Source organism: Phenylobacterium sp. GW823-FHT02A09 (assembly GCF_058797775.1).
Map to the genome: position 1 here is coordinate 161,836 of NZ_JBXAJZ010000002.1, position 53,959 is coordinate 215,794.

58 protein-coding genes and 1 pseudogene (2 of these 59 running past the window's edge) are annotated in these 53,959 nt (G+C 68.4%); 27 read left to right on the forward strand and 32 right to left on the reverse strand.

Annotated elements, in window-relative coordinates; genetic code table 11:
- On the reverse strand, nt 1–823 hold the 5' portion of the coding sequence (locus tag AC1Q87_RS07900; protein ID WP_492608430.1) for an acyl-CoA dehydrogenase family protein. It extends 365 nt beyond the left edge of the window; the window shows 823 of its 1,188 coding nt (coding positions 1–823); its start codon is at nt 821–823; its stop codon lies off the left edge, out of view.
- 565 nt (nt 824–1,388) lie between these two features.
- On the opposite strand from AC1Q87_RS07900, the gene AC1Q87_RS07905 reads away from it, so the two are divergent.
- Genes AC1Q87_RS07905 through AC1Q87_RS07960 form a run of 12 tightly spaced genes read left to right on the forward strand, consistent with a single transcriptional unit; the run spans nt 1,389 to nt 11,118 of the window.
- Entirely contained in the window at nt 1,389–3,299 is a 1,911-nt protein-coding gene (locus tag AC1Q87_RS07905; RefSeq protein ID WP_492608431.1) for a methyl-accepting chemotaxis protein, read from the forward strand.
- A 36-nt stretch (nt 3,300–3,335) separates the two neighbouring features.
- A complete protein-coding gene (locus AC1Q87_RS07910) occupies nt 3,336–3,617 on the forward strand; it encodes an STAS domain-containing protein (RefSeq protein WP_183771692.1) in 282 nt (93 codons plus the stop codon).
- A 10-nt stretch (nt 3,618–3,627) separates the two neighbouring features.
- Entirely contained in the window at nt 3,628–3,993 is a 366-nt protein-coding gene (locus AC1Q87_RS07915; protein ID WP_056017186.1) for a response regulator, read from the forward strand.
- A 27-nt stretch (nt 3,994–4,020) separates the two neighbouring features.
- Nucleotides 4,021–6,369, forward strand: coding sequence for a chemotaxis protein CheA (locus AC1Q87_RS07920; RefSeq protein ID WP_492608432.1), 2,349 nt, complete (start codon nt 4,021–4,023; stop codon nt 6,367–6,369).
- Nucleotides 6,370–6,371: 2 nt separating this feature from the next.
- The gene (locus AC1Q87_RS07925; protein ID WP_267232103.1) at nt 6,372–6,842 is read left to right on the forward strand and encodes a chemotaxis protein CheW; all 471 of its coding nucleotides are present in this window, start codon (nt 6,372–6,374) and stop codon (nt 6,840–6,842) included.
- Entirely contained in the window at nt 6,839–7,720 is an 882-nt protein-coding gene (locus tag AC1Q87_RS07930) for a CheR family methyltransferase (RefSeq protein WP_492608433.1), read from the forward strand. Before AC1Q87_RS07925 ends, AC1Q87_RS07930 begins: the two co-directional genes overlap by 4 nt.
- Nucleotides 7,717–8,754, forward strand: a complete 1,038-nt coding sequence (locus AC1Q87_RS07935; RefSeq protein WP_492608434.1) for a protein-glutamate methylesterase/protein-glutamine glutaminase — start codon at nt 7,717–7,719, stop codon at nt 8,752–8,754. Before AC1Q87_RS07930 ends, AC1Q87_RS07935 begins: the two co-directional genes overlap by 4 nt.
- A complete protein-coding gene (locus tag AC1Q87_RS07940) occupies nt 8,754–9,143 on the forward strand; it encodes a response regulator (protein ID WP_492608435.1) in 390 nt (129 codons plus the stop codon). The genes AC1Q87_RS07935 and AC1Q87_RS07940 overlap by 1 nt, the downstream gene beginning before the upstream one ends.
- Nucleotides 9,140–9,700 carry a chemotaxis protein CheD gene (locus tag AC1Q87_RS07945; RefSeq protein ID WP_492608436.1) on the forward strand — a complete coding sequence of 187 codons (561 nt, stop codon included), beginning with the start codon at nt 9,140–9,142 and terminating at the stop codon, nt 9,698–9,700. The genes AC1Q87_RS07940 and AC1Q87_RS07945 overlap by 4 nt, the downstream gene beginning before the upstream one ends.
- Entirely contained in the window at nt 9,700–10,065 is a 366-nt protein-coding gene (locus AC1Q87_RS07950; RefSeq protein WP_056017207.1) for a DUF8776 family protein, read from the forward strand. The genes AC1Q87_RS07945 and AC1Q87_RS07950 overlap by 1 nt, the downstream gene beginning before the upstream one ends.
- 10 nt (nt 10,066–10,075) lie before the next feature.
- On the forward strand, nt 10,076–10,672 hold the full coding sequence (locus AC1Q87_RS07955; protein ID WP_492608437.1) for a response regulator: 597 nt from the start codon (nt 10,076–10,078) through the stop codon (nt 10,670–10,672).
- Nucleotides 10,669–11,118 (forward strand): hypothetical protein, encoded by a 450-nt coding sequence (locus AC1Q87_RS07960; protein ID WP_492608438.1) that lies wholly within the window; start codon nt 10,669–10,671, stop codon nt 11,116–11,118. Before AC1Q87_RS07955 ends, AC1Q87_RS07960 begins: the two co-directional genes overlap by 4 nt.
- A gap of 18 nt (nt 11,119–11,136) precedes the next feature.
- Here AC1Q87_RS07960 and AC1Q87_RS07965 read toward each other — a convergent pair whose 3' ends face one another.
- The 3 genes from AC1Q87_RS07965 to AC1Q87_RS07975 form a co-directional block, all read right to left on the reverse strand.
- Complete coding sequence (locus tag AC1Q87_RS07965) at nt 11,137–11,610, reverse strand: hypothetical protein (protein WP_492608439.1); 474 nt, start codon at nt 11,608–11,610, stop codon at nt 11,137–11,139.
- The gene (locus AC1Q87_RS07970) at nt 11,607–12,209 is read right to left on the reverse strand and encodes a response regulator (protein ID WP_492608440.1); all 603 of its coding nucleotides are present in this window, start codon (nt 12,207–12,209) and stop codon (nt 11,607–11,609) included. The genes AC1Q87_RS07965 and AC1Q87_RS07970 overlap by 4 nt, the downstream gene beginning before the upstream one ends.
- A gap of 93 nt (nt 12,210–12,302) precedes the next feature.
- Nucleotides 12,303–13,775 carry a CehA/McbA family metallohydrolase gene (locus AC1Q87_RS07975; RefSeq protein ID WP_492608441.1) on the reverse strand — a complete coding sequence of 491 codons (1,473 nt, stop codon included), beginning with the start codon at nt 13,773–13,775 and terminating at the stop codon, nt 12,303–12,305.
- Nucleotides 13,776–13,884: 109 nt separating this feature from the next.
- Here AC1Q87_RS07975 and AC1Q87_RS07980 point away from each other — a divergent pair, with 109 nt between their 5' ends.
- Nucleotides 13,885–15,012, forward strand: coding sequence for a zinc-binding dehydrogenase (locus AC1Q87_RS07980; protein WP_492608442.1), 1,128 nt, complete (start codon nt 13,885–13,887; stop codon nt 15,010–15,012).
- 141 nt (nt 15,013–15,153) lie between these two features.
- Here AC1Q87_RS07980 and AC1Q87_RS07985 read toward each other — a convergent pair whose 3' ends face one another.
- Both AC1Q87_RS07985 and AC1Q87_RS07990 read right to left on the reverse strand, forming a co-directional pair.
- Nucleotides 15,154–16,293 (reverse strand): thiolase C-terminal domain-containing protein, encoded by a 1,140-nt coding sequence (locus AC1Q87_RS07985; protein WP_492608443.1) that lies wholly within the window; start codon nt 16,291–16,293, stop codon nt 15,154–15,156.
- A 13-nt stretch (nt 16,294–16,306) separates the two neighbouring features.
- Entirely contained in the window at nt 16,307–16,711 is a 405-nt protein-coding gene (locus tag AC1Q87_RS07990; RefSeq protein WP_492608444.1) for a Zn-ribbon domain-containing OB-fold protein, read from the reverse strand.
- A gap of 117 nt (nt 16,712–16,828) precedes the next feature.
- Between AC1Q87_RS07990 and AC1Q87_RS07995 the strand changes: the two genes are divergently transcribed.
- Complete coding sequence (locus AC1Q87_RS07995) at nt 16,829–17,263, forward strand: DUF1810 domain-containing protein (protein WP_492608445.1); 435 nt, start codon at nt 16,829–16,831, stop codon at nt 17,261–17,263.
- On the opposite strand, the gene AC1Q87_RS08000 is transcribed toward AC1Q87_RS07995, so the two are convergent.
- From AC1Q87_RS08000 to AC1Q87_RS08010, 3 genes are read right to left on the reverse strand one after another with little or no spacing between them, the layout of a single operon-like run.
- Nucleotides 17,252–17,671, reverse strand: coding sequence for a hypothetical protein (locus AC1Q87_RS08000; RefSeq protein WP_492608446.1), 420 nt, complete (start codon nt 17,669–17,671; stop codon nt 17,252–17,254). The two genes, AC1Q87_RS07995 and AC1Q87_RS08000, sit on opposite strands and share 12 nt — an antisense overlap.
- Nucleotides 17,668–18,687 carry a phosphotransferase family protein gene (locus AC1Q87_RS08005; RefSeq protein ID WP_492608447.1) on the reverse strand — a complete coding sequence of 340 codons (1,020 nt, stop codon included), beginning with the start codon at nt 18,685–18,687 and terminating at the stop codon, nt 17,668–17,670. Before AC1Q87_RS08005 ends, AC1Q87_RS08000 begins: the two co-directional genes overlap by 4 nt.
- An 8-nt stretch (nt 18,688–18,695) precedes the next feature.
- The gene (locus AC1Q87_RS08010; protein WP_492608448.1) at nt 18,696–19,976 is read right to left on the reverse strand and encodes a cytochrome P450; all 1,281 of its coding nucleotides are present in this window, start codon (nt 19,974–19,976) and stop codon (nt 18,696–18,698) included.
- 183 nt (nt 19,977–20,159) lie between these two features.
- Between AC1Q87_RS08010 and AC1Q87_RS08015 the strand changes: the two genes are divergently transcribed.
- The 3 genes from AC1Q87_RS08015 to AC1Q87_RS08025 all read left to right on the forward strand — a co-directional run bounded on the left by AC1Q87_RS08015 (nt 20,160) and on the right by AC1Q87_RS08025 (nt 23,710).
- Nucleotides 20,160–21,242, forward strand: coding sequence for an Rv3169 family protein (locus AC1Q87_RS08015; RefSeq protein ID WP_492608449.1), 1,083 nt, complete (start codon nt 20,160–20,162; stop codon nt 21,240–21,242).
- 148 nt (nt 21,243–21,390) lie between these two features.
- Nucleotides 21,391–22,353 carry an AAA family ATPase gene (locus AC1Q87_RS08020; RefSeq protein WP_492608450.1) on the forward strand — a complete coding sequence of 321 codons (963 nt, stop codon included), beginning with the start codon at nt 21,391–21,393 and terminating at the stop codon, nt 22,351–22,353.
- 4 nt (nt 22,354–22,357) lie between these two features.
- The gene (locus tag AC1Q87_RS08025; RefSeq protein ID WP_492608451.1) at nt 22,358–23,710 is read left to right on the forward strand and encodes a VWA domain-containing protein; all 1,353 of its coding nucleotides are present in this window, start codon (nt 22,358–22,360) and stop codon (nt 23,708–23,710) included.
- Nucleotides 23,711–23,714: 4 nt separating this feature from the next.
- Here the strand turns inward: AC1Q87_RS08025 and AC1Q87_RS08030 are convergent, their stop codons facing one another.
- From AC1Q87_RS08030 to AC1Q87_RS08065, 8 genes and pseudogenes are all read right to left on the reverse strand, one after another.
- Nucleotides 23,715–24,158: a hypothetical protein gene (locus tag AC1Q87_RS08030; RefSeq protein ID WP_492608452.1), complete on the reverse strand. Its 444-nt coding sequence runs from the start codon at nt 24,156–24,158 to the stop codon at nt 23,715–23,717.
- A gap of 31 nt (nt 24,159–24,189) precedes the next feature.
- A complete protein-coding gene (locus tag AC1Q87_RS08035; RefSeq protein WP_492608453.1) occupies nt 24,190–24,546 on the reverse strand; it encodes a hypothetical protein in 357 nt (118 codons plus the stop codon).
- 189 nt (nt 24,547–24,735) lie between these two features.
- Complete coding sequence (locus tag AC1Q87_RS08040) at nt 24,736–25,005, reverse strand: hypothetical protein (protein ID WP_293405266.1); 270 nt, start codon at nt 25,003–25,005, stop codon at nt 24,736–24,738.
- Between the two features lie 109 nt (nt 25,006–25,114).
- Nucleotides 25,115–25,282: pseudogene (locus AC1Q87_RS08045) on the reverse strand (LuxR C-terminal-related transcriptional regulator); the annotation flags it as partial.
- Between the two features lie 135 nt (nt 25,283–25,417).
- Nucleotides 25,418–28,750 carry a carboxyl transferase domain-containing protein gene (locus tag AC1Q87_RS08050; protein ID WP_492608454.1) on the reverse strand — a complete coding sequence of 1,111 codons (3,333 nt, stop codon included), beginning with the start codon at nt 28,748–28,750 and terminating at the stop codon, nt 25,418–25,420.
- 86 nt (nt 28,751–28,836) lie between these two features.
- Nucleotides 28,837–30,051, reverse strand: coding sequence for a TetR/AcrR family transcriptional regulator (locus AC1Q87_RS08055; protein WP_492608455.1), 1,215 nt, complete (start codon nt 30,049–30,051; stop codon nt 28,837–28,839).
- A gap of 81 nt (nt 30,052–30,132) precedes the next feature.
- Nucleotides 30,133–32,316 (reverse strand): xanthine dehydrogenase family protein molybdopterin-binding subunit, encoded by a 2,184-nt coding sequence (locus AC1Q87_RS08060; protein WP_492608456.1) that lies wholly within the window; start codon nt 32,314–32,316, stop codon nt 30,133–30,135.
- A 2-nt stretch (nt 32,317–32,318) separates the two neighbouring features.
- Complete coding sequence (locus AC1Q87_RS08065) at nt 32,319–32,786, reverse strand: (2Fe-2S)-binding protein (protein WP_492608457.1); 468 nt, start codon at nt 32,784–32,786, stop codon at nt 32,319–32,321.
- Between the two features lie 262 nt (nt 32,787–33,048).
- On the opposite strand from AC1Q87_RS08065, the gene AC1Q87_RS08070 reads away from it, so the two are divergent.
- Nucleotides 33,049–33,372: a UrcA family protein gene (locus AC1Q87_RS08070; RefSeq protein WP_492608458.1), complete on the forward strand. Its 324-nt coding sequence runs from the start codon at nt 33,049–33,051 to the stop codon at nt 33,370–33,372.
- A gap of 53 nt (nt 33,373–33,425) precedes the next feature.
- Here AC1Q87_RS08070 and AC1Q87_RS08075 read toward each other — a convergent pair whose 3' ends face one another.
- The 3 genes from AC1Q87_RS08075 to AC1Q87_RS08085 form a co-directional block, all read right to left on the reverse strand.
- Complete coding sequence (locus AC1Q87_RS08075; RefSeq protein WP_492608459.1) at nt 33,426–34,151, reverse strand: DUF4908 domain-containing protein; 726 nt, start codon at nt 34,149–34,151, stop codon at nt 33,426–33,428.
- 97 nt (nt 34,152–34,248) lie between these two features.
- Entirely contained in the window at nt 34,249–34,974 is a 726-nt protein-coding gene (locus AC1Q87_RS08080; RefSeq protein WP_492608460.1) for a beta-ketoacyl-ACP reductase, read from the reverse strand.
- 59 nt (nt 34,975–35,033) lie between these two features.
- A complete protein-coding gene (locus AC1Q87_RS08085) occupies nt 35,034–36,209 on the reverse strand; it encodes an acetyl-CoA C-acetyltransferase (RefSeq protein ID WP_492608461.1) in 1,176 nt (391 codons plus the stop codon).
- 179 nt (nt 36,210–36,388) lie between these two features.
- On the opposite strand from AC1Q87_RS08085, the gene phaR reads away from it, so the two are divergent.
- On the forward strand, nt 36,389–36,994 hold the full coding sequence (gene phaR / locus AC1Q87_RS08090; RefSeq protein ID WP_492608462.1) for a polyhydroxyalkanoate synthesis repressor PhaR: 606 nt from the start codon (nt 36,389–36,391) through the stop codon (nt 36,992–36,994).
- A gap of 124 nt (nt 36,995–37,118) precedes the next feature.
- Nucleotides 37,119–37,346, forward strand: coding sequence for a hypothetical protein (locus tag AC1Q87_RS08095; RefSeq protein WP_492608463.1), 228 nt, complete (start codon nt 37,119–37,121; stop codon nt 37,344–37,346).
- On the opposite strand, the gene AC1Q87_RS08100 is transcribed toward AC1Q87_RS08095, so the two are convergent.
- The 3 genes from AC1Q87_RS08100 to AC1Q87_RS08110 form a co-directional block, all read right to left on the reverse strand.
- Entirely contained in the window at nt 37,343–37,657 is a 315-nt protein-coding gene (locus tag AC1Q87_RS08100) for a DNA-binding protein (RefSeq protein WP_492608464.1), read from the reverse strand. The genes AC1Q87_RS08095 and AC1Q87_RS08100 overlap by 4 nt on opposite strands.
- 138 nt (nt 37,658–37,795) lie before the next feature.
- A complete protein-coding gene (locus AC1Q87_RS08105; RefSeq protein ID WP_492608465.1) occupies nt 37,796–38,224 on the reverse strand; it encodes a hypothetical protein in 429 nt (142 codons plus the stop codon).
- 71 nt (nt 38,225–38,295) lie between these two features.
- Nucleotides 38,296–39,024: a glycosyltransferase family 2 protein gene (locus tag AC1Q87_RS08110; RefSeq protein WP_492608466.1), complete on the reverse strand. Its 729-nt coding sequence runs from the start codon at nt 39,022–39,024 to the stop codon at nt 38,296–38,298.
- Nucleotides 39,025–39,072: 48 nt separating this feature from the next.
- Here AC1Q87_RS08110 and AC1Q87_RS08115 point away from each other — a divergent pair, with 48 nt between their 5' ends.
- Both AC1Q87_RS08115 and AC1Q87_RS08120 read left to right on the forward strand, forming a co-directional pair.
- Complete coding sequence (locus AC1Q87_RS08115) at nt 39,073–40,746, forward strand: ArnT family glycosyltransferase (RefSeq protein ID WP_492608467.1); 1,674 nt, start codon at nt 39,073–39,075, stop codon at nt 40,744–40,746.
- On the forward strand, nt 40,743–41,642 hold the full coding sequence (locus AC1Q87_RS08120) for a hydroxymethylglutaryl-CoA lyase (protein WP_492608468.1): 900 nt from the start codon (nt 40,743–40,745) through the stop codon (nt 41,640–41,642). Before AC1Q87_RS08115 ends, AC1Q87_RS08120 begins: the two co-directional genes overlap by 4 nt.
- Here the strand turns inward: AC1Q87_RS08120 and AC1Q87_RS08125 are convergent.
- From AC1Q87_RS08125 to cysS, 6 genes are read right to left on the reverse strand one after another with little or no spacing between them, the layout of a single operon-like run.
- Nucleotides 41,639–42,577, reverse strand: a complete 939-nt coding sequence (locus AC1Q87_RS08125) for a glycosyltransferase family 2 protein (protein WP_492608469.1) — start codon at nt 42,575–42,577, stop codon at nt 41,639–41,641. The two genes, AC1Q87_RS08120 and AC1Q87_RS08125, sit on opposite strands and share 4 nt — an antisense overlap.
- The gene (thrS, locus tag AC1Q87_RS08130; protein WP_492608470.1) at nt 42,574–44,559 is read right to left on the reverse strand and encodes a threonine--tRNA ligase; all 1,986 of its coding nucleotides are present in this window, start codon (nt 44,557–44,559) and stop codon (nt 42,574–42,576) included. Before thrS ends, AC1Q87_RS08125 begins: the two co-directional genes overlap by 4 nt.
- Nucleotides 44,556–44,837 carry a membrane protein insertion efficiency factor YidD gene (yidD, locus tag AC1Q87_RS08135; protein ID WP_492608471.1) on the reverse strand — a complete coding sequence of 94 codons (282 nt, stop codon included), beginning with the start codon at nt 44,835–44,837 and terminating at the stop codon, nt 44,556–44,558. Before yidD ends, thrS begins: the two co-directional genes overlap by 4 nt.
- Nucleotides 44,838–44,893: 56 nt before the next feature.
- Nucleotides 44,894–45,343 carry an iron-sulfur cluster assembly scaffold protein gene (locus AC1Q87_RS08140; protein ID WP_183771619.1) on the reverse strand — a complete coding sequence of 150 codons (450 nt, stop codon included), beginning with the start codon at nt 45,341–45,343 and terminating at the stop codon, nt 44,894–44,896.
- Nucleotides 45,340–45,894 (reverse strand): SRPBCC family protein, encoded by a 555-nt coding sequence (locus AC1Q87_RS08145; protein WP_492608472.1) that lies wholly within the window; start codon nt 45,892–45,894, stop codon nt 45,340–45,342. The genes AC1Q87_RS08140 and AC1Q87_RS08145 overlap by 4 nt, the downstream gene beginning before the upstream one ends.
- On the reverse strand, nt 45,894–47,282 hold the full coding sequence (cysS, locus tag AC1Q87_RS08150) for a cysteine--tRNA ligase (protein WP_492608473.1): 1,389 nt from the start codon (nt 47,280–47,282) through the stop codon (nt 45,894–45,896). Before cysS ends, AC1Q87_RS08145 begins: the two co-directional genes overlap by 1 nt.
- Before the next feature lie 214 nt (nt 47,283–47,496).
- Between cysS and folE the strand changes: the two genes are divergently transcribed.
- On the forward strand, nt 47,497–48,129 hold the full coding sequence (gene folE, locus AC1Q87_RS08155; protein ID WP_436062997.1) for a GTP cyclohydrolase I FolE: 633 nt from the start codon (nt 47,497–47,499) through the stop codon (nt 48,127–48,129).
- 12 nt (nt 48,130–48,141) lie between these two features.
- Here folE and AC1Q87_RS08160 read toward each other — a convergent pair whose 3' ends face one another.
- A complete protein-coding gene (locus AC1Q87_RS08160) occupies nt 48,142–49,308 on the reverse strand; it encodes a serine hydrolase domain-containing protein (RefSeq protein ID WP_492608474.1) in 1,167 nt (388 codons plus the stop codon).
- Nucleotides 49,309–49,421: 113 nt separating this feature from the next.
- Here AC1Q87_RS08160 and hisI point away from each other — a divergent pair, with 113 nt between their 5' ends.
- Together hisI and AC1Q87_RS08170 are read left to right on the forward strand one after the other, a co-directional pair.
- The gene (gene hisI / locus AC1Q87_RS08165) at nt 49,422–49,820 is read left to right on the forward strand and encodes a phosphoribosyl-AMP cyclohydrolase (protein ID WP_492608475.1); all 399 of its coding nucleotides are present in this window, start codon (nt 49,422–49,424) and stop codon (nt 49,818–49,820) included.
- Nucleotides 49,817–50,446: a LysE family translocator gene (locus tag AC1Q87_RS08170; protein WP_492608476.1), complete on the forward strand. Its 630-nt coding sequence runs from the start codon at nt 49,817–49,819 to the stop codon at nt 50,444–50,446. Before hisI ends, AC1Q87_RS08170 begins: the two co-directional genes overlap by 4 nt.
- On the opposite strand, the gene AC1Q87_RS08175 is transcribed toward AC1Q87_RS08170, so the two are convergent.
- Both AC1Q87_RS08175 and AC1Q87_RS08180 read right to left on the reverse strand, forming a co-directional pair.
- Entirely contained in the window at nt 50,443–52,116 is a 1,674-nt protein-coding gene (locus AC1Q87_RS08175) for an alkaline phosphatase D family protein (RefSeq protein WP_492608477.1), read from the reverse strand. The genes AC1Q87_RS08170 and AC1Q87_RS08175 overlap by 4 nt on opposite strands.
- 258 nt (nt 52,117–52,374) lie before the next feature.
- On the reverse strand, nt 52,375–52,542 hold the full coding sequence (locus AC1Q87_RS08180; RefSeq protein ID WP_492608478.1) for a hypothetical protein: 168 nt from the start codon (nt 52,540–52,542) through the stop codon (nt 52,375–52,377).
- Between the two features lie 201 nt (nt 52,543–52,743).
- On the opposite strand from AC1Q87_RS08180, the gene AC1Q87_RS08185 reads away from it, so the two are divergent.
- Together AC1Q87_RS08185 and AC1Q87_RS08190 are read left to right on the forward strand one after the other, a co-directional pair.
- Nucleotides 52,744–53,658, forward strand: a complete 915-nt coding sequence (locus tag AC1Q87_RS08185; RefSeq protein WP_492608479.1) for a helix-turn-helix domain-containing protein — start codon at nt 52,744–52,746, stop codon at nt 53,656–53,658.
- Between the two features lie 56 nt (nt 53,659–53,714).
- A protein-coding gene (locus tag AC1Q87_RS08190; RefSeq protein ID WP_492609264.1) for an RluA family pseudouridine synthase crosses the window boundary here: on the forward strand, nt 53,715–53,959 show its beginning. 718 nt of this gene lie beyond the right edge of the window; 245 of the gene's 963 nt are visible here — the first part of the coding sequence; it begins with the start codon at nt 53,715–53,717; the stop codon falls past the right edge of the window.

The window sequence follows — 53,959 nt, forward strand, 5'->3', positions numbered from 1 at the left end:
CGATCAACCGCCGGCCATCGACGGTCTCGGACTTCATCAGTTCGATCAGATTGTGCAGCCGCGCCTCGGTGGCGTTGGGATCGCCGAGCATGCCGCGCTCGTGCTTGAGCGTGGCGTTGGCGACGAACCAGCCGCGGCCGCGGCCGCCGACCACCGCGCTCTTGGGCACGCGCACGTCGGTGAAGAACACCTCGTTGAACTCGGCGGAGCCGGTCATGGTCTTCAGCGGCCGCACCTCGATCCCCGGCGTGGTCATCGGGAACAGCAGGTACGAGATGCCGTCGTGCTTGGGCGCGTCCGGCTCGGTCCGCACCAGGCAGAAGATCATGTCCGCCTGGGCCGCGGTGCTGGTCCAGATCTTCGAGCCCGAGATCACGAAGTCGTCGCCAACCTCGACCGCCTTGGTCTGGAGAGACGCCAGATCCGATCCCGCGCCCGGCTCCGAATAGCCCTGACACCAGACGACCTCACCGCGCAGGGTCGGTCCGATCCAGCGTTGCTTCTGCTCCTCCGACCCCACCTCCAGCAGGGTCGGGACCAACATCGAGATACCCTGGTTGGCGAAGCCGCGCGGGGCGCCGGCGCGGGTGAACTCCTCGGCGATGATCCGCGACTTCAGCACGTCGGGCGCGGCGCCGTAGCCGCCATAGGCCTGGGGAACGGTTCGCGCCGCATAGCCGTGGTCGATCAGCAGCCGCTGCCATTCCAGCGCGGCCTCGCGCGGTCGCGGGACGTCCCCGACGTAACGGTCGCGGTGTTTCGTCAGGAAACTGCGAACCTCGTCGCGGAAACCTTCCATTTCGGGCGTGAATCTGAGGTCCATCGGCGTCCTCCCAGGGCGTCGTCGCCTCTAGGCGAGCACCCCCGACCGCGCCCTGCAAGTATGACCCAACGGAAGCCGAACGCCTTGCGGCGCATGGGGTCAAATCTCAAATTGAACTTCCGTACAATATGAGACAAGCGTCACTATATTACCTAAGACTGTAGTGTTGGCACCGACGCACCCCCAGGTTTCAGCACTCGCTCGGGTCGCAATCACCCTGTGGCGGCTTGTCGCACCCATTCGCGCAAACCACGGCAAACGCTGGAAAAAGGCGCCTTCATAACGGTTGCAGTAACCATTTCTTCAGCCGGGACGACCTAGCGGTAGGACAGGCGATGGAGGGTGATGGAGTCCGCTCCCCCCAACGTCGCCAAAGTATTCGTAGGAGAATAGTGCACGTTCGCAGGCGACCGACTTTCGTATAGTTGAGAACATTGTTCTCCAAGTGCAGAAGCAATAAGGTCGCTTCGGCATTTTCTTGTATCTGGTACGGAAGAAAAGCCTGGGGCGCGCTCGCCTCGCATCGCGCTCGCCGCGCTGCGGTCTGAACCCTGGGGACGGCCTCGTGTTTTTCGACAATCTGAAGATCTCCCGCAAGCTGGCCCTGGGCTTTGCTGCGGTGGTGCTGACCATGGCCGGCATGGGCGGCGCGATGATGGTCAACCTGCGCACGCTCGACCACGCCCGCGCGGAGATCAAGGAAAGCCGCGAGGTCCTCTCGGCTCTCGATGAAGCCAAGTTCTTCATGACCCGGCAGGAAAACAGCTATCGCGGCTATCTGTTGTCGAAGAACGACTACTATGTCGAGCGCGTGAACAAGCATCGGGCGAACTTCAAGAAGCGCCTGGACGCCGCGCGCGCCGGCCTCACCGACACGCCCGAACTGGCCGCCAAGATCGACACCGCCGCGGCCTCGGCCGATCGCTGGTACGCCGAAATCTTCGAAGCCGGCGTCAAGCTCGCCGCCGACCCCGCCACCCTGCCCCAGGCCATCGCCATGGTCGGCCCGGACGGCGCCGCCGATTCAGTGATCGCCCCGGCCGAAGACGCCATGGACACCGTGCAGGCGGCGATGAACGAAGAAATGGCCCGGCTGCAGGAGCAGCAGGTCAAGGCCTCGGCAACCGCGACCCTCAGCCTCGCCATCGGCCTGAGCCTGGCGGTGCTGATCGCCGTCGGCCTCGGCTGGCTTCTGAGCAAGATGATCGCCTCGCCGGTCACCGCCATGACCGCCGCCATGCGCCGCCTGGCGCAGGGCGACTTCACCGCCATCGTCCCGGCCATGGACCGCAAGGACGAGGTCGGCCAAATGGCCCAGGCCGTGGCGGTGTTTAAGGAAGCCGGCATCGAGAAGCTGCGCCTGGAAGGCCAGACCGCCGAGCAGCGCGCCGCAGCCGAAGCCGAGCGCCGCGCCCGCGAAGAGGAAAAGGCCCGCAAGGCCGAGGAAGACGCCGTCGCCATCGGCTCGCTGGCCGAGGCGCTGGGCAAGCTGGCCCACGGCGACCTGACCCATCGCATCACCGCCCGCTTCGCCCCCGACGCCGAGCAACTGAAGACCGACTTCAACGCCGCCATGGGCCAGTTGCAGGACGCCATGAAGGTGGTCATCGCCAACGTCCAGGGCATCAAGAGCGGCGCCGGCGAGATCAGCATCGCCGCCGACGACCTGTCGCGCCGCACCGAGCAGCAGGCCGCCAGCCTGGAAGAGACCGCCGCCGCGCTCGACGAGATCACCGCCACGGTCAACAAGACCGCCAGCGGCGCCAAGACCTGCAGCGACGTGGTGCTGGGCGCGCGCGGCGACGCCCAGAAGAGCGGCGAAGTGGTGCGGCAAGCCGTCGCGGCGATGAGTGAAATCGAACAATCGGCGCAACAGATCAGCCAGATCATCGGCGTGATCGACGAGATCGCTTTCCAGACCAACCTGCTGGCGCTGAACGCCGGGGTCGAAGCCGCCCGCGCCGGGGAAGCCGGCCGCGGCTTCGCGGTCGTCGCCTCGGAAGTGCGGGCCCTGGCCCAGCGCTCGGCCGAAGCAGCCAAGGAAATCAAGGCCTTGATCGGCGCCTCGAGCCAGCAGGTCGGTCAGGGCGTGCATCTGGTCGGCGAAACCGGCGAGGCTCTGCAGCGCATCGTCAGCCGCGTCGCCGAAATCGACGAGCTGGTCTCCGAGATCGCCGCCAGCGCCCAGGAGCAGGCCGTCGGTCTGCAACAGGTCAACACCGCCGTTAACCAAATGGATCAGGTCACGCAGCAGAATGCGGCCATGGTCGAGGAATCGACGGCGGCGAGCCATGCCCTGGCGGGCGAGGCCGAAACCCTCTCCGGGTCCGTCGCGCGGTTCAACATCGGCCAGGTGCAGGCCGCTCCGGCCGGACGTCGTCCGGCCGCCGCCAGCCCGCAGATGCGACGGTCGAGCCGTGACGGTTCGGCGCTCCGTAGGCCGGAGCCCGAGACCGACGGTTGGGAAGAATTCTAGGGCGCCGCACAACGCGGGCCCTTGGGGGGAGTGAAGATGACGACGTCGACGGCGCCCGCCGTGGTCAGCCTGCAGCCGATCCTGGACCTGCAGGCGGCCGAGCCGCTGCGGGCCGAACTGATGGCCCTGCGCGGCCGTCCCCTGAGCCTTGACGCCTCGCAGGTCACCCGCCTGGGCGGGCTCTGCCTGCAAGTTTTGATGTCGGCGCGCAAAATCTGGGCCGAGGACGGTCTTAGCTTAACTGTGGATCAACCGTCTTCGGGCTTCTCAGAGCAATTGGCTGCATTCGGCGCGCCCGAGCTGCAATTCGAGTCCTAGGGGGATCCTCGTGAGCAAAACCGTCCTGACGATCGACGATAGCCGCACCATGCGGGAAATGCTGAACCACGCCCTGGTTCAGGCTGGATACACCGTGATCCAGGCCGTGGACGGCGTGGAGGGCCTGGAGGTCCTGCAGGCCAACGGCGCCGACGTCGTCATCACCGACATCAACATGCCTCGCCTCGACGGCTTTGGCGTGATCGAGGGCGTGCGCGCCAATCCCGATCACCGCGCCACGCCGATCCTGGTCCTGACCACGGAAAGCGACGCGGCCAAGAAGGAGCGGGCCCGCGCGGCCGGCGCCACGGGCTGGATCGTGAAGCCCTTCAATCCCGTCAAGCTGGTCGAAGCCGTCCGCCGGGTCGCCGCTTAAATCTTCCCACCCAACCGGAGCGTTCCGTTGGATCCGTTCGAGAGCATCAAGCAGACCTTCTTCCAGGAGTGCGACGAGCTCCTGACCGACGCCGAGCAGGGTCTGCTGGCCATGGAGGCCGGCGACGCGGACAGCGAGACCATCAACGCGGTGTTCCGGGCGGTGCACTCCGTCAAGGGCGGCGCCGGGGCCTTCGGTCTGGAAGACCTGATCCGCTTCGCCCACGTCTTCGAGACGGTGATGGACGAGCTGCGCTCGGAGAAGATGGAGCTGACCGACGAGGTCGCCAAAACTCTGCTGCGCGCGTTCGACGTTCTGGCCGACCATGTGGCGGCCGCCCGCGACGGGACGATCGTCGACGAGGCCCGCTCGGCGGGCATGCTCTCCGAGCTCAAGTCGCTGATCGGCGAGGACGGCTTGGCCGATGACGGCGACCTCGGCGGCGACGAGGACTTCGGCTTCGTGCCGATGGCCGTGTCGATCGACGACGACGCCGCTCCGGCCATGGACTTCGATCTGCCGCCGCCGGTGGCGCTGGAGCCGGAACCCGTGGTCGCCGCGGGCGGCGCCTGGGTCATCGAGTTCGCGCCGAAGACCGAGATGTACGCCAAGGCCAACGAGGCCGGGCTGCTGCTGCGCGAACTGGCCCGGCTGGGCGAGACGCAGGTGACGCTGGACGACAGCGACCTCCCGCCGCTGGATCAGATCGCGGCCGAGAGCGCCTATCTGCGCTGGACGATCCGCCTGACCACCGAGCAGGACGAAGCCTCGATCCGCGAAGTGTTCGAGTTCGTCGAGGACGACTGCGTCCTCTCGATCGTCCGCGAGGGCGGCGACGAACCCGCGCCCAAGGCCGACGTGCCGATGAGCGACGACGAGCTGGCGAAGGCCAGCGCCGAAGCGCCCCTCGATCTGGCCGCCCTGCTCGCCCGCGTGTCCGGCGAGGCGCCGGCCGCTGCGATCGAGCCCGAATTTGTCGCCGAACCGGCGCCTGAGCCGGCCGCCGACATGGACGTCGCCGCGCTGATCGCCCGCGCCCAGGCCGAAACCACCGCTCCCGCTGCGCCGGCTCCGGCCGCGCCTGCCCCGGCAGCGCCCGCACCTGCGCCCTCGCCCGCGCCTGCCGCCGCGAAGGCCGCCGCCCCCGCCAACGCATCGGCCGCGCCGGCCCAGGCGACGATCCGCGTCGACCTGGACCGCGTCGACCGCCTGATCAACGCCGTCGGCGAACTGGTCATCCAGCAGGCCATGCTGTCCCAGCGCGTGTTGGAGAGCGGCCTGGCCCGCTCGTCGAACGTGGTGCTCGGCCTCGAGGATCTCGAACTGCTGACCCGGGAAATCCAGGACAGCGTCATGGCCATCCGCGCCCAGCCGGTGAAGAGCGTGTTCCAGCGCATGCCGCGCCTGGTCCGCGAAGTCGCCGACATGGTCGGCAAGCGCGTGCGCCTGGTCATGGAAGGCGAAGGCACCGAGGTCGACAAGACCGTCATCGAGCGCCTGACCGACCCGATCACCCACATGCTGCGCAACGCCATCGACCACGGGCTGGAAACGCCCGAAGGCCGGGCCGAAGCCGGCAAGCCGGCCGAAGGCGTCGTCAACATGCGCGCCCTGCACCGCGGCGGCCGCATCGTCATCGAGATCCAGGACGACGGCCGCGGCATCAACCGTCAGCGCGTCCGCGGCATCGCCATCGACAAGGGCCTGATCGCCGAGGATGCGGTGCTGTCGGACGAAGAGACCGACAACCTGATCTTCCTGCCCGGTTTCTCGACCGCCGAGACCATCTCCGACATCTCCGGCCGCGGCGTCGGCATGGACGTGGTGCGGCGCTCGATCCAGGGCCTGGGCGGCCGCATCTCGATCTCGTCCGAGCCCGGCAAGGGCTCGAAGTTCACGATGTCGCTGCCGCTGACCCTGGCGGTGCTGGACGGCATGGTGGTGACCGCCGCCGAGCAGACGCTGGTCGCGCCGCTGTCGGCCATCGTCGAGAGCCTGACCCCGCGCCCCGAGGACGTGCACTATGTCGGCGGCAAGGACGCGGTGATCCGCATTCGCGACACCTTCGTGCCGCTGATCGACGTCGGCGTGTCGCTGGGCTTCCGCGACGGTCCGATGGAAGCCGGCCAAGGCGTGGCGATCCTGGTCGAAAGCGAGGGCGGCGGTAAGGCGGCTCTGCTGGTCGACGCCATCCAGGGCCAGCGCCAGGTGGTGATCAAGAGCCTGGAAGCCAACTACCAGCAGATCGACGGCATCGCCGCGGCGACCATCCTGGGCGACGGCCGCGTCGCCCTGATCCTCGACGTCGACGCCCTGGTGACCACTCAGCACCGGCGCAAGCCGGCGCCGCGTAGCGAAAAGCGAATGGCCGGATGAGCATGACTGACCCGATGACCCATTCCGCGGCCGGTGCGCGCCGCGAACTGATCGCCTTCCGCATCGCCGAGCAGGAATTCTGCGTCGACATCATGCAGGTGCGCGAGATCCGCGGCTGGACCCCGGCCACGCCTCTGCCCCGCACGCCGTCCTACATGAAGGGCGTCATCAACCTGCGCGGCGCGGTGCTGCCGATCGTCGACCTGGGCGCGCGCCTCGGCCTGACGACCAGCGAGCCCAGCGCCCGCCACGTGATCATGGTCGTCAATGTCGGCGGCCGTACGCTCGGCCTGCTGGTCGAGGCGGTCAGCGACATCATCAACGTCAGCGACGACATGGTGCAGCCGACGCCGGACGTGGCCTGCGACCAGGTGAAGACCTTCGTGAAGGGCCTGTTCGCCATCGACGGGCGCATGGTCAGCCTGATCTCGCTCGACCGCGTCCTGCCTGAGACCGAGGCGGAGGCAGCATGACGAGCCCGGTCGATACGCGCGCCAGGGGCGGCGCCGCGGCCGGTCTGGTCGAAGGCGAGTTCCTGTTCACCGAGGACGATTTCAAGAAAATCGCCAACATCCTGCACAGCCACGCCGGGATCGCCCTGGCCGAAGGTAAGGCCGCGCTCGTCTATTCGCGCCTGGCCAAGCGGCTGCGCTCGCTGGGCATGCGCTCGTTCCGCGAATACTGCAGCCTGGTCGAGGGCCAGCAGGGCGTCGACGAGCGCCAGGCGATGATGGCGGCCCTGACGACCAATGTGACCCGCTACTTCCGCGAGCCGCATCACTTCGACCATCTGCGCGACGTCGTGATGCCGAAGCTGGCCGAGACCGCGCGTCGCGGCGGCCGCGTGCGGCTGTGGTCGGCCGCCTGCTCCAACGGCCAGGAGCCCTACTCCATGGCCATCACGGTGCTGACCGCGCTGCCCGAGGCCGCCAACCTGGACGTCAAGATCCTGGCCACCGACATCGACCCGAACATGATCGCCGAAGGCAAGGCGGGCATCTATCGCGAGGACGCGGTGGCTCCGGTGCCGCTGGAACTGCGCCGCAAGTGGTTCAAGAAGGCCGGCGGGGGCTGGGAAGTCGCCGACGAGCTCCGCGAACTGGTCGCATTCCGCGAACTGAACCTGATCGGCGACTGGCCGATGCGCGGCAAGTTCGACGTCATCTTCTGCCGCAACGTGGTCATCTATTTCGACGAGCCGACCCAGGAGCGGATCTGGAGTCGCTTCGCGCCGGCGCTGGTCCCCGGCGGCACGCTTTACATCGGCCACTCCGAACGTGTCTCCGGTCCGGCGACGAGCCAGTTCGAGACCACCGGTTTGACCACCTATGCCCTGCGAGGCGGCCGATGACCGTCGGGGTTCTCGTCGTCGACGACAGCGCCACCATGCGCGGCCTGATCGCCGCGGCGCTGAAGCGTGATCCTGAGATCGAGGTCCTCGGCTTCGCCAACGACCCGCTGGAAGCGCGCGAGCAGATCAAGAAACTCAATCCCGACGTCGTCACCCTCGACATCGAGATGCCGAAGATGAACGGCCTGGAGTTCCTGGAAAAGATCATGCGCCTGCGGCCGACGCCGGTGGTCATGGTCTCGACCCTGACCCAGGCTGGGGCCGACGTGACGCTCGAGGCCCTCGAGCTCGGCGCGGTCGACTGCGTCGGTAAGCCGGTCGGCGGCGTCACCGCGCAGGAAGCCTTCAACGAACTGACGCTGAAAGTGAAGGCCGCCGCCCGCGCCCGGGTGAAGCCCTACAACGGTCCGGTCACGCCGGTGGAGCGCGACGGCGACTACCGCGCCTCGGACACGATCCTGGCGATCGGCTCGTCCACCGGCGGGGTCGAGGCGCTGATGACCATCCTGGCGACCTTCCCGGAGACCTGCCCGCCGACGGTGATCACCCAGCACATGCCGGCGACCTTCACCAAGAGCTTCGCCGCACGCCTGGATCGGATTTCCGGCGCCCATGTAACCGAAGCCCGCGACGGCGACCGTCTGCAGCCCGGCCACGTCTACATCGCCCCCGGCGGCGACCAGCACATGGAAGTGCTGTCGGCCTCGCATCCGGTGATCCGCCTGCGTGCGGGCGAGCCGGTCAACGGCCATCGCCCCTCGGTCGACGTGCTGTTCGAGTCGGTCGCCAAGCTGAACCGCCATGCGGTGGGCGCGATCCTGACCGGCATGGGCCGCGACGGCGCCGCCGGCCTGCTGGCCATGCGCAAGGCCGGCGCCCGCACCCTCGGCCAGGACGAGTCCTCTTGCGTCGTCTACGGCATGCCGCGCGTCGCCTTTGAAATCGGGGCCGTCGAGAAACAGATCGGCCTGTCGCGAATGGGTCCCGCCATCTTGAACCTCTGCTCCGCCGCAGACATCCATAGGAGCGCCTGATGCCCGCCGCCGTCAGCATCAAGACCCTGATCGTCGACGACCAACAGACGATGCGCTCGCTGATCCGCACCAGCCTGCACGCCCTGGGCATCACCCAGACGCGTGAAGCGCCCGACGGCGAGGAGGGGCTGCGCCAGATCGTCGCCGCCCCGGCCAACCTGGTGATCACCGACTTCAACATGCCCAAGCTCGACGGGCTCGGCCTGCTGCGGGCGATCCGCGCCCATGGTCCGACCTCGAAGACCGCGGTGATCATGCTGACCGGCCGCGCCGACCGCGAACTGGTGCAGCGCGCCGTGCAGTTCGGCGTGAACAACTATCTGGTGAAGCCCTTCACCACCCAGACTCTCAAAGAAAAAATCGAAGCGGTGTTCGGTCCCCTGACATGATCGTCGAGAACGTCTCTGGACGGCCGGGAAAACGGATCCATGTGGTGCAGGGAGAGCACCACATCTCCAGCGACCCCGATGTCATGCTGACCACGATCCTCGGATCGTGCGTGGCCGTTTGCATGCGAGATGCGAAGACCGGCGTCGGCGGCATGAACCACTTCCTGCTGCCGAGCGGCAAGGCCGAGGGCCTGGACGAAGGCCGCCGCTACGGCGCCTACGCCATGGAACTGCTGATCAACGAACTGCTGCGCTCAGGCGCGCGCCGCGATCGCCTGGAGGCCAAGCTGTTCGGCGGGGCGCGGATGTTCGGCGGCCTGTCGGACGTCGGCGCGTCTAACGCCGCCTTCGCCGAGAAATTCCTGCGCGATGAAGGCATCCCGGTCGTGGGCTCCAGCCTGGGCGGGCTGGCGGCGCGTCGGGTGCAGTACTGGCCGACCACCGGACGGGCGCAACAAAGAACTGTCACTGATAACGCGGAGCTAACCCGTCTGCGCGAACCTGTGGCGCGGGTTCCTGCGCCGGTCGAGGACGAAGGGTCCGTGGAGCTGTTCTGATGAGCCAATCCGCCCTCGTCCGCACCCCGGAGGTCCTGGCCTCCATCGCCCAGGAGCTGGAGCACGCCGGCGAGCTGTGCGACCGCCTGGAAACCCTGGTGACGCAGCTGGTGCGCGCCAGCCGCGGCGAGCCGCTGGCCATCGCCCTGCACGAAGCTCAGACCCTGGACGTGTTGACCCAGCACCTGGCGGCGCTGGCCAACTTCACCCGCAAGCTCTCGGCCCAGGCCGCGAGCGACGCCTATGACCTCACCGACGCCGTCGCCGGCGTCACGCTCGGCGACCTCGCCAACCGGCTGGCGCGGGTGACCCGCGAGGGTTCCGCGCGGGCGGCGGCCGACGCCGGGGACCTCGACCTCTTCTAGGCGCTCGCCGATGGCCCTCGATCCCAAGATCCGGATCAATCTCGACCGATCGGTGGTGCTGCTGGTCCAGCAGAACTCACAGGCCATGGACGCGCTGACCGCGATGTTCCGCGGGTTCGGGGTGCGCAAGCAGTTCAAGGCGGCCAATGGCGCCGAGGCCATGCACATCGTGAAGACGCAGGAACTCGACCTGATCGTCACCGACTCGCACCTCCCGGACATGGACGGCTACGACCTGGTGCACTGGCTGCGCCGCGAAGGCCCCGACAACGCGCGCTTCACGCCGGTGATCATGCTGACCGGCCACGCCGCGCGCACCATGGTCGAGAAGAGCCGCGACTCCGGAGCGAACTTCGTCGTCTCGCGTCCGTTCACCCCGGAAATCCTGCTGCAGCGGGTGTTCTGGGTGGCCAAGGACGAGCGGCAGATGGTGGTCGCCGACGGCTATGTCGGCCCGGACCGCCGCTTCAAGAACATGGGCCCACCACTTGGCGTCAAGGGCCGGCGCAAGGACGACCTCTCCACGCACGTCGGGGCCGCGACCGATCCCAACATGGATCAGTCCGACATCGACATGCTGCTGAAACCGATGAAGGCGCAACTGTGAGCGAAGCTGAATTCGTCAAGGTCAAGTACCGCTTGACCGAACAGGTCGCCCGCCCGGGCGGCATGACCGCGGGCCTCGCCAACGAGCGGGCGCAACGCGAACTGGCCGCCCATGCCGGCGACGCGATGAAGTCGCTCGGCAACATGATCGGCCGCCTGGAGGCGATGAACCGCGAGAAGTCGGTGTCGCTGGACACGGTCTACGAGGAGGCTTCGACCATCCTCGACATCGCCGGCCTGTTCGACAAGCGCACGCTCTGCGACGCCTGCTACAGCCTCTGCGAACTGGTCGACCGCCAGCGGACCCACGGCCGCCAGGACTGGACCAGCATCGGCGTCCACGTTAGCGCCCTGCGCCTGCTCTGGACCAAGGACGGTCAGGACCCGGACTCGCTCAAGTCGGTGGTCAACGGACTGTGGTCGATCACGGACCGGCTGGCGCCCTAAGGCGCCGCCGCCCCTTTCCTATTCGGGCTTGGCGTAGCGCTGGCTGACCTTGCGCAGGCCCGCCAGGATCGCCTGGGTGCCGGCCGCATCGGCCGCGCCTTCGGTCTGCAGCAGCAGCCGGCAGGCCCGCAGGTGCACCGCCACGGCGTTGGCGTCCCAGCGCTGCTGGCTCTTCAGATAATCCAGCAAGTCCGACAGGCTGATCAGCGCCGTGTCGATGGCCGCCAGGCCGCAGACGCTCGGCACCCCGATCGGCTTGGCGACGATGTCGTAGAGCTCGCCCGTCAAGGCCGCGTCGTAGTCGGCGCCCGCCCGCCCCGCACAGGCCTCGGCCTGGTCAAGCATGGTGGTCAGTTCGCCGAGACAGTCGTTCTTGAGACTGGCGAGGCCCGCGCCGGCGCGCTGCACGGCCTCCGCCACCGGCAACCCGCCAGGGGTGCGCAGAAGCTTCGCCAGCTTGACCGGCGGGGTATGGATACGAACTGAGCTCATAGTTCCACCCGTCTTGTCTTCATCAGGCTGTCGATGACTTCCTGATCCATGTTGGGGCTCTGGGCCTCGCCGATGTCGCCTTGCAGGTCGTCGCGGCGGCGGCCGGTCATGCCCGTCGGGACGCCTTCGTTCTTGAAACGGCGGTCGGGGCCTATGTAGGTGTCGCACTCGACGAACCGCCGGCTCTCGCGCGCGATCCAGATGATGCGTTCGAGCACGGCGATCGGGGTCAGCGGCTTGGCCATGATGAAGTGAGCGCCGCAGTCGCGGGCCTTCTGCACGGCATGGCTGGGCGTGTGCCCGGACGTCAGCAGCACCGGCGCATAACAATTGGGCTCGATCCGGCTCGACCGCAGCCAGCTGACGAAGTCATAGCCCTCGCCCGCCGCGCCAAGCGAGTCGCAGACGATCAGGTCGACCTCGATCTTCGAGATCGCTTCCTTGGCTTCCTCGACCTTTTCGCAGCGATGCAGCGTCTTGACCCCAAAGCCGGTGAGGATCTGCACGAGGATGCTCATGCCCATGGGAGACTCATCGAGCACCAGCACCGAAGCGCGCTCGAGATTGAAGCGGGCGCGGGATTCCGGACTAAGACCCATACTGTTTCCGGGCGTGGAAGCGATCGTCCAACCTTAAGGCGATCAGGGTTAATAAGTGTTTCCGCTGTCGGCGGTGCGGCGAGCCGCCACACGCTAGGGCCGCAGGTAGACCGGGTTGCCCAGCAGGATCAGCTTGCCGTCGGGGCCGAGCACGTCGATCCGCAGCCAGCGGGCGGCGCCATCGGCGGTGAGTTCGAACGCAAGCCTCTGATCGGCCTGGCCGATCATCCGGTCGCCGGGCGCCGCCAGTCCTTTGGCGTCGCCGGCCAGGCGCACCCGCCCGCCCGCGGCGCCGACCACGCGGACCTCGACCGCGATCCTACGCCCGGCCGGCGCGGCGAGGGCATCGCCCATTTGGGCCACTTCCACCCCGTTTGTGGCGCGGACCTCCAGCAGCCGGTCTGCGGTCCCGGCGACGTCGACGAACACATGCCCGCGCCGGATCGCTTCGAGAATGGCGACCTGGCTGCGTTCCGGCGCACGAACCACCGTGGTCGGCACGCCGATGGCCGGCGCCTTGGCTGGATCGAGGCCGGCGTCGTGGTTGTCGGAGCCGCCGACGGCGGTGATGCGCCGCCCCTCGTTGAGCCGCGCCTCCCAGAACGCCATGCCCGACAACGGCCCTTCCGCAAAGCCGCCATTGACCACTTCGATCGCCTGGACCGCAGCATAGTCCGTGTCCCGCGCGGTCCAGCCGCAGCCCATGCAGAACTCGCCCGAAGGCAGGCCCGGGTGGTTTATCGAGAACAGCGCGCCGGCCTCGCGCGCCTGCGCCTGGATGTCGGAGACGCCTGGGGCGCGCGGCCCGCCGAGCTGAAAGTCGATGAAGGCGGTCGGGCCGAAGATGTTGGCATGGCCGTGAAAGGTGGTGATCTCGCGGCCCGGCACGATCAGCAGATCGTCGAAGTACGGCGCGAGCTCGCGCAGCGCCTCGAAATGCGAGGTGGTGTTGTGGTCGGTGACGGCCACGAAATCGAGACCGCGCGCGGCGGCGGCCTCCAGCGTCTTGAACACCGGGCACGGAACCCGAACCCCCTTGCGCGACAGACACGAGCCGTCGCTGTGGGCGGTGTGCATGTGCAGGTCCCCGCGCCACCAGCGCTCGCCCTCCCCCGGCGCCGCGGGCGAGAAATCGGCCGGCGGAGCGCCAGCGCGGTCGAGCCAGATTCGGGCGACATACTCGGCCCGCGCGTCCTTACGGATGTTCGGCGCGCCCAGGATCAGCGTCCAGGTCCCCGGCGTCAGCGGCCCGGCGGGGTAGGACGGCGTGGCGTCGCTCTGCGCGAGGGTGAAGCTGGACTTGTTCCCGCCGCTCCAGCCGCGGAAGCGCTGCGGATCGCGCAGGCCAAGGTCGATGACCGACTTCTGCTCCTTACCGTCATGGGCGAACTCGACGGTCAGGCGTTCGGTCCCAGGCGGGACCTTGAACGGGATCTCGACGTAGGTCTGGTGCGCGGCCGAGGTCAGCACCCCGGTCAGGGTCACGTCCGGCGCGCGCGTCGGCTGCGCCTGCGCTGCGCTCGCCAACGCCGCCGCCATCACCAAGCCGAGCAGGGTTCTCTTCATCGGGTTTCGGCATAGCACGCGCAAATTTACGACCGATCGTGCGTTTTTCGTTGCCGTTGCGGCGCCCTGTCCATATTTACGACGTAAGCAAAATCCTACGGAGACGGGTATGGAAACGAGCCTGCAACTGCGTTCGCTGGTCAAGTCGAGCGGCGAACTGGAACTGTCCCTGGCGCGCGTGCCGGTGCCGCAACCCACCGGTGACGAGGTGCTGGTTCGGATCGAAGGCGCCCCGATCAATCCGTCGGACCTCGGCCTGCTGCTCGGCCCTGCCGACATCACGAACGCCAAAGTCACCGGTTCGGGCGACGACGTCGTCTTCACCGCCCCCGTCCCCGAGCAGTTCCTGCGCGCGCTGAAGGCGCGTCTCGACGACTCGATGCCGGTCGGCAACGAAGGCGCCGGCGTCGTCGTCGCGGCCGGCGACGCGCCGGAGGCCCAGGCCCTGCTCGGCAAGACCGTCGCCATCCTCGGCGGCGCCACCTACGCCCAGCACCGCATCGCCAAGGCCGGCGACGTGCTGGAGCTGCCGGCCGACGCCACGCCTGCCGACGGCGCCTCGTGCTTCGTCAATCCGCTGACCGCGCTCAGCATGGTGGAAGTCATGCGCCGCGAGGGCCACACCGCGCTCATCCACACTGCGGCGGCCTCGAACCTCGGCCAGATGCTGAACAAAATCTGCATCAAGGACGGCGTGGCCCTGGTCAACATAGTCCGCAGCCAGGAGCAGGCCGACCTGCTCCGCGGCATCGGCGCCAAGTACGTCGTCGACTCGACCGCGCCCGACTTCATCGAGGCCCTGACCGACGCCATCGACGAAACCGGCGCGACGCTGGCCTTCGACGCCATCGGCGGCGGCAAGCTCGCCTCGCAGATCCTCTCGGCGATGGAAGTCGCGGCCAACCGCAAAGCCACCGTCTACAGCCGCTACGGTTCGTCGACCTACAAGCAGGTCTACATCTATGGCGGCCTGGACACGCGCCCGACCGAGCTGGCCCGCAACTTCGGCCTGTCGTGGGGCGTCAACGGCTGGCTGCTCACGCCCTTCCTGGTGAAGATCGGCGCCGACGCCGCCAAGCTGCGCGCCCGCGTGGCGGCCGAACTGAAGACAACCTTCGCCAGCCACTACACGGCCGAGCTCTCGCTGGCCGAGGCCCTGCAGCCCGAGTTCATCGCCGCCTACGCCCGCAAGGCGACCGGCGAGAAGTACCTGATCAACCCCAACAAGGGCGCCTGACGCACAAAAAATGCTGCACCCACGCCTTGCAGCATGGGTGCAGCATGAACTGCGGTAAGTCGCTGTTTCCTCAGCCTTTCTAGATGAAGTAAAGGCTGAGGCTACGGTCGCCGGAACCGGCTTGCGGTTCCGGCTCGCTCGCTACTTCTCGTTCGTGAAGATCACCGTGCCGGACGAGGCGAACATGCCGCCGACGCCGTGGGCGACGCTGATCTTGGCGCCTTCGATCTGCGCCGCGGCGGTGCCGCGCATCTGCCGCACGCTCTCCTGCAGCGCGTACATCCCGTACATGCCCGAGTGCATGTAGGAGAGGCCGCCGCCGTTGGTGTTGACCGGCAGCTTGCCGCCGATCGCGGTGTTGCGCTCGCGGATGAAGTCCTTGGCCTCGCCCGGCTTCACGAAGCCGAGGTCTTCCAGGCCGTAGAGCGGCAGGTGGGCGAAGGCGTCGTAGATCATCAGGTGATCGACGTCGGAGTGCTTGATGCCGGCGTCCTCGAACGCCTTGGCGCCCGAGATCTTGAACGCGGTAGACGACGTGAAGTCGTACATCTGCGAGACCATCGGGGTCTCGACGCTCTCACCCGTGCCCAGCACGTAGACCGGCTTGTTCGGGAAGTCCTTGGCCCGATCGGCGCTGGTCAGGATCAGCGCACCGCCGCCGTCGGTGACGAGGCAGCACATCAGCATCCGGTAAGGCCAGGCGATCATCGGCGAGTTCAGCACGTCGTCGACGGTGATCGGGTCCTTGAAGCTGGCGCGCGGATTCTTGGCGGCCCATTCGCGTTGAATCACCGCGACGTTGGCCAGGTCTTCCTCGGTGACGCCGTAGGTCTTCATGTAGCGAAGCACCGGCACGGTGAACATGGTCGGCGGGCCGACCGGACCGAACGGCATTTCGAACTGGCCCATCAGGCTCGACGGCGCGCGACCAAAGCCGCCGGCGCCGACCCGCGAACGCCCCGATTCGCCGTGCGTGATCAGGATGGTCTTGGCGTGGCCGGCGGCGATCGCCGCGGCCGCGTGGCGGACGTGCAGCATGAACGAGCAGCCGCCCACCGACGTGCCGTCGGCATAGGTCGGCTTGATGCCGAGGTAGTGGGCCAGTTCGACCGGGCTGATGCCGGCGGTGGCGACGCCGTCGATGTCGGCCGGCGTCAGGCCCGCGTCGGCCATGGCGTTCAGCGCCGCATCGGCGTGCAGGCCGATCACGGACACGTCCGGAATCTTGCCCATCTTCGTGGTTTCCGCGGCCCCGACGACCGCGACGGAATTCTTTTGCATGGTCTTGGAGCCCTTACGACTTGGCCGGCTGGAAGAAGGGCAGCGAGATCGTGTCGCTGAACTTTTCGAAAACGACCTCGAGCGGCATGTCGAGGACCAGGGCTTCAGGCGTCTGCGGGCAGCCGACGATGTTGGTCATCATGGTCGGGCCTTCTTCGAGCTTCACCACCGCGATGGCGTAGGGCTCGGTCCCCATGTCGGGGCGGGGACGGTGGTTGATCACATAGGACCAGAGGACGGCCCTGCCGCTGGCCTTGAAGACCTCGACGTCGCGCGAGCCGGTCTTCGGATCGAACGGACGCGGCGGGAAGTAAGCTTCGCCGGTGGCCTTGTTGCGTTGCAGGAGCAGTTCGCCCCGGGCCGCCCCGTCCCAGAAATGCTGGGTCTCGGGCGTGGGTTCAGGCAAGATTCTCGCCATCTTGAAATTCGTCCCCAATCAAAATTCGACGTTTGGAAATTGGCCCGCCTTTCGACGGGCGCGGCAGCAAAGCCCGATACGGCCGCGTTGTCGATGCTGACGCTAAGGGAAACTTCGATGTCCGACGCCTTCGACCTCGCCCGTTTCCTCGACGCGCAAGCCAACGCAATCACCACGGCCCGCGCCGAACTGGCGTGCGGGCGCAAGGCCTCGCACTGGATGTGGTTCGTGTTTCCGCAGATCGCCGGCCTGGGATCGAGCGCCATGGCCCAGCGCTACGCGATCGGTTCGGCGGCTGAGGCGGCGGCCTATCTCGCCCACCCCGTGCTCGGCTCGCGGCTGCGCGACCTCACCGAACTGGCCAACGAGGCGCCGGGGTCGGCGCGCGAGGTGTTCGGCCCGCCCGACGACCTGAAATTCCGGTCGTGCATGACGCTGTTCAACGCCGTGGCCCCGGACGAGACGCCCTTTCGGACCGCGCTCGCGCGGTTCTTCGGCGGCGAGCGCGACGAGCTCACCCTGCAGATCCTGGAGCGCAACTCAGACCGGTGACGACGCCAGCTTGCGGCGCTCGGTGGAGGCCAGGAGTTCGGCCCAGATCGCGGCTTCAAGGTTCGAGGCGCCCTTCGCCTCGGCCGCGGCCTGCAGCTCGATCAGCGCCGCGCGCAGGGCGTCGTTACCGGCCTTCAGCGCCGACAGCCGCAAGTCCTCGTCCGATCCAGCCGCGAGGTCCGCGAAGTCGAGGCCGACCTCGCCTGCCCGCGCCAGCAGCGGCCGGATGGCGCGATTCTCGGCCACCAGGCGAGCCGCCATGCCGTCCCAGACCTCGGCGGCGACGCCGAGCAGCGCGGCCGACAGGCCCAGCGCGCTGGCGCGGTCGGCGGGATGGACGTCCGGCATCGCATTGCGAACGCTGAGGCCGGCCAGCTCGGCCAGCACGGCGGGAACGGGCGGGTTCATAGGCGTCCCATCACTTGCAGGGTGGCGCGGTCCTGGGCGTTCTGCAGCAGCCAGGGCGGATAGACCATGATCGGCTCGCGGTTGCCGCCGTCGATCCAGACGCGGGCGGAGGAGATCCAGATCGCCTGGCCCTTCACGCAGTTGAACAACTCCCACCAATGCAGCGCGGCAGGGTCGGCCTTGAGCCCGCTGGCGCGTTCCCAGATGGCGACCGCTTCCTCGCGCGGCAGCAGGCCGCCGGCCCTGCCCTGGCCGAATGACCAGACCGGATTGAAGCTCCAGCCCAGGTCCTCCAGCGGATCGCCCAGGTGGCACATTTCCCAATCGAGGACGCCGTGGATGCCGCCCGCCTCGTCGTAGAGGAAGTTGCCCGTCCGATAGTCGCCGTGCACCACCGACAGCTTCTGGGCCGGCGGCGGCGGGTTGGCGCGCAGCCAGCGGATCGCCGCACGAGTGATCGGCAGCGGCTCGGGCTCGTCGCGGTCGAGCAGGCCCTCCCAATAGCTGAGTTCCCGATCCCAGCAGGCGTCGAGCGCCACAGGCGCCATCACCTGGGTCAGGCCCAGCGCGACTGGATCGGCCTTGGCGATCTCGCCGAGGATCGTCCACTTGCGCTGGCCAAGCTGGCCGAGGGTCGCGGCATAGGGCGGCCCGAACAGCGCCGCCGGGCCGGCCTGGAAGCCGGCGATCTCCTCAGCGATGAAGAACGGGTGGTCGAGGGCGGCGTCCTCTTCCTCCAGCCACAGCATCTCCGGCACCGGCACGGCGCTGCCGTGGAAGGCCCGATAGGCCTCGAACTCGATGCGGCGCTCGGTCTCGATCAGCGAGGCCGGCGGATCGCGGCGAAGGATCAGCTTGCGCTCGCGCGCCGCGCCGTCCTCGTTCCACAGCAGCTTGAAACGATAGGTCTCGCGCGAAGCGCCGCCCGAGATACGCGACAGGTCCTTCACCTCCACATCGCGCGCGCCGGGCATGCGGGCGGCGATGTAGGCGGCCAGACGGGGTTCCAACGCCATACTCGAACTCAGTGCATCTGGAAGCGGATCGGCAGGGTCTTGGGCCCGTTGACGAAGGTCGCCAGGCTTTGCTTCGGCTCGCCGTTCAGCTCGACGGACTTGATGCGCGGCAGCATTTCCTCCCAGAGGATCCGCATCTCCATCTTCGCCAGGTGCTGGCCCAGGCACAGGTGGGCGCCATAGCCGAAGGCCAGGTGCTTGTTCGGCTTGCGGTCGACCTTGAACGCCGCGGCGTCGTCGAACACGTCCTCGTCGCGGTTGCCCGAGGCGTAGCAGAGCATCATCCAGTCGTCCTTGGCGAGCTGGCGGCCGGCGAACTCGGTCGGCTCGGTGGCCGTGCGCATGAATGTCTTCACCGGCGTGATCCAGCGGATGCTCTCGTCCACCAGGCTCGGGATCAGCGTGGGATCGGCCTTCACCTTAGCGAACTCGCCCGGATTGGCGGCCAGGCCCCAGAGCGCGCCGGCGGTCGACGACGAGGTGGTGTCGTGCCCGGCGGTGGCGACGATCATGTAGTAGCTGATCGCCTCCAGTTCCGAGATCGGCTGTCCGTCGATGGTCGAATTGGCGATCACCGAGGCGACGTCGTCGCGCGGGTTGGCCCGGCGGTCGGCCGAGACCTTGTTGAAGTAGGTGTAGAAGTCGGCGATCACCCCGTCGCGCATCAGGGACTCGAAGTCGCGCTGCTTGCCGCCGTCGCGGGCCAGCTCCGGATCGGTGGCGCCGAACAGCTCCTGGGTCAGGGTCAGCATCCGGGGCTCGTCCTCCTCCGGGACGCCCAGGATCTCCATGATCACATGCAGCGGATAGCCGAGCGCGACATCGCGGACGAAGTCGCACTCGCCGCCGGTCGCCGCCATCTTGTCGACCGCCTTGCGGGCGATGCCGCGGATGCGGTCCTCCAGCCCCTTGATGTTGGTCGGCATGAACCAGGACTGGGTCAGGGCGCGGTACTTCGGATGATCGGGCGCGTCCATCTGCACTAGGCTGCGGACCAGATGCGGGCTGCCGCCCATCATCGCGCGCACCGCGGTGTCGGCGGCCTTGTTGGTGATCACCGTCGCCTTGTCGCCGTTGTGGAACAGCGCGTTCTGGCGGCTGATTTCCAGGATGTCGGCGTGCTTGGTCGCCACCCAGAACGGGTCGAAGCCGTCGATCTCGGCCAGCCCGAACGGGTTGTTGGCGCGGAGCCAGGCATAGGTCTCGTGAATACGGCCGTCCGCATAGGCGGTCGGGTCGACCAGGTTGGCCGCGTATTCGTCGGGTATGCGCGCGTTGCTTGTGCTCATCTCTCCTGAGCGCTCGTTGCTACCTTACGCCCCGTAACCTTACGTGGCGTCAGCAAAAAGCGTCCTCCCTTGTCTTGTTATCTTTGTTCACTTGATAATGCCGCAGACGGCGACGTCGCAATACCGTCAATCGACAAAGTCATGATCGCCGCAGTGCAAGATACGTCTGGGAGGACGCCACCCATGCTGACCAAGGCCGACGATTTTCCGATCCACCAGACGCCCGAGCCGATCGCCTACGCCGGGACCGACCGGAATTTCTACGATCGCTACTTTTTCAACGGCTATCAGCCCGACGGGACCGAGTTCTTCGCCGTCGCCTTCGGCGTCTATCCGCAGCTGAACGTCGCCGACGCCCACTTCTCGGTCATCCGCGACGGGGTCGAGCACTGCCTGCACGCCTCCAGGGTCATCAACATGGAGCGGATGGACCTGGCCTGCGGGCCGATCTCGATCGAGATTCTCGAGCCGCTGCAGAAGCTGAAGGTCACCGTGGCGCCGTCGAACGGCTTCGCGGCGGAGATCGTCTTCGAGGGCCGCTCCTTCCCGATCGAAGAGCCGCGCTTCATGCGCCGGATCGGGCCGCGCGCCTTCATGGACTACACCCGCCTGACCCAGAACGTGCGCTGCACGGGCTGGATCGAGGTGGACGGCGTGCGCAAAGAGCTTGCGGCCGGCACGGTCGGCACCCGCGACCGCTCCTGGGGCATCCGGCCGATCGGCGCCCCCGATCCGCAGCCGCCGGTGCCGATGACGCTGGGCGGCTTCTTCTGGCAGTGGACCCCGCTCAACTTCGCCGACCGCAGCATCTTCTTCCACGTCAACGCCGACCCGGAAGGGCGCCCGTGGAACACCCGCGCCGTGATCGCCCCGGACGGCGCCGGCCATGACGGGTTCTACGAAACCGAAGCGCCGACCATGGACGAGGTGTCGCTGATCGCCGGCACCCGCCACGCCAGCACCGGAACGTTGAACGTGCCGCTGGCCCAGGGCTCGGCCTCCATCCGCTTCAAGCCGTTCCTGACCTTCCTGATGCGCGGCATCGGCTATGGCGCGCCGAACTGGCGCCACGGGGGCTACAAGGGCGACCTCGTCGTCGAGCGCGAGGACATCGACCTGGGCGCCACCGATATGGCCAGCCCGGAGAACTGGCACATCCAGGCGCTCAGCCACGTCACCCTCACCCTGCCGGGCGAAGCTCCGGTCCAGGGCATGGGCGTGTTCGAACAACTGATCGCCGGGCCCTACCGCCCGTACGGGCTGTAGGTCTCCGCTTGCAGAGGGCGCGGCCAGCGGCCGCGCCCTCCAACACCTGTTTGAACCAGCGCTTGCGTGCGGGGCCCCGCCCCTGCACACTCATGTTCATTGAAGATAGCCAGGCGCCATTTCGCGCGACTTTTGAAAGTTTGAGACTTTGACCGCTACCTCTCCCGCGGCGATTAAGGCCGCGCAGCCGGACGTCCTGTCGTCCGTGGACGCCCTGATCGAAGGTCTGGCCAGCGTCGGCTACATCGCCTCGCGCCGCATCGCGACCGCCCTCTACATGGCCATTCACCTGCAAAAGCCGATCCTGGTCGAAGGCTCGGCCGGCGTGGGCAAGACCGAACTGGCGCTGTCGACCGCCAAGCTGCTCGGCCAGCCGCTGATCCGCATGCAGTGCTACGAGGGCCTGGACGAGTCCAAGGCGCTCTACGAGTGGAAGTACGGCAAGCAGCTGCTCTACACCCAGATCCTCAAGGACCGGATGGGCGCCGCGCTCTCCGACGCCGAGGACATGGACGCCGCCATGGAGCGCCTGCACGGCATCGGCGACCTGTTCTTCTCCGAGCCTTTCCTGGAACCGCGCCCGCTGATGAAGGCGCTGAAGGAAGACGACGGCTGCGTTCTGCTGATCGACGAAATCGACAAGTCGGACGAGGCGTTCGAAGCCTTCCTGCTGGAAGTGCTGTCGGCCTACCAGGTCTCCATCCCCGAGCTCGGGGTGATCGAGGCCAAGACCCCGCCGCTGGTGTTCCTGACCTCGAACAACATCCGCGACCTGGGCGACGCGCTGAAGCGCCGCTGCCTGCACCTGCACATTCCGCTGCCGGACGCCGACCTCGAGCGCAAGATCGTCGCCAGCCGCGTCCCCGGCATCGAGCAGACCCTGACCACCAGCCTGGTGGGCTTCGTGCAGTCGCTGCGCACGCTCGACCTGCGCAAGTCGCCGTCGATCTCCGAGACCGTCGACTGGGCGCGGGCGCTGATCCTGCTGAACGCCGACAGTCTCAATCCCGAGATCGTCCGCGACACGCTGAACGTGCTGCTGAAGTTCGAACCGGACATCGCCGCGGTGGAGCCGCAAATCTCCGAGCTGCTGCGCCGTCCGGCGGCCTAAGCCCATGCAGGGCGCTCTGGAGGACTTCTTCCGGGCCCTGCGGGCCGCGGATGTAAAGGTCTCGCCTGCCGAGGCCATCGACGCCCACCGCACGGTGGAGAAGGTCGGATTCGCCGATCGCGAGCTGTTCAAGGACGCGCTGTGCGCGACCCTGGCCAAGTCCTCCGACGAGGTGATCCGGTTCGACGAGACGTTCGAGACCTTCTTCCGCCGCGACGAGATGGCCTTCGAGCCGCCGCCGCAAGGCGACGGCGATCCGATGGAGGGGCTGCCGGAAGGGTCCGAGGAATCGGAGCTCGCCCGCATGCTGCTGGAGGGCGACGCCTCGGGCCTGGCCCAGGCGATGGAGGAGGCCGCCCAGCGGGCCCAGGTCTCGCAGATCCGGCTCACCACCCAACGCTCGCGCCTCGCCCGGCGGCTGCTGGAGGAGATGGGCCTAGCCGAGATCGAGTCGATCATCGCCAACGCCCGAAAGCTGGAAGGCGGCGGCGATGCGGCTGATCGGCTGGAGGCCGGCAAGCGCCGACTGGCCCAGGAGGCCCAACGCTACGTCGAGCGCCAGCACGAGCTCTACGCCTCGGGCTCGGGCAAGATGCTCCGCGAGGAGATGCTGGCCCGCAAGGCGCTGAACGCCGACGGCGGCATCGATCCGATCGACCAGGCGATGATGCAGGCGCTGGTCAAGAAGATGGCCAAGCGCCTGGCCGACCGTTATTCGCGCCGCCGCAACCGCGCCCGCAAGGGCCACATGGACATCCGCCGCACGCTGCGGAAGTCGATGCCCTATGGCGGCATGCCGTTCGAGATCATCTGGAAGACCGAGAAGATCGACAAGCCGTCGATCATCTGCATCTGCGACGTGTCGAAGTCGGTGGCCGCGGCCGCCCAGTTCCTGCTGACCTTCCTCTACTCGCTGAACGAGGTGGTCGACCGGATGGAGGCCTACGCGTTCTCGGGCCGGCTGATCAGCGTCAACGACATCCTCGAAGACGAGCACGTCGACGGGGCGATCTTCCAGGTGCTGCGCAAGATCGGGTTCCAGCAGACCGACTACGGCAAGTCGCTGGAGGACTTCTGCGAGAACCACCTCGACAGCGTCGACCGGCACACCACCGTCATCTTCCTGGGCGACGGACGGTCGAATTATGCCGATCCGCGGCTCGATCTGATGGCCACGATCCACAATCGCGCCCGTTCGGTCATCTGGCTCAACCCTGAGCCGGAGAGCTACTGGAGCCAGGGCGACAGCGTCATGTACCGCTACGAACGCTTCTGCCACGTGGCCAAGACCTGCAACACGCTGGGCCAGCTGGAGCGGATCATCGAGGACGTGCTGCGGACCTACGTCCCGCACTAACCGCTCAGGCGCTCGCCGCTCTCGCGCGGCGAGCGCTGGCCTCGAACGCGCCCCAGGCCAGCGAGGCCAGGAAGCCGAAATAGAGAATGTAGAGGCTGGCGACGTAGCCGCGCGCCAGCAGGGTGACGTCGGCCAGCTTGGCGGCATGGCACATCAGAGTCAGCGCCTCGGCCGCCCAGGCCCCGATCAGCCACTGGCGGTCGTAGAACCAGATCAGCAAGGTCACCACCGCCAACACCGAGGCGTCCACCGCCGCCACGCCCCAGAGCGGCTGCGGCAGGCCGCCCAGTTGCTGGGCGAGCGGGCTGAGGAAGAAGGCCGCGAGACTGACGCAGGCGGCGATCCGTTCAGGAACGCCGCCTTTCCAGAGCGCCAGCAGCGTGACCGCCGCCGTGGCGACGGCGCCGGTCAGCTGAATGGGCGCGTTGATCAGCTCAAACCAGCTCATCCCCGGAAGGGAAAGCGGTGCGAGCATCGCGTCAAGCCGCGCTGGCGACGGCGCGCAGTATCGGCGCCTCGGCCTCCGACACGCCGGTCGGCGGCTTCTCGACGCCGGTGCCGTGCAGGGTCGTGGGCCGCACGCCCAGCTGCGGCGAGGCCTTTTCGAAGGCGGCGTGGGCCGACATCGCGTGGCCGCGCGCCTCGCCCAGGGCGTCAATGGTGCGGGTCAAGGCGGCGACCGCCTCGTGACCAAGAACCGCGGAATAGTTGTGCTCGCGGCGCAGGGCGCTGGTCTGAGCGATCAGCAAAGCGGCCCTTTCCAGCGCGGCGTCCAGGGCCGCCTCGGTCTCAAAGAGCGAGGTGGCGATGGCCTGAGCCAGTTCACGACGTTGCATGAGGTGTCCTTCCTCCGCGCCGTGGCGCGGGACGTGATGTTGCAGCGATGAGGAGCGGCGTCGGCGAGGGGCCGGGTCAGCCGCGGGCAAGCCAGACGTCGAGCGTCTGCATGAGGTGGCCGAGCTGGATGGCGATGGCCAGACCGCCGATCAGCAGGGCCCCAGCGACAAGGGTGAACAACATTGCGCTCAGGAGTCGTCGCCAGGGGGTCCTGGCGGCCCCTGGGCCAGCCACCGCCACGACTGGGGGGGCTGAGCCTCCGCGGGCAACAAGACGAGCGCGACGCAGATAATCTCGCGCAGCAGATCGAGCCTCGTCAGATAGGGGCTCATCTCCCGCGTCACCTGCAGCAGGTGATGCACCGTCTCCTTCTGCTGACCCGTGCTGGCCAGGCTGTCGAAGATCGCCTCCAGGTCGCCCCAGGTGGTCTGTGGCAGTTGTTTCGCCGTATGGGGCATGTGCGCCTCCTTTCGAGAAGGAGGTCAGCATCTCGTCGACGCTGCCGGCCAGGGGGAGCGGCGCCCCTACGTAGTCATCACGTACATCGCCGGCGAGCATGCGGGCGGCGTCGCGCCGGTTGGCGGCGCCCAGCTTCTTCATCGCCCGTTCGATGTGCTTGTCGACCGTCCGCGCCTCGAGCCCGAGTTCGCGGGCGATCTCCTTCGACTGGAGATGGCGCGCCACCCCCATGAGGCACTGCCGCTCGCGTGGCGTGAGCGTGGCCAGCCTATCCATTACGCGTCCCCCGACCCTCGCCGGGCGAGCCGCCTGCGAGGCGGCCGCGCGCCGCGAGGCCTTAGCGGGCGTAAACTTGCTTAACGCGGGTGGCGAAGCAAGGCGCGGGCGGTCACACCCCCGTGCTCGGACGGATCACCAGCTGTCGATCCAGCGCAGCTTCTTCTCCGTGCGCACCGGCAGCGGCGGCAGGGACTTCAGGCCCGACAGCACCCAGCGCCGGGTGTCGGCCGGGTCGATCACGTCGTCGAGCGCGGGGCCCATGGCCTGGGACAGCGCCTTGCCGCGGGCATAGGCGGCGGCGACCATCTCGTCGAACTTCGCCTTGCGAGCGGTCGGATCCTCGATGGCCGCCAGCTCGTTGCGGTAGCCGAGCTTCACCGAGCCTTCGAGGCCCATGCCGCCGAACTCGCCGGTCGGCCAGGACACGCTGAACATCGACGCCTGATAGCTGCCGCCGGTCATGGCGATGGCCCCCAGGCCGTAGCTCTTGCGCAGGATCACCGAGAACAGCGGCACGGTCAGGTTGGCCCCGATCACGAACAGCCGCGAGCAATGCCGGATGAGGCCCGTCTTCTCGGCCTCCGGTCCGACCATGTTGCCGGGGGTGTCGGACAGCGACAGCAGCGGGATGTCGAAGGCCTCGCACAGCTGCATGAAGCGCGCGGCCTTGTCCGAGGCGTCGGAATCGATGGCCCCGCCGATGTGCTGCGGATTATTGGCGAACACCCCGACCGGCCGCCCCTCGATGCGGATAAAGGCGGTGACCATCGCCAGGCCGAACTTGGGGCGCAGCTCCAGCACCGAACCCTCGTCGGCGATCAACTCGATAACCTTGCGAATGTCGTAGACCCGCAGCCGGTTCTCCGGGATCGCCCGCCGCAACAGCCGCTGATCGGCGGCGGTCCAGTCGGCGACCGGCCCCTGGAAGTAGGACAGGTACTGTTTGGCGAGCCTCACCGCGTGGGCTTCGTCGTCGGCCAGCACGTCGATGGTGCCGTTGGCCTGCATGACCTTGACCGGCCCGATCTCCTCGGGGCGAAAGACACCGAGCCCGCCGCCCTCGACCATGGCCGGCCCGCCCATGCCGAGCGCCGCGTCCTTGGTGGCGATGATCACGTCGCAGCAGCCGAGGATGACCGCGTTGCCCGCGAAGCACCGCCCTGAGGCGACGCCGACCAGCGGCACGGCGCCCGACAGCCGCCCCCAGAACTCGAAGCCGCGCACGAAGCCGCCGCCCTCGGTGTCGCCCGGCCGACCGCCGCCGCCCTCGGTGAAGAACACCGTCGGCAGGCGCCAGCGCGCGGCGATCTCGCTCATCCGATCGAGCTTGTCGTGATTGTGCGAACCTTGGGTGCCGGCCAGGACGGTGTAGTCGTAGGCCATCACCGCCACGCGGGCCTTGTCCTCGGCGAAGCGGTCGCCGTTGACCGCGCCCAGCCCCATCACCATGCCGTCGGTCGGCGTTTGGGCGATGAGCTCGTCGACCGTGTTGCGGCGTCGCCGGGCGGCGACGGTGAGCGCGCCATACTCGGTGAAGCTCCCCGGATCGCAGAGGTCGTCGATGTTTTCGCGGGTCGTGCGCTGGCCGGTCTTGCGGCGGCGCGCGACGGCGTCCGGTCGCGCCTCGTCGAGCGTCAGGCGGTGGCGCTCCAGCACCTCGGCCAGGTCCGGGCGGATGTGATCGAGGTCGATCGCCTCCTCTTGGGCGTCCGCGCCGCCGGCGACTTCGGCCGGTTCGATGTAGGCCAGGGCATGGTCCTCGAAGACCGTGTCCCCCTCGCCCACCGCCACCAGTCGCACCACGCCCGAGACGTCGGCGGCGACCACGTGCTCCATCTTCATGGCTTCCATGACGAAGAGCGGCTGGCCCTCGCGCACCTCGTCGCCCGACTGGATCATCAGGCCGATCACGGTGCCCTGCAGCGGCGCGCGCACCGGCCGCGTGCCTTCCGGGCCTTCCATCTCCTCGGGCTCGTCCTGCGTCTCGGCTTGCGCCTTGCCGTGGTGCAGAACCGCCAGCGGATCGGAGGCGTCGACCTGCGCCCCAGCACGCTTTGGCGAGGCGGCCGCAGCAGTCTCGAAGTAGTGGCGCGGGGCGGGCGGCGTCTGCGCCAGTTCGTCCATGCGCTCCTCGATCAGCCGGGTATGGACCTCGCCGCCCGTCACCGCCGGATGCGCCAGCAGGCCCTGCAGGAATTCGATGTTGGTCGCCGCCCCGACGATCTTGAACTCCGAGAGCGCCCGCCGCGCCTTGGTCGCCGCCGAGGCCAGGTCCGGCGCGTGGACGATCAGCTTGGCGAGCAGCGAGTCGAACCGGCTCCCGGTGCGGTATCCGGCGTAGCCGAAGCCGTCGACCCGCACGCCCGGCCCGGAGGGCGGCTCGTACGCCGACAGCACCCCGCCAGAAGGCTTGGCGGTCCCGTCAGCGGCCATGGTTTCCAGGTTGACGCGGGTCTGCAGGGCGACGCCGCGAGGGCGGGGGACGGTTGCCTGAACCAGATGGAGCTCTGCCAGCGAGCAGCCCCGCGCCAGTTCGATCTGTAGACGGACGAGATCGAGCCCCGTGACCTCCTCGGTCACCGTATGCTCGACTTGCAGCCGAGGATTGGCCTCGATGAACACCGCGCGATCGCCATCGACCAGGAACTCCACCGTGCCGAGATTGCGGTAGTGCGCCGCCCGCCCCAGCGCGACGGCGGCCTCGAACAGCCGCTCGCGGGTTTCCATCGGCAGGCTCGTCGCCGGGGCGATCTCGACAACCTTCTGGCGCTGGCGCTGCAGGCTGCATTCCCGGTCCCAGAGGTGCGACACCAGTTGGCCGTCGCCGACGATCTGCACCTCGATGTGCCGCGCGCGGGGCAGGAATTCCTCGACATAGAGCGCGCCGTCGCCGAACGCCGCCTGCGCCTCGGAGGCGCAGCGCTCGAAGGCCTCGGTCAGTTCGTCCGGTGAGCGCACCGGCCGCATGCCGCGTCCGCCGCCGCCGGCCACCGCCTTGACCATCACCGTCCCGTTCGGCCCCAAGCTCTCGAGGAACACCCGCGCCTGCGCCAGTGTCGTTCCACCGGGGGTGCCGGCCAGGATCGGCACGTCGCACCGTTCGGCGAGCGCCCGGGCCGCGCCCTTGTCGCCGAACAGCTCCAGCGTCTCTGGCGAGGGGCCGACGAACGTCACGCCGGCCTGGGCGCAGGCGCGTGCGAAGGCCGCGTTCTCGGACAGGAAGCCATAGCCGGGATGAACGGCGTCGCAGCCCTGCGCCTGGGCCAAGGCCAGGATCTGCGCGCCGTCGAGATAGGCCGCCGGTCCAGCGCCGTTCAGCGCATGCGCCGCGCCCGTCACACGCGTGTGCAGCGAGGCCGCATCGTCGCTGGAATAGACCGCCAGCGTCTCGATCCCCATGTCCGCGGCGGTGCGGGCGATACGGATAGCGATCTCGCCGCGGTTGGCGATCAGCAGCTTCTTCACCTGGCGTTCCCCTCGCGTGACGGCCCGCCATGGCTGGAAGGCTCTCGGGCTTTTCGGCCACTTTGCCCGGGCGCCGCAGGGGCCGTCTACGCCTTGGGCGCCAGTCCTTCGAAGAACGGCCGCACATAGAGCGCGGCGGCGGCCTGCGGCGTGACCCCTGGCGTCCAGTGGTGCAGCTCGGCGGCGGCGTTGATCATCGCGGTCAGCATCTGGGCGCCGACATTGACGTCCACCGGCCGCACCGACCCGTCGGCGATCCCGTCCGAGATCAGCGAGGCGAAGCGGTCGGACAGGCGATCGAACCGCGCGACCAGCTGCGGCTGGATGGCTTCCGGCGCCGAGGTGAGGGCCGAGGCGCGCAGCAGGGGGGCATTGCCGTTGAGCTGATATTCGACAAGGGCCGTGGCGATGGTCGCCAGGGTCTGCAGCCCGGTGGTCGACACCTCCTCGGCCTGACGAATGGCCCGCCGCATGACGTCGAAGGTGCGCTCGAAGCAGGCGACCACCAGTTCGTCCTTGGTCTCGTGGTGGTGGTAGAAGGCGCCCTTTGTGACGTTGAGCCGGGCGCTGATCTTCTCGACCGAGGCGCCCACATAACCCTCTTCGTTGATCAGCTGGGTCGCGGCCCGCAGGAAGAGCTCGCTGGACGCTTCGGCGCCCTTCGGGATCAGGGTCGGCAGCGCCACGGGGTTCCAGGCCGCGCCCGCCGCGGCGAGCCCGTCGACCGTGATCGCCCAGACCCGCTTGGACACCCGGCCGAAGTCCTCGGCGTCGTTGCGATGCAGCCAGACCGGCGCCCAGAACACTTCCGAGATCAGTAGCAGCGCGCGCGCGCCCAGCGCCGGTCGCGACACCGCGCGAGTCTCGGGCCCGGAGAGCAACGTGCGGATACGCCGGAACATGTCGACATAGGCGGTGTTGACCGGCGCGCTGTTCAACGCCCTCACGTCGTTGAAGACGGTCAGCGGTTCGGCCTGGCCCGCCAACATCTGGGCGCGATAGTCGAAGTAGGCGTCGAGGAACAGCTTCACCCGCGCGCGAACATCCTCGCCTCCCTCGGCCTGAGCGATGAGGCCGTTGTAGCGGTCGATGCCCCGCAGGAAGCAGGCCGCGGCCAGATCTTCCTTGTTCTTGAAGTAATAGATCACCCCGGTCGGCACGAGGTCGAGCCGCGCCGCCACGTCGGCCAGGGTCATGCCCCGTACGCCGCGGCGGTTGAGCACCTCCACGGCCGATCCCACAATAGCACTCTTGCGCTGCTCAAAGCGCTTGGTCGGTACACGGACCGTCGTCGTCGTCATCGATGCGTTCTTGTTATCTAGACGACGACAGATCAGCCCCGCCGCGTCCTCCCGAACACATGATGACCGACCTGAGCGCGCTTAGCCACTCTTGAGCGTGGCCGTATCGATCGGAAGCTGACGAATGCGCTTTCCAGTGGCGGCGAAGATCGCGTTGCACAACGCAGGGACAATCGGCGGCAGGGCCGGCTCGCCCAGTCCGGTTGGCGAGTTGTCCGACTTGATGAAGTGCGTCTCGATCGGCGGCGCCTCGTTGATGCGCATCAGCCCGTAATCAGTGAAGTTGCTTTCGACCGCGGCGCCGTTCTCGATGGTGATCTTCTGGTGCAGCGCGCCCGACAGACCGTCGAGCACCGAGCCCTCGATCTGGTTCAGGGCGCCGAACGGATTGATGATCTGCCGGCCGACGTCGGCCGCAACCCAGACCTTCACCACCTTGATCGCCCCGTCTTCCGGGGCAACCGCCACCTCGGCCACCTCGGCGAAGTAGCCCAGATGGCTGTAGTGGAAGGCGATGCCCAAGCCCGAGCCCTTGGGCAGCGTCCGCCCCCAACCCGACTTCTCGGCGGCCAGCTTGACCACCGCGGCCATGCGGCCGGCCGCGTAGCCGGACGGCGCCTCGCCGACCATCGGCTTGTCGCCTAGCAGCTTCAGCCGGAAGGCGACAGGATCGGCGCCGGCGGCATGCGCCAACTCGTCGATGAACGACTGCACGACGAAAGCGATGGCGTTCGAACCGGGCGCGCGCAGCGGTCCGGTCGGCACCCCGCAGGGCATCATCGAAAGGTCGTAGCGATAGTTGGTCAGGAAACGAGCCGGGAACTCGGTCGGCGACATGCCGGCGCTGCGCGCGGCCGTGCCGTTCTCGCCCAGGGTGACGAAGTGGTCGTGCCAGCCGACGATATCCCCGGCCGCGTCCACGCCGCCCTTGAGGAAGTGCCAGCCGGCCGGGCGGTAGAAGTCGTGGCGCATGTCGTCTTCACGCGTCCACAGCAGCTTCACAGGCGCGCCGGCCTGTTTGGAGATCCAAGCCGCCTCGACCATGTAGTCGTTCATCAGCCGTCGGCCGAAGCCGCCGCCGCCGCGGATCATGTGAATGGAGACCGCTTCGGGCGCGATCCCCAGGGTCTTGGCGACGAGCTGGCGGCCCGGCTCGGGGTTCTGGGTCGGGGCCCAGATCTCGACCTTGCCGTCCTTGAAGTGCGCGGTGCAGTTCTGCGGCTCGAGATTGGCGTGCGAGATGAACGGATAGGCGTACGCCGCCTCCACCGTCTTGGCGGCGCCCTTCAACGCCGTTTCGACGTCGCCGTCATTGCGCTCGGTCTTGCCAGGCGCCGCTTTCGACAACTCGACCGCCTTGGCGGCGAAGCCGGCCGACGACTGCGCCGAGGTCGGATGCTCGGCCCAGCGGGTGTTGAGTTGATCGCGCCCCTTGCGCGCCGCCCACCAGCTGTCGGCCACCACGGCCACGCCGGGCAGCAGGCCGTCGAGCACGGTCCCCCCCTCGACGACGAAGGCGTCGCGCACGCCCTTGACGCCCTTGGCGGCGGCCAGGTCCGCGCCGGCGACCTTGGCCCCGAACACGGGCGCCTTTTCGAAGGTGGCGAAGAGCATTCCGGGCACGACGACGTCGATGCCGAACAGCGGCTTGCCGGTGACGATGGCGTCGGTGTCGACTTGGCGCAGCGGCTGGCCGATGATCTTGTAGTCCTTGGGATCCTTGACCGGCACGGTCTTCAGGTCCGGCACCGTGATCTGCGCCGCCTTGGTCGCCAGCGAGCCGTAGGTCGCCTTGCGCTTGGAGCCGGCGTGATGGACGACGCCGCTGGCGGTCGTGCACTCGGTCGCCGGAACGCCCCAGCCCTGGGCCGCGGCCGCCACCAGCATCATCCGCGCCGCCGCGCCGACCCGGCGCAGCTCGTCCCAGTGCAGCGGCGTGGCCATGCTGCCGCCGGCGAACTGGCGGCCGTAGGTGGCGAAATCGTTCATCGCCTGCTCGGTGCGGACCTGGGCCCAGTCGACGTCGAGCTCCTCGGCGATCAGCATCGGCAGCATCGTCTTGATGCCCTGCCCGACTTCCGGGTTCTTGGAGACGATGGTCACGCTGTTGTCAGGGGCGACCCGGACATAGGCGTTGAGCTTGCCGCCCGCGCCGCCCGCCTCGGCCGCACCGGCCTTGCCGGCCACCGTGAAGGACAACACCAGGCCCGCGCCCGCCAGGACGTCACGACGGTTGGCCGAAAGCAGTTGGGATCCGTCCGCCATGATCAGGCCTCCGTCTTCTGGCCCGAGGCCAGCTTGATGGCCGCGCGGATGCGCGTGTAGGTCGCGCAGCGGCAGAGGTTGCCGGCCATCGCCTCGTCGATGTCCGCGTCGGTGGGCTTGGGCTTCTCCGCCAGCAGAGCCGTCGCCGACATGATCTGGCCGGCTTGGCAGTAGCCGCATTGAGCGACGTCGAGCTCGCTCCAGGCGGCCTGCACCTTCTTGCCGACGGCGCTCACGCCGACGCCTTCAATGGTGACGATCTTCGACTGACCGAGCCCTTCGACCGGAATCGCGCACGAGCGCATCGGCGCGCCGTCGACATGCACGGTGCACGCGCCGCATTGGGCGACGCCGCAGCCATACTTGGGACCCAGTATGCCAAGGGTGTCGCGGAGCACCCAGAGCAGCGGGGTATCGCCGTCGACGTCCGCCGACAGAACCTTGCCGTTCACGTTGAGCTTGAAGGCCATCAAAGCCGCCCTCCCTGTTTCTTCCGGAATCCTAAGGGTTGGTATGGCCACGCCGCAAGCGGAGTAAATCTGACAGGCCTCGGACGAGGGGACCCAATCCGATCTCCGGAAGCATAAATTTCAAGTAATTATACACATGTACATTCCGTAACATTCTTAAACCTTCGTCATTACTCCAGTTTAACACGACTATTCACGGCCGATCGGAATATCCAATAGCCATCGGCGGCCTACACAGGCGCCACGAATTGGGAGAATTCGGATGACCAAGTTCAGCGCCACCCTGGCCGGCGTCGCGACCATCGCTCTCGCGGCGGTGCCCATCCTGGCCTTGGCCAGCGGCGCCCAGGCCGCCCCGGCCGCCGTGAAGGTTTCGGACATCGAGGTCGGGTCGGCCCGCCACGCGCACACCCTCGAACACCGGGTGTCGAAGGCCGCCGCCGACTACTGCAGCACCGCTTCGGTCGGGCGCATCACCCTGGCCGCACACCAAGCCTGCCTGAAGGGCGCCCGCGCCGAAATTCAGGACAAGCTGGCCGTGCGCCAGGCCGCGGCCGACAAGCCCCAGGAACTCGCGCAGCGCTAGTCCCCCGAAGGCCGCGTGAGTAAGGCCCGCCCTTGTGGCGGGCCTTTGCACGTCTAGCGGCCGCCGGCCGCCTGCATGATGCGGTCTGACGAGGGGCGGCCATACATGCCGTCGGCCGGCGTGACGGTGATCCGCATCTCTTCGCCGTAGAGGATCGCCGAGGGCCGCCGCCCTTCGACCAGCTTCACCTTCTTGACCCGCGACAGCAGGCTACGGCCGTCAGGGCGGCGCGAGATGCGCACGACGGCCTCGGCCGCCACCGCCGCAGCGTCGGCGACGACCGCCGAGGAGGCCGGCGAGGCGTCAGCCTCAAACGGGATCAGGCGGCGCGCCGCGCGGGTCGCGCGAGCGCTGGCCTGGGCCAATTTTTCGAGCAGGGCCTGCGGGCTGAGCGGCGCCAGCCGCAGGGCGCCGCCGGCGCCGGCCAAGGCCGCCGGCGAGCCGCCCGGCCGATCGGCGGTGAACAGGGTCAAGCCGCCCAGCCGCGTCGCGCGCAACATCGGCTCGCCCAGATCGTTCTTGTAGATCACATCGCCGCGCGGGGCCGGATGCGGCCGCAGCGCCCAGATTTCGGGGCTCGCGTCGAACTTCATGTAGACGCGCGGCTGGCTGCGATCGAGGACGAAGCCGTCGCCGTCCTCGCTGACATAGCGGGCGATCGGCGGGCTGGCCTGACGGCCGGGAGCCGGGCGATCGCCGAACAGACCTTCGCGCAATGTCTGCGGTCCGGCCTGCGCGACCGTCGCCCAGCCAAGGTTCATCGCCGCGGCGAAAGCCACGGCGATAAGCCCCAGGTACGCTGACGCCGGTCTTTCGCTCACCATCGAGCTAGGCAGATGCCCTTTGACTGGGGCGCTTTTTGGACGCGCGCCAAGCTTAGCCGGCCATGTACTGGCCACCGTTCAGCGACAATGTCGACCCGGTGACATAGCCGGCATGCTCGCCGGCCAGGAACGCGACCATGTCGGCGATCTCTTCGCCCTTGCCGAGGCGTCCGACGGGAATCTGGCCGATGATCGAGGCGAGCACGTTTTCCGGCACCGCCTGCACCATTTCGGTGTCGATGTAGCCGGGCGCAATGCAGTTGACGGTGACGCCCTTGCGCGCGTTTTCGAGCGCCAGCGCCTTGGTGAAGCCGATGACCCCGGCCTTGGCCGCCGAATAGTTGGTCTGCCCCATCTGGCCCTTTTGACCGTTGATCGACGAGATGTTGATGACCCGGCCCCAGCCGGCGTCCCGCATGCCTTCGATCACATGACGGGTCATGTTGAAGACCGAATCCATGTTGACGCGGATAACCTCGGACCACTGCTCGGCGGTCATCTTGTGGAAGACCCCGTCGCGGGTGATGCCGGCATTGTTGACCAGCACCTCGATCGGCCCCAGTTCGGCGGTGACCAGTTCGACCGCGCGGCCGCAGTCCTCGAAGCTGCCGACATTGCCCTTCACGACCATCACGCCCAGTTCGGACGCGCAGGCCTGCGCCGCAGCCTCATTGCCGGAATAGCCGGCGGCGACCTCGAACCCGTCGGTCTTCAGCCGCTCCACGATCGCCCGGCCGATCCCCCGGGTTCCCCCCGTCACGAACGCAACTCTGCCCATCGGGCTCGCCTCCCTCGCTTAAACAACCGGGCGCCGGTTGGTCCGGCGCTCCAGGAACGTCAGACTGACTCCACGCACATGGCAACGCCCATGCCGCCGCCCACGCAAAGCGTCGCCAGTCCCTTCTTGGCGCCCGAACGTTTCATTTCGTGCACAAGGGTGGTGAGAATGCGGGCGCCCGAAGCGCCGATCGGGTGACCGATGGCGATCGCGCCGCCATTGACGTTCACCTTGGCGGGATCAAGACCCAGGTCGCGCACCACGCAGATCGACTGGGCCGCGAAGGCCTCGTTCGATTCGACCAGATCCAGGTCGCTGACAGCCCAGCCGGCCTTTTCCAGCGCCTTGCGGCTGGCGGGGATCGGGCCGGTGCCCATGATCTCAGGCTCGACGCCGGCATTGGCCCACGACGCGATCCGGGCCAGCGGCTTTAGGCCCCGCTTGGCGGCTTCGTCGGCGCTCATCAGCACCAGCGCGGCGGCGCCGTCGTTGAGGCCCGAGGCGTTGGCGGCGGTGACCGAGCCGTCCTTGGCGAAGGCCGGACGCAGGCCCGCGACGCTTTCGAGCGTCGCGCCGTGGCGGATGTACTCGTCCTGGTCGACGACAGTGTCGCCCTTGCGGCCCTTGATCGTCACCGGCGCGATCTCGTCGGCGAACTTGCCGGCCTTTTGCGCGGCCTCAGCCTTGTTCTGGCTGGCGACGGCGAACTTGTCCTGCTCCTCGCGGGTGATCTGCCAGCGGGCGGCGATGTTCTCGGCGGTCTGGCCCATGTGGTAGCCGTGGAAGGCGTCCCACAGGCCGTCCTTGATCATGGTGTCGACCAGGGCGAGATCGCCCATCTTCTGGCCGCCACGCAGGTTCTGGGCGTGGGGCGACTGGCTCATGCTCTCCTGGCCGCCGGCGATGACGATGGCGGCCGAGCCGTCGGCGATCTGCTGGGCGCCCAGGGCGACTGCGCGCAGGCCCGAGCCGCACAGCTGGTTGAGGCTCCAGGCCGGGCTTTCCACCGGGATGCCGGCGTTGACCGCCGCCTGGCGGGCGGGGCCCTGGCCGGCGCCGGCCTGCAGCACCTGGCCCATGATCACCTCGCCGACGTCGGCCGAGGCGATGCCGGCCCGCTCGACGGCGGCGGTGATCGCCACCTTGCCAAGCTCATGGGCGGGGAGGCTGGACAGCGCCCCATTGAACGATCCGACGGGGGTGCGGACGGCCGAGACGATGACGACGTCGCTCATGGGAGGGCTCCTCAGCTCATTTGAGGTTTTCATCTATCGATAAAGGGCGGAGCTTGGGCAAGGGCGCAAACCGACTCGCCTAATCAGGGCGGTCACTTTCGGAACGCGCTCGCATCCGCGATACTGCGGTGCAAGAATGAGAATCCGCCGCCGGGGGCGGGCAGATGAAGGACTGTGGGATGGCTGACACCCAGGGATCCGACGACGGCCGCGTCGTCATCAAGAAGTACGCCAACCGGCGGCTCTACAACACCGCCTCGTCCTCGTACGTCACGCTCGAGCACCTGTCAGACATGGTGAAGCAGGGCGTGGACTTCGTCGTCTACGACGCCAAGACCAACGAGGACATCACCCGCACTGTCCTAACCCAGATCATCTTCGAGGAAGAGAGCCGCGAGGGGCAGAATCTGCTGCCCATCCAGTTCCTGCGCCAGTTGATCGGGTTCTACGGGAACTCGATGCAGGCCTTCCTGCCGAGCTATCTGGAACTGTCGCTGGCCACCTTCGCCGAGCAGCAGGAGCGCATGCGCTCGCAGTTCGCCAGCATCGGCCAGGGCTCTGGCCTCGGCGGCGCCTACGAGGACCAGATCCGCCAGAACCTGGCCATGTTCGACCGGGCGATGAAGATGTTCTCACCCTTCGCCTACACCCGCCCGCAGGACGAACCCGCGCCGGCCGCCAAACCCGCAGCCGCCGCCCCGCCGGCGTCCGACGAGACGCTCGACGCCCTCAAGAAACAGATGGCCGAGATGCAGGCGCAGATCGAAAAGCTCGCCAAACGCTAGCTTAACCTCGCCCCGCTAGGCTTCCGGCATGACTTCGCCCATCGATCCTATCCGCAGGCCGAACGCAGCGCGACGCGTCAAGCGCTCCGACAACGCCGCGCGGGGCGAATCGACGGATCGCAGCGTGCCGGCGGTCTATGAGCCGCCGCAGCCGCCCGCGCCCGCGGGCGTCGCCGCGCGCCCCGAAGCGGCCTTCGCCGCGCACATGCTCGGCCAGGACGGTCAGAAGCGCGGCCTGCGCGGCGGCAAGGAAACGCTCGAGAGCGCCCGCACGCTCTACAACAAGATCGAATATTCGGGCTCGGCCGACCGCCGCACGCCCAAGGGCCGTACCGCCAAGACCGAGGTCTAGCTTCCCTTCAGCCGGGCGATCTCGGCTTCCAGCGTCGCCACCTTCTTTTCCAGCGCCAGCAGGCGGCCGGTCAGGTCGCCCTGCCCCGGCACGGGCGTCGAAATTCCGGCCCGGTCGGCGACCTCAGCAGCCGGCACGCCCAGCAGGTCGGCGAAAATGCCTACCTCCTCGGCTGAAAGTTCCCGTTGGTCCTTGAAGGCCAGGACCATCTCGGCCTCGCTCATGCCGGCCGCGGCCGCGAGAATGCGTTGATTGAGCCCGCGTTCGGCCAGCTTTTCCTCGAACCACTGGCGATCGAAGAACAGCGCCATCAGCCGCGCCCGGCTTGGCGCCGGTCTTGCTTAACCAGGAGTGAATCCATCGCCGACGGGACTCCCATGTTCGCCATCGCCACCCGCTTCTTCGATCTGGCCGTCGTCACGCTGATCTTCTCCGCCCTGACCTGAGGCCTAGTAGTCGCCCTGGCCGAAGTCGACGTCGCGGCGCGCCGAGACGATGGTGACGATAAATCCGGCCAGCACGTCCAGCAGCACCATCACGGTCAGCAGGAAGAAGGCCGAGGTCGCGAAGGCCGGCGCCAGCAGGAACTCCACCAAGCAGCCGACGAACAGCAGCATTGAAAGGGCGTGATTGACGATCGCCGTCCGCCGGCTGGTCGTCGACTTGAGCAGCTCGATGAACAGTACGATCAGGCCGGCCAGCAGCAGCAGGTCGCCCAGCGTCACCGGCCACTCGGCCGCCGAATTCATGGCGATCGTGAACAGCGGCTCGGTCATGCGGATCGTCGCCTCCTGCGAGGCGAAACCTCCCGCCAGGGCCAGCACGACGATGTTGTAGGCGAGCACGGGCAGGGCCAGCAGCGGCACGGCGGCGAACATCGAAACCCCTCCCCCTTCGGGATCGAGCAGGAGCTTCCGCTGCTTCTCCAGGCGCGACAAGCGCTCGGCCCTCAGAGCTCTTCCACGCGGCCGGGCAGCCGCGAGCGCGACTGCAGCCACATCACGCCGAACAGATCCGACAGCGAGGCCCAGAGCCGGCCGAGGTTGGTGTACTTCGACTGGCCGGTCTGGCGATGGCGGTGGTTCACCGGCCGGAACGAGACCTGGTAGCCCTCGCGCAGCATCAGCGCCGGCAGGTAGCGGTGGATATGATCGAAGTACGGCAGCCGCAGGAACGCCTCGCGCCGGAACGCCTTCAGCCCGCAACCGGTGTCGTTGGCGGTGTCCTTCAGCAGCTTCTTGCGAACGCCGTTGCCGAAGCGCGAGGCGAACTTCTTGGCGGCGCTGTCCTGGCGCTTGACCCGTTCGCCGCCGACCAGAACCAGATCGGACGGCCCGGCAATGAGCGCATCGACCAGGCCCGGGCCGTCGGCAGGATCGTTTTGCCCGTCGCCGTCCAGTGTGACGATCACGTCGCCACGCGCAGCCAGGATGCCAGTGCGGATCGAGCGGCTCTGCCCGGAATTGCTCGTATGGCTCAGCACGCGGAGCTGCGGGATCTCGGCCTTCAGCGCGCTCAGCGCCGCGCGGGTGCCGTCGCGGCTTTTGTCGTCGACGAAGATCATCTCATAGTCGCGGCCGGCGAAGGCGGCGGCGATCTCGCGTGCGAGATCTGGCGCCGCGCCCTCCTCGTCGAAAACGGGGACGACCACGGAAATGTCGGGCGTTGATTTGGCCATGGCTCCTCATAGCGGAAAATTCGCCGCGCGGATGCTATCAACGCTGCCATGAGTCTACAGGCCTATCTGGACCGATTCAGCCAGGGCTGGCGTGCGCCGGCCTTCGCCGCCCTGATCGCCATGCTCGCCGGCTTGCCCGGCGTCTTCGCCATGCCTCCGCTGGACCGCGACGAAAGCCGGTTCGCCCAGGCCACGGCGCAGATGCTGGAGACCGGCGACTTCGTCGTCATCCAGTTCCAGGACCAGCCCCGATTCAAGAAGCCGGTCGGCATCCACTGGATGCAGGCGGCCAGCGTAAGCCTGACCTCGCAGGTCGAGGACCGCGACATCTGGGCCTATCGGCTGCCCTCGTTGCTGGGCGCGATGCTGGCGGCGGCGGCCTGCGCCTGGGGCGCCACGGTGTTCTTCGGGGCGCCGACCGGCCTGCTGGCCGGAGCGATCCTCGGATCGACGTTCCTGCTCTCGACCGAGGCCTTCATCGCCAAGACCGACGCGGTGCTGGCCGGGACCACGACCCTGGCGCTGGCGGCGCTGGCCAGGATCTACGCCGCGTCGCGCGGCGGCCCGCCGGCCGGGCGGATCACGCGGCTGCTGTTCTGGCTCGGCCTGTCGCTGTCGATGCTGGTCAAGGGCCCGGTCGGGCTGATGGTCGTCACCCTGACGGCGCTGTCGTTGTGGGCCTGGGACCGCAAGGGCGCCTGGCTGAAAGGGCTGGGCTGGACCTGGGGCCTGATCCTGATGGCCGCCATCGTCGGTCCGTGGGCCGCGGCCGTGACGGTCGCCACCGACGGCGGCTTCTGGACCACCGCCTTCGGCGCCGACTTCGCGCCCAAGCTGGTCGGCGGCCAGGAAAGTCACGGCGCCCCGCCTGGCTATCACACCCTGCTGACCCCGCTGCTGATCTTCCCGGGCGCTCTGCTGCTGCCAGCCGCCCTGGCGCTCGGCTGGCGCGCCCGCAATGAGCCGGGCGTGCGCTTTGCGCTGTGCTGGCTGATCCCCGCCTTCATCGTCTTCGAGGCCACCCCGACCAAGCTGGTGCACTACACCCTGCCGACCTACGGAGCCTTCGCCTGGCTGATGGCTGCGGCTGTGATGCGCCCGCCGATCGGCAAGGTCGCCAAGTGGATCGGCGTGGTGCTGTCGGCGCTGGTCGGCGTCGTGTTCGCCGCCGCGATCTTCTACCTCTACGGCGAGTACGGCGATCCCAGCGATCTTCCGGCGACGATCGCCACGGCGCTGCTGCTGGCCGCTGCGGGCCTGACCGGGGCCTACCTGCTCTGGCGCGGCGACGCCCTGAAGGCCATCGTCTGCGCCGGCGCGCTGACCATCCTCGGCCACGGGGCCTTCGCCGGCGCCTTCGCCCCGCGCCTGGAGCCGCTGTGGCTGTCGCAGCGCACCGAGAAGGTGCTGGAGGAGGCCCGCCTGCTGCCGCGCCAGGGCTTCACGCCCGCGCCGGTCGCGGTCGCCGGCTACGCCGAACCCAGCCTGGTGTTCGCGCTCGGCACGCCGACCGACCTGGGCGACGTTCCCGAGGCCATCGAAGCCATCGCCGACCAGCGGCCCGCCGTGGTCGAGGGCCGCGAGCAGGCGGCCTTCGAGGCCGAGCTCAAGGCTCGCGGCCTGAAGGCCCGCGAGATCGGCAAGGTCGAGGGCCTCGACTACTCGAACGGCGACGAAACGACTTTACGCATCTACGCCCCAGCCCCATCTGAGTCCCCATGAGCCGGTTCATCGAAATCGTCGAAGTCGGTCCGCGCGACGGGCTGCAGAACGAGAAGTCCATCCTCGAGGTCGATCAGAAGCTCGACTTCATTCGCCGGCTGCAGGCCGCCGGCGCCAAGCGGATGGAGGTCGTGTCCTTCGTCAATCCGAACCGCGTGCCGCAGATGGCGGGCGCCGAAGAGATCATGGCCGCCCTGCCGGCCGGGTCGGGTCTGTCGCGCATCGGCCTGGTGCTGAACATGCGCGGCTGGGAGCGCGCGGTGGCGACCGGCTGCGACGAGGCCAATGTCGTGGTGTGTTCGTCGGACGGCTTCGGGATCCGCAACCAGGGCGCCAACGTCGCCGAGCAGATCGAGGCGATGCACGCCATCGCCGCCCGTCAGAAGAACGAGGGCGGTCCGCCGATCTCGGTGACCTTCTCGACCGCCTTCGGCTGTCCGTTCGACGGCGAGGTGCCGCAGGACCGCGTCGTGTCGCTGGCCCGCGAAGCGGCGAACGCCAAGGTCGACGAGATCGCCCTGGCCGACACCATCGGCGTGGCCGATCCGTGGATGGTCCGCGACCGGGTCGAGGCGGTGAAGCAGGTGATCGGCGATATCCCGCTGCGGCTGCACTTCCACGACACCCGCAACACCGGCCTGGCCAACGCCTTCGCCGGGGTCGAGGCCGGGATCGACATCCTGGACGCCAGCTGCGGCGGTCTGGGCGGCTGCCCGTTCGCGCCGGCGGCGACCGGCAACATCGGCACCGAGGATCTGGTCTACATGCTGGAGCGGGCCGGGTTCGAGACCGGCTACGACATCGGCGCGCTGATCGAGACGGCCAAGTGGATGTCGGGGCTGCTGGACAAGCCGATCGCCGCCTCGGTCAGCCGGGCGGGCGTGTTTCCGGCCTAGGCCGTGCGGCCGCGGATCCGCCACATCACCGGGCGGGCGATGGCGGTGCAGACGATGATCGGGGACAGGATCAATGCGAGCGCGAGCTCGCCGAAGCCTTCGGCACGTTTACGGAAGTAACGCGCCAGGCCGACGCCCTTGTGGAACTCGACCCGCAGCGGGCTGGCGTGGCTCGTATGGCCAAGATGAATCACCTCGGCCTTGGGCTGGAACAGCACCTCGCCGCCGGTCTGGCGGATGCGCCAGCAGAGGTCGACGTCCTCGACGTGCAGGAAGTAGCCCTCGTCGAAGCCCTGGACGATGTCGAAGTCCTCGCGGCGCATGCAGAAGCAGGCGCCCGAGATGGTCGGCACGGCGATGACGCCTTCCGGCGCGGCCTCGGTTTCCCAGTGCACCTCGTAACGGCGCCAGGCGGGGATCTTCCGCGACAGATGGCTGAGGCTCATCAGCGCGCTGACCGGCGTGATGTCGCCGCGGCGCGCGCCGCGCTGTTCGGTGCGGTCGGCGTTGAGCACCCGACCGCCGACCAGGGTCGGAACCGGACGTCCCTCGATGGCGCGGACCAGCTCGGCGATGCAGCCGGGCTGCAGGAAGGCGTCAGGATTGAGGAAGACGATGGTGTCGCCGGCCGCGCCGCGGGCGCCGAGATTGGCGCCGCGGGCGAAGCCGACGTTCCCATGGCCGGTCATCAGCCGCACGCGCTTGTCGCTTTCGGAAAGGCGCTTCAAGCGCGCCGCCTCCATGCGGGTCGAACCGTTGTCCACGATCACGAGCTCGTCGACCAGCGGATCGGCGAGCACGCATTCGATGCTCTGCTGCAGGGCCTCGCCGGTCATGTAGACGACCATGACGACGGACACTTTGCGGTGCGGCTTCAGGAAGTCCTGAGTCGGCGCGGGTTCGTAAGCAACGATCGGTGCGGCGATGCCGTTCATCCAGCCTCCCTAACCCCGACCGCGCCCTGCTCCGGCGAAGCACCCCGAAGCACAGCCTGACGTGCAACATCCGGCGGACTCGCCTCTAAGGCAAGTTTATTGACCGCCTCTTCGAGCGAAAGAATGGACTGACCGTCGGAGCCCAAACGCCTCAAGGCGACCTTGCCTTCCTCAGCTTCCCGCCGGCCGACCACCGCGATGATCGGCGCCTTCGCGAGACTGTGTTCACGGATCTTGTAGTTGATTTTTTCGTTCCGCAGATCCGTATCAACCCGGAGACCGGCGGCGCTCAATTCTTGAGCCACCCTCAAGGCATAATCATCGGCGTCTGACGTAATTGTGGCGACAACCACCTGCGTCGGCGCCAACCACAGCGGGAACGCGCCTGCGTAGTTTTCAATCACCACGCCGATGAAACGCTCCATCGATCCGCAGATCGCACGGTGCAGCATGACCGGCCGCTGCTTGGAGCCGTCCTCGACCACGTACTCGGCGTCGAGCCGTTCCGGCAGCACGAAGTCGAGCTGCAGCGTACCGCATTGCCACGTCCGGCCGATGGCGTCCGAGAGGTGGAATTCGAGCTTCGGGCCGTAGAAGGCGCCCTCGCCCGGCAGCCGCTCGACCTCCATGTTCACCGCCTGGCGGGCGGCGCGGTCGAGCTTGTCCTCGGCCACGTCCCACACCTCGTCGGTGCCGGCGCGCAGGTCCGGACGCAGGGCCAGCTTCACGCTGTGCAGCTCCAGGCCGAAGTCAGCGTAGACCGAGTTGAGCAGGCGCACGAACTTCGTCGTCTCCTCCTCGATCTGGTCCTCGCGGCAGAAGATGTGGGCGTCGTCCTGGGTGAAGGCGCGCAGGCGCATGATGCCGTGCACCGCGCCCGACGGCTCGAACCGGTGGCAGGCGCCGAACTCGGCCATGCGCAGCGGCAGGTCGCGATAGGACTTCTGGCCGAAGTTGAAGATCTGGACGTGGCCCGGGCAGTTCATCGGCTTGACGGCCAGCTCTTCGCCTTCCGTCGTTTCGCACGTGAACATGTTCGCGCCGAACTTCTCCCAGTGCCCCGACTTCTCCCAGAGGGCGCGGTCCATGATCTGGGGCGCCTTGACCTCGACATAGCCGTCGACGTCCAGGCGGCGGCGCATATAGGCCTCGACCGTGCGGTAGAGCGTCCAGCCCTTCGGATGCCAGAAGATCATGCCCTTGGCTTCTTCCTGCAGGTGGAAGAGGTCCATGGCGCGGCCGATCTTGCGGTGGTCGCGGCGCTCGGCTTCCTCGAGGCGCTTGAGGTGCGCTTCCAGGTCCGCCTCGCTGGCCCAGGCCGTGCCGTAGATGCGCTGCAGCTGGGCGTTGCGGTGGTCGCCGCGCCAATAGGCGCCGGCCAGCTTCATCAGCTTGAAGGCCTTGCCCACCGACTTCGTCGACGGCAGGTGCGGCCCCAGGCACAGGTCCTTCCAGTTCCCCTGGCGATAGACCGTGATCGTCTCGCCTTCCGGCAGGTCGGAGATGATCTCGGCCTTGTAGGCCTCGCCGATCGACTTGAAGTGCTCGATGGCCTCGCCGCGGCCCCAGACCTCGCGCACGATCTTCTCGTCGCGGTCGACGATCTCCTTCATGCGCTGCTCGATCGTCGCCAGGTCGTCCAGGCTGAACGGCGTGTCGCGCGCGAAGTCGTAATAGAAGCCGTCGTCGATGGCTGGGCCGATCGTCACCTGGGTGCCGGGGAACAGCTCCTGCACCGCCTCGGCCATGATGTGGCTGGCGTCGTGGCGGATGGTCTCGAGGCTCTCGGGGCTTTCGCGCGTCAGGATCTCGAAGGCGCCGCCCTTTTCGAGCGGGCGGTCGAGGTCGCGCAGCTCGCCGTCGAGCTTCACGAGCACCGCCTTCTTCTCCAGCGACTTGGCGATGGAGGCGGCGACGTCACGTCCCGTCACGCCGTCGTCGAACTGGCGCTGGGAACCATCGGGGAAAATCAGGTCGATCATGTCTCACATGTCCATGTCCGCGAGGCCGGCCCATCTCCGTCTGGGGCCTTGTCGCGCGGTTGGGGGACCGGGTCGTAGCCCGAAGCTCCCCAGGGGTGACAGCGGCACAACCGCCGGGTCGCAAGCCAGGAGCCGCGAACGGGGCCGTGCAGGATCAGGGCCTGGGCCGCGTACTCCGAGCAGGTCGGAAGAAACCGGCACTGGCGCCCGATCAGGGGCGAAAGCGTCAGCTTGTAGGCGCGCAAGGCGCCACGGACGCAGGTCTCGTAGAGGTTCATGCCGGCTCGCGGACGTGCGATTCAGCCGCAGCGATTACGCTGGGCGGCCTTGAGGATCAAGCCGCGCCGGCGCGGCTAGTTCGTTCCACGGCGCGGCGGACAGCCTCGGCCGCGGCCTCGAACGCCAGGAGCGTGGAGGCGTGGCGGGCGGGATAGTCTTTCACCGGGGCCAGCATGGAGAGATCCGAAAAACGTCCTTGGGGCGCATCTGCGCCTTGCTTGAGCATAGCACGGAACTGGTCCCGGGCCATCTCGATCTCCGACAGGCTCGCCCCGAGCACGCTGGCGCCCAGCACGGCGGCCGAGGCCTGGCCCAGCGCGCAGGCCTTCACGTCCTGGGCGAATTGGGCGACGCGGTCGCCCTCGACCGTGACATCGACGACCACGCGGCTGCCGCACAGCTTGGCGACCTTCTCCGAACTGGCGTCCGGCGCAGGCAGCCGGCCGAGATGCGGCATGTTCGCCGCAAGCTTGAGCAGCTTGGCCGAGTAGAGGTCGTCGATCATGGGGCTGATGTAGGGGCTTCGCCCTCGGCGCGCCATTGCGCCTCGGCGCGCGCCTTTAGCGCCTCGCTCATGGCCTGGAAGCCGCGATAGATCTTGCGGCCCATGCGGCGCGCCACCGTCGGGCCCAGCAGCCCGCCGATCAGTTCGCCGTTGGAGAAGATCGTGCTGGCGGTGTCGAGCTTCTCGAGTTCGAGGAAGCGGATGTTGGAGACCAGCCCGCCCAGCATCTTCAGCCGCCAGTGGATCTGGTCGTTGGGCACCCACTCGTACACCACCGGCTGGATCACCCGCGGCGCCTCGTCCTCCAGCGCCAGGGTCAGGGTGAGCTGACCGCCGGTGCGGACCACGCCCTGCGCCTTGGTGTAGAGCGGATTCCACTCGTGCCAGCGCTCGACGTCATAGAGGATCTCCCAGATCGTCTCGGCCGGGGCCTGGATGCCGATGCGGTGTTCGACCCGCACGCCGGGCGGACCGGCCGAGGCGGCAGGCTTGAACTTCAGCCCCTTGCCGGGCGTGAACATATTGTTCTGCGTCTTCGGACCCAGACCCATCAGCCGGATTCCCTGATCCGCCAGGTCGCCCCGGTCGGACCGTCCATCACCTCGATGTTCAACGCGGTGAGCTCGTCGCGGATGCGGTCGGCGGCGGCCCAGTCCTTGGCGGCGCGGGCTTCGATCCGCTGGGCGATCAGGCCGTCGACCTTCTCGCGCAGCTCGTCGGTGACGCCGGCCTGGAACCAGTCTTCCGGATCGCCGAACAGGAAGCCCAGCAGGTTGGCGGCGGCCAGCAGCTCGCCCTTGGCCTGGCCGCGGCCCTTGCCGGTCGCGGTCTCCAGCCGGGTGGCCATGGCGAACAGCTCGGCGAAGGCGGCCGGGGTGTTGAGGTCGTCCTCCAGCGCAGCCAGGAAGGCCTCGGGCGCGGGTGCGTCCTCGGCCTCGACCTCGCTGGCGCGGCGCAAGGCGCCGTACAGCCGGTCGAGCGCCTTCTTCGACTGCTCGATGAGGTCGCCGGTCCATTCGAGCGGCGCGCGGTAGTGGCCGACCAGCAGCGCCCAGCGCAGCGCCTCGCCCGGGGCCTGCTGGATGAGGTCGTGCACCAGGGCGACATTGCCCAGGCTCTTGGACATCTTCTCGGCCGCCATGTTCAGGAAGCCGTTGTGCATCCAGTAGTTCGCGTAGCCGCCCTCATGATCGTGGCCGGCGCAGACGCCCTGGGCCATCTCGTTCTCATGGTGCGGGAACAGCAGGTCGATGCCGCCGCCATGGATGTCGATCGGCAGGCCGAGGGACTTCTCGATCATCGCCGAGCACTCGATGTGCCAGCCGGGGCGGCCGGGCCCCCAGGGGCTGTCCCAGACCGGCTCGTTCTCCTTGGAGGGCTTCCACAGCACAAAGTCGGCCGGGTGCTGCTTGTACGGCGCGACGTCGACGCGGGCCCCGGCGATCATGTCGTCCATCGGCTGGCGCGAGAGCTTGCCGTAGTCGGCGTAGGCCTGGGTGTTGAACAGCACGTGACCTTCGGCCGCATAGGCCGAGTTGTTGCCCACCAGCTGGCCGATCATCGCGATGATCTCGGCCATGGTCTGGGTGGCGCGCGGCTGATGGGTCGGGCGCAGGGCGCCGAGCGTGGCCATGTCGTCGTTGTAGATCGCCAGGTATCGGTCGGTGATCACGTCGATGGCGACGCCTTCCTCGGCGGCCTTCTTGTTGATCTTGTCGTCCACGTCGGTGACGTTGGCCGCATAGATCACGGCGTTTTCGCCGTAGGCGTGACGCAGCAGGCGGAACAGCACGTCGAAGACGACCACCGGCCGGGCGTTGCCGATATGGGCGTAGTTGTAGACCGTCGGCCCGCAGACATACATCGTCACCCGGCTCGGATCCTTGGGGACGAAGGGCCGCTTTTCGCGGGCCATGGTGTCGTAGAGCGAGAGGGCCATAGGGTCCTTCATGAAAAGGCGCGTCAGCGTTTGAGAAAAACTGACGCTGGGTAACGGTTGCCCGCCAAGGGGTTGGCCCCATATACATTCGGTCCGGCCGCGAGGCCACGGTTCCGTCCGTGGTCGCGCACTTGGCCGACATCAGGGGTGGCACGCGTCATTTCCGGGACCTTCGTCCCGGCGCAACTCAGGCCCCGGAAAGAAACCGCTGCACATGGACGCTCCCAGTCGCGACCGAACCCTGATCGGCACGCCCGGTCTTGATCTTGAAGCCGTGAAGCGCCCGTCGCGCGAAGAGGCTATGGAAGCCGTGCGCACGCTGATCGCGTGGGCGGGCGACGATCCGCGTCGCGAAGGCGTGATCGACACGCCCAAGCGCGTGGTCGACGCCTATGGCGAGTGGTTCGAGGGCTACCAACTCGATCCCGCCAAGGAACTCTCGCGCACCTTCGAAGACGTGCAGGGCTATGACGACATCGTCATGCTGCGCGAGATCGAGGTGGAGAGCCACTGCGAGCACCACATGGCGCCGTTCCTCGGCAAGGCCTACGTGGCCTACATGCCGACCAACCGGGTCGTCGGGATCTCCAAGCTGGCCAAGGTCGTGGAGATCTACGCCCGCCGCCTGCAGACCCAAGAAACCATGACGCAGCAGATCGCCGACGCGATCACCGACAGCCTGCGTCCGGCCGGCGTCGCGATCCTGATCGACGCGGCCCACCAGTGCATGACGACACGCGGCGTGCACCACCGCCACGTCTCGACGATCACCACCCAGTTCACGGGCGTGTTCAAGACCGACGCGACCCTGCGTCAGCGCTTCCTCGACTTCGTCAACAAGCGCTAAGCCGATCTGGCGTCAGGCCTTCTTCGGGAGGCCTGACAGCAAGAGGTTGGCCGTGGCCTCGGGCGAGCCTTCGCCGGTCAGCGCCACGGCCACATAGGCCTGCTTCTCCAGCGAATAGGCGACCATCGCCTTGGCCCCCGGCAGACCGCCGGCGTGGCCGATCCAGCTGTCGGCGGCGCTGGGATCGGCGAGCGCCAGATCGCTGACCATCACTCCCAAGCCATAGAATCCGGCCGGCGAAACTCCCGCCATCGGGTAGAGCCGCGCCAGACGCCGAGCGGTGACGTCCTGACCGTGCAGACGGTTCGACAGCAGCGCCCGCCAGAACCGAACGACGTCGGCCGCCGAGGCCGCGACCGCGCCGGCCGCGAAGGGGGTGGCGAGGTCCTCGCCGGCCGGGACCGGCGGCGCCATGCCGGCGGGCGTGCGGCCGGGCGCCAGCACCGAGGTCTCGCGCAGGTCCAGGCGCTCTATGATCCTGCCCGACAGCACCTGATCGTAAGGTTTGCCGTCCACCGCCTCCAGGATCGTGCCGAGCAGCACGTAGCCGGTGTTGCTGTAGCTCCAGGCGGCTCCGGGACAGAACAGCGGCGGTTGGCCGGCCGCCGTCGCCAGCAGCCTTTGCGGCGGCTTGTAGCCGGGATCCGCCCGCAGCCCTTCGTCCTCCTGGAAGCTGAAGAGCCCGCTCGTATGGCCCAGCAGGTCCTCTATCGTGATGTGCGCGGCGTTCGGCAGGTTCGGCGCCCATCGCGCGATCGGCGCGTCGAGGGCGAGCTTGCCCTCCTCGACCAGCTGCAGCACCGCGGTGGCGGTGTAGGCCTTGCCGACGCTGGCCCAGAAGAACCGCGTGGGCGGCGCGCCTGAAGCGGCGTGGGTCTGGGTCCACAGCGTCCCGTCCCCCCGCGCCAGCGCGGCGGTCAGGGCCTGGACCTGCATCTTGCCGACCGCCTGTTCGAGCTTGGCCTCCAGGGCGTCGTCGATGATCGGCTGCAGCCGGGCGGAACCGGCCTGGGCGGCGGCCTCCAGCGTCCCGGCCGCCAGCGGCGCGCGCAGCGGCGGCCCGGCATAGGCGACGCGGCCCTTGCAGCGGGGCGCCTTCTTCGCCCGCGCCGCCGACGCCGGGCCCGGCAAGGTCGCGGCCGCAGCGGCGGCGAGCAGGGTGCGGCGGTGCAGGCTCATGTACGGCTCCGGTTGTTCAGGAGCGGTCTTCCAGCCCAACCGCGGCGTTAGAAAGGCGAGGTGCGCGCCTTTCCGGCTAGCGCGAGCGTGGGCGCGGGCGCCATATGCGCGCCATGACCCAAGCGAGCTTCCCCACCGCCCCCGACAAGGCCGCGCTCGAACGCGGCGAGGTCCTGAGCCCCCGGTTCGACTCGAACGGCCTGCTGGCCGTGGTCGCGACCCACGCCGAGACCGGCGAGGTGCTGATGTTCGCGCACATGAACGCCGAGGCGCTGGCGCGGACGCTGGAGATCGGCGAGGCGGTCTATTACAGCCGCTCCCGCAACGAGATCTGGCACAAGGGCGCGACCAGCGGCCAGATCCAGAAGATCGTCGAGATGCGCGTCGACTGCGATCAGGACTGCCTCTGGATCAAGGTGCTGCCGCAGGGCGACGGCGGCGCCTGCCACGTCGGCTTCCGCTCGTGCTTCTACCGCGTCGTCGAGGACGGAAAGCTGGTCGAGCGGCCGTGAGCCCGCTCGAGGCCATCGCCGGCTTTGCGGTCGCGGCCGGACTGCTGACCATCCTGCCTGGGCTGGACACCGCGCTGGTGCTGCGCACGGCGGCGGTCGAAGGGCCGCGGCGCGCGGCGCTGGCGGGGCTGGGCATCACGCTCGGCTGCCTGGTCTGGGGCGCGGCCGTGGCGGTCGGGCTGGGCGCGCTGCTGGCCGCGTCGCATCTGGCCTTCACGGTCCTGAAGTGGGCGGGCGCGGCCTACCTGCTGTGGCTGGGGATCGGCATGCTGCTGCGCCCGCGGCGGAGCTTCGAGCTGGGCGGCGAGGCCGGCGCCCCCGGCGGCCGCGACCTCGCCTGGCTGCGGCGCGGTCTGCTGACCAACCTGCTCAACCCGAAGATCGGGGTGTTCTACGTGTCGTTCCTGCCGCAGTTCATGGCGAAGGGCGTGCCGGCCGGGCCGTTCCTGGTGCTGCTGGCGGCGATCCACGGACTGATCGGCCTCATCTGGTTCGCGATGCTGATCACCGCCACCCGGCCGCTGGCGCGGGCGCTGAAGCGGCCGGCGGTCGTCGCCTGGCTCGACCGGGTCACGGGCGGCGTGTTCGTGGCCTTCGCCGCCCGGCTGGCGCTGTCGCGGGCCTAGACTTCGGTCAGGCGTGAGACGCGGTGCGCCTCCGGCGTCACCCGGAAGGTCTTGAGCACCTGGGCCTCGAAGCTCTTCGAGGCGATCGTCGAGACCGTCATCAGCTCGGCCTTGGCGTCCTCGTGGGTCAGGGTCAGCAGCAGGAAGCCCTTCATCGACTGCTCGGAGAACACGACCTCCTTGTTGGCGGTCGCGAACATCTCGCCGACGGAGAAGCCCTTGATGGTGTCGTTGGCGCCGGGGCTGGTGATCGCCGTGGCCCCGAACTCGGCGGCGACGCGGTTGCCGGCGTCGTCATAGAGCTCGTTGGCCCAGAAGGCGTGGCTGTCGCCGGCCAGCACGATGGCCCGCGCGCCGGCGCTCTTGATGGCGTCGTAGAGCCGCTCGCGCTCGGCCGGATAGCCGTCCCACATGTCGAGGCCGTAGGGCAGGTCGAGCTGGGCCAGCTGCTCCATGCGCGCCAGGCGCTTGCGTGAGCCTTCGCCCTGGGCGGCCAGCACCTCGGCGAGCTTGGCCTCGCCCAGGTGCTTGCTGAGGCTGGGCACCGGCAGGCGGGCCATGACCACCTCGTTGCCGAGCACCTGCCAGACGCGGCCGGCCTTGACCGAGTCCTTCAGGCCGGCGGCGAGCCAGGCCTGCTGGGCCGGGCCCATCATCTTGCGGGCCGGATCGTCGAGCTTGGCGCGGAAGGCGGCGATCTCGGCCGGGCCGCCGGGGGCCGGCAGGTCGCGCTCGTAGTTCAACTGCTGGTCGCGGGCGGTGAGCCGGGTCTCGAGCATGAACAGGCTCATCAGGTCGCCGAACTGGAAGGCCCGGTTGATCGCCGCGCCGCCGCCCTCCGGCTCGCGGATCGGCATCCACTCGTAATAGGCCTTGATGGCGCGGGCCTTGCGCTCGTTCCAGTCGCCCTCGGTCTCGGGCTGGTGGTTCTGGGCGCCGGACATGAAGCTGTCATTGGCGGTCTCGTGGTCGTCCCAGACCACGATCCAGGGCGCGCGGGCGTGGGCGGCCTGCAGCTGCGGGTCGGACTTGTACTGCGCGTGGCGGCGGCGGTAGTCGGCCAGCGAGAGGATCTCGTGGTTCGGGTCATGGGCCCGCTCGCCGGCGACGGGCGAGGTCATCCCGTACGAGTCCGCGCCGCCGTATTCATAGATGTAGTCGCCCAGGTGCAGCACCGCGTCGACCCGCGGCAGCCTGGCGATCGCCTCGTAGGCGTTGAAGTAGCCGTTCGGATAGAGCGAGCAGGAGGCGACGGCCAGCACCACGTCCTTGGTCGCGCCGCTGGGCAGGGTGGCGGTCCGGCCGGTCGGCGAGGCGACGCCGTTGGCGGTGAATTCGAAGGTGTAGGCGCGGCCGGCGTCGAGGCCGCCGACGTCGACCTTCACGGTCCAGTCGCGGCCCGGACCGGTGAGCCCCTGCCCCGACTTGGCGCCGCCGGCGCGGCGGTCGACGGGATTGAGCGTCCAGCTGTAGGCGATCTCGCCGGCGGCCGGGTCGGCGGGCGTGATCCGTGTCCAGAGGATCAGGCGGTCGGCCAGCGGATCGCCCGAGGCGACGCCGTGATCGAAGGCGACCGCGCCGGTGTAGCGCGAGGCGCCCTGCGCCGCCGCTGCCGGACCGGCCGCGCCAAAGCCAAGCAGGGCCAGAGCCCGGCGTCTGTCGATCCGCATGAAATCCCCCTCGCACTCGGTGGTCGAGCTTGAGCCATAGTGGAGAAGGATGACGGTCACATGTCCAGCACGCCCATCCGGGGGAAGGCCGGGACCTTGCCAGCGCCGCGCGTCCGAGCCGCGACGGCGCGGAGAGCCCCCAGACCCTCCCGGCGGTCCCGGCCCTCGCCGGGATGGACGTTCGACGCGGAGGCGGCCGCCGCAGCTGGGGCCGCCGCCTCCGGTCGTGGTGATCCGGTTATGGTGGGGACCGTGGGATCACCGCAGAGCCCGCAGCGCGGCGGAGAGACCGGGCTGGCTCTGACTACTGGCCGACTCGCGCGCCGGGTCCGCCTTCACCAGCCCGGCCGTGGCCGGCGTCGTCAGGGCGATGACCCCGGCGGCGATGAAGGAAGCGATCGAGAATCCGAGCGTCAGATAGGCCATGGTCTTGTCCTCCGCCGACGGTCTCGAGGCCGCGTTCGTGGTTGCTGCAAAGTTTAGGCGAACGTCGTTCGGCGAGCAGTTGCAGCGGCCTGCGACGGCCTGCGCAACCCTTGCGCCGCCACGTGCAACCGTTGCATTCCAACGCGCAACCGTTGCATGCAGGGTTGCATTTCGCGATGGCTATGGAATCATTGAGGTTCCATGCACGCCGCCACGCCGTTCTCCGAGAAGCTGGACCTGGTGCTGAAGGCGCTCTCGATGAGCCGGGGGCGACTTGCAGCCGAACTCGGCGTGGACAAATCGCTGGTCGGGCGCTGGGCGTCCGGAGCGGTGACGCCGTCGGCGCACAATCTGGAGAACCTGACCCGGCTGGTGGCGCAACGGCGCGCCGGCTTCACCATGCTCGACTGGGACCGCAGCCTCGATGGCCTGGCGCAGGTCTTCGGCGTCGAGCCCGCCTCGCCGCGCGCGCCCGAGCCGCAGGTCAACGGCGCAGCGGTCGCGGGCCTGCCGTTGCCGGGCATGGACATGGTGCGGATGGTCACCGAACGGCGCGGCGCGACCTATGAGGGCTTCTGGCGCAGCACCCGCCCGTCGATCGCCATGCCCGGCGAGATCTTCCACGACTACGGAATGATCCGGCGCGGCCCCGACGGGCTGCTGCGCTTCCAGATGGGCGGCTCGGGCCTGTTGTTCGACGGCTGGCTGATGCCGGTCGAGGGCCAGGTGTTCGCGATCCTGTTCGACACGGTCGGTCAGACGCCAGTGTTCCTGGTGTTCAACGGCGTGTCGCTGCACAAGGCGGTGCAGCTGGACGGGCTGATCCTGGCCGCGGCGCTGAACGCGGCGCGCACGCCCTCGGCCTACCCGGTGGTGCTGGAGCGGATCGGGGACTTGACCGGCGACCCGGAAACCGACGACGAACACTGCGCCGAGCTCCTGAAGCTCGACACCGCCGCCACCGAGGAAACCGCGCCCGACGCCATGCGCAAGCACCTGATCCGCGACATCGGCCCGGCCGCGGCCGCCGCCGGCACGGGCGAGCTGTTCCTGCTGTCGACCTGGGCCAGCAGCCTGTCGAAAGGCCTGTCGTCCGGCGGACACCTGCAGGGGTGAGCCAGACCGACATCGAGGACGACGACCTCGCCGCCGAAGCCCCCTCCGCCGAGGGCATGGCCGCGCGCATCGTGACGATCGGGCCGAGCGCCGCCGGCGGGCGGCTGGACAAGACCCTGGCCGAACACCTGCCCGACCTGTCGCGCGGCCGCATCCAGGCGCTGATGTCCCAGGGGCTGGTGAGCCGCGACGGCGTGCCGCTGCTGGACGCCTCGGCCAAGGCCAAGCCCGGCGAGCACCAGCTGCTGATCCCGCCGCCGGCCCCGGCCGAGCCCGAACCGGAAGACATCGCGCTGTCGAT

Bases quoted from the DNA above. Each gene is read 5' to 3' on its own strand.
- AC1Q87_RS07955 (WP_492608437.1), top strand. From the start codon at position 10,076: ATGGCCCTCGATCCCAAGATCCGGATCAATCTCGACCGATCGGTGGTG.
- AC1Q87_RS08085 (WP_492608461.1), bottom strand. From the start codon at position 36,209: ATGAGCGACGTCGTCATCGTCTCGGCCGTCCGCACCCCCGTCGGATCG.
- AC1Q87_RS08100 (WP_492608464.1), bottom strand. From the start codon at position 37,657: ATGGCGCTGTTCTTCGATCGCCAGTGGTTCGAGGAAAAGCTGGCCGAA.
- AC1Q87_RS08120 (WP_492608468.1), top strand. From the start codon at position 40,743: ATGAGCCGGTTCATCGAAATCGTCGAAGTCGGTCCGCGCGACGGGCTG.
- AC1Q87_RS07990 (WP_492608444.1), bottom strand. From the start codon at position 16,711: ATGGCGAGAATCTTGCCTGAACCCACGCCCGAGACCCAGCATTTCTGG.
- AC1Q87_RS07965 (WP_492608439.1), bottom strand. From the start codon at position 11,610: ATGAGCTCAGTTCGTATCCATACCCCGCCGGTCAAGCTGGCGAAGCTT.
- AC1Q87_RS08180 (WP_492608478.1), bottom strand. From the start codon at position 52,542: ATGGCCTATCTGACGCTCGGATTCTCGATCGCTTCCTTCATCGCCGCC.
- AC1Q87_RS07985 (WP_492608443.1), bottom strand. From the start codon at position 16,293: ATGCAAAAGAATTCCGTCGCGGTCGTCGGGGCCGCGGAAACCACGAAG.
- AC1Q87_RS08145 (WP_492608472.1), bottom strand. From the start codon at position 45,894: ATGGGTCTGGGTCCGAAGACGCAGAACAATATGTTCACGCCCGGCAAG.
- AC1Q87_RS08080 (WP_492608460.1), bottom strand. From the start codon at position 34,974: ATGGGCAGAGTTGCGTTCGTGACGGGGGGAACCCGGGGGATCGGCCGG.
- AC1Q87_RS07975 (WP_492608441.1), bottom strand. From the start codon at position 13,775: ATGAAGAGAACCCTGCTCGGCTTGGTGATGGCGGCGGCGTTGGCGAGC.
- AC1Q87_RS08015 (WP_492608449.1), top strand. From the start codon at position 20,160: ATGCTGACCAAGGCCGACGATTTTCCGATCCACCAGACGCCCGAGCCG.
- AC1Q87_RS08040 (WP_293405266.1), bottom strand. From the start codon at position 25,005: ATGCCCCATACGGCGAAACAACTGCCACAGACCACCTGGGGCGACCTG.
- AC1Q87_RS08065 (WP_492608457.1), bottom strand. From the start codon at position 32,786: ATGGCCTTCAAGCTCAACGTGAACGGCAAGGTTCTGTCGGCGGACGTC.
- AC1Q87_RS07910 (WP_183771692.1), top strand. From the start codon at position 3,336: ATGACGACGTCGACGGCGCCCGCCGTGGTCAGCCTGCAGCCGATCCTG.
- AC1Q87_RS08110 (WP_492608466.1), bottom strand. From the start codon at position 39,024: ATGGCCAAATCAACGCCCGACATTTCCGTGGTCGTCCCCGTTTTCGAC.
- AC1Q87_RS07945 (WP_492608436.1), top strand. From the start codon at position 9,140: ATGATCGTCGAGAACGTCTCTGGACGGCCGGGAAAACGGATCCATGTG.
- yidD (WP_492608471.1), bottom strand. From the start codon at position 44,837: ATGAACCTCTACGAGACCTGCGTCCGTGGCGCCTTGCGCGCCTACAAG.
- AC1Q87_RS07935 (WP_492608434.1), top strand. From the start codon at position 7,717: ATGACCGTCGGGGTTCTCGTCGTCGACGACAGCGCCACCATGCGCGGC.
- AC1Q87_RS08030 (WP_492608452.1), bottom strand. From the start codon at position 24,158: ATGAGCTGGTTTGAGCTGATCAACGCGCCCATTCAGCTGACCGGCGCC.
- thrS (WP_492608470.1), bottom strand. From the start codon at position 44,559: ATGATCGACCTGATTTTCCCCGATGGTTCCCAGCGCCAGTTCGACGAC.
- hisI (WP_492608475.1), top strand. From the start codon at position 49,422: ATGACCCAAGCGAGCTTCCCCACCGCCCCCGACAAGGCCGCGCTCGAA.
- AC1Q87_RS07925 (WP_267232103.1), top strand. From the start codon at position 6,372: ATGACTGACCCGATGACCCATTCCGCGGCCGGTGCGCGCCGCGAACTG.
- AC1Q87_RS07970 (WP_492608440.1), bottom strand. From the start codon at position 12,209: ATGGGTCTTAGTCCGGAATCCCGCGCCCGCTTCAATCTCGAGCGCGCT.
- AC1Q87_RS08115 (WP_492608467.1), top strand. From the start codon at position 39,073: ATGAGTCTACAGGCCTATCTGGACCGATTCAGCCAGGGCTGGCGTGCG.
- AC1Q87_RS07980 (WP_492608442.1), top strand. From the start codon at position 13,885: ATGGAAACGAGCCTGCAACTGCGTTCGCTGGTCAAGTCGAGCGGCGAA.
- AC1Q87_RS07930 (WP_492608433.1), top strand. From the start codon at position 6,839: ATGACGAGCCCGGTCGATACGCGCGCCAGGGGCGGCGCCGCGGCCGGT.
- AC1Q87_RS08185 (WP_492608479.1), top strand. From the start codon at position 52,744: ATGCACGCCGCCACGCCGTTCTCCGAGAAGCTGGACCTGGTGCTGAAG.
- AC1Q87_RS07995 (WP_492608445.1), top strand. From the start codon at position 16,829: ATGTCCGACGCCTTCGACCTCGCCCGTTTCCTCGACGCGCAAGCCAAC.
- AC1Q87_RS08140 (WP_183771619.1), bottom strand. From the start codon at position 45,343: ATGATCGACGACCTCTACTCGGCCAAGCTGCTCAAGCTTGCGGCGAAC.
- AC1Q87_RS08060 (WP_492608456.1), bottom strand. From the start codon at position 32,316: ATGGCGGACGGATCCCAACTGCTTTCGGCCAACCGTCGTGACGTCCTG.
- AC1Q87_RS08005 (WP_492608447.1), bottom strand. From the start codon at position 18,687: ATGGCGTTGGAACCCCGTCTGGCCGCCTACATCGCCGCCCGCATGCCC.
- AC1Q87_RS08035 (WP_492608453.1), bottom strand. From the start codon at position 24,546: ATGCAACGTCGTGAACTGGCTCAGGCCATCGCCACCTCGCTCTTTGAG.
- cysS (WP_492608473.1), bottom strand. From the start codon at position 47,282: ATGGCCCTCTCGCTCTACGACACCATGGCCCGCGAAAAGCGGCCCTTC.
- AC1Q87_RS08160 (WP_492608474.1), bottom strand. From the start codon at position 49,308: ATGAGCCTGCACCGCCGCACCCTGCTCGCCGCCGCTGCGGCCGCGACC.
- AC1Q87_RS08000 (WP_492608446.1), bottom strand. From the start codon at position 17,671: ATGAACCCGCCCGTTCCCGCCGTGCTGGCCGAGCTGGCCGGCCTCAGC.
- AC1Q87_RS07950 (WP_056017207.1), top strand. From the start codon at position 9,700: ATGAGCCAATCCGCCCTCGTCCGCACCCCGGAGGTCCTGGCCTCCATC.
- AC1Q87_RS08070 (WP_492608458.1), top strand. From the start codon at position 33,049: ATGACCAAGTTCAGCGCCACCCTGGCCGGCGTCGCGACCATCGCTCTC.
- phaR (WP_492608462.1), top strand. From the start codon at position 36,389: ATGGCTGACACCCAGGGATCCGACGACGGCCGCGTCGTCATCAAGAAG.
- AC1Q87_RS08175 (WP_492608477.1), bottom strand. From the start codon at position 52,116: ATGCGGATCGACAGACGCCGGGCTCTGGCCCTGCTTGGCTTTGGCGCG.
- AC1Q87_RS07940 (WP_492608435.1), top strand. From the start codon at position 8,754: ATGCCCGCCGCCGTCAGCATCAAGACCCTGATCGTCGACGACCAACAG.
- AC1Q87_RS08025 (WP_492608451.1), top strand. From the start codon at position 22,358: ATGCAGGGCGCTCTGGAGGACTTCTTCCGGGCCCTGCGGGCCGCGGAT.
- AC1Q87_RS08105 (WP_492608465.1), bottom strand. From the start codon at position 38,224: ATGTTCGCCGCCGTGCCGCTGCTGGCCCTGCCCGTGCTCGCCTACAAC.
- AC1Q87_RS08010 (WP_492608448.1), bottom strand. From the start codon at position 19,976: ATGAGCACAAGCAACGCGCGCATACCCGACGAATACGCGGCCAACCTG.
- AC1Q87_RS08055 (WP_492608455.1), bottom strand. From the start codon at position 30,051: ATGACGACGACGACGGTCCGTGTACCGACCAAGCGCTTTGAGCAGCGC.
- folE (WP_436062997.1), top strand. From the start codon at position 47,497: ATGGACGCTCCCAGTCGCGACCGAACCCTGATCGGCACGCCCGGTCTT.
- AC1Q87_RS08125 (WP_492608469.1), bottom strand. From the start codon at position 42,577: ATGAACGGCATCGCCGCACCGATCGTTGCTTACGAACCCGCGCCGACT.